The 55,714-nt window shown below is 64.5% G+C and carries 59 protein-coding genes and 1 tRNA gene (2 of these 60 cut by a window edge); 29 read left to right on the plus strand and 31 right to left on the minus strand.

Translation table 11 applies throughout. From position 1 onward, the window contains the following. The 3 genes from lysA to D9V28_RS13835 form a co-directional block, all read right to left on the minus strand. Positions 1-129, minus strand: partial view of a diaminopimelate decarboxylase gene (gene lysA, locus D9V28_RS13825; RefSeq protein ID WP_121660335.1) — the 5' portion only. 1,272 nt of this gene lie to the left of the window's left edge; the window shows 129 of its 1,401 coding nt (coding positions 1-129); the start codon lies at positions 127-129; its stop codon lies off the left edge, out of view. A 163-nt stretch (positions 130-292) separates the two neighbouring features. Then, complete coding sequence (locus D9V28_RS13830) at positions 293-1,126, minus strand: LmeA family phospholipid-binding protein (RefSeq protein ID WP_121660336.1); 834 nt, start codon at positions 1,124-1,126, stop codon at positions 293-295. A 3-nt stretch (positions 1,127-1,129) separates the two neighbouring features. Next, positions 1,130-2,797 (minus strand): arginine--tRNA ligase, encoded by a 1,668-nt coding sequence (locus D9V28_RS13835; RefSeq protein ID WP_121660337.1) that lies wholly within the window; start codon positions 2,795-2,797, stop codon positions 1,130-1,132. 120 nt (positions 2,798-2,917) lie between these two features. Here D9V28_RS13835 and D9V28_RS15990 point away from each other — a divergent pair, with 120 nt between their 5' ends. Further along, on the plus strand, positions 2,918-3,547 hold the full coding sequence (locus tag D9V28_RS15990; protein ID WP_147441017.1) for an iron ABC transporter ATP-binding protein: 630 nt from the start codon (positions 2,918-2,920) through the stop codon (positions 3,545-3,547). Here the strand turns inward: D9V28_RS15990 and D9V28_RS13850 are convergent. Then, positions 3,544-4,338: a transglutaminase-like domain-containing protein gene (locus D9V28_RS13850; protein ID WP_121660430.1), complete on the minus strand. Its 795-nt coding sequence runs from the start codon at positions 4,336-4,338 to the stop codon at positions 3,544-3,546. The two genes, D9V28_RS15990 and D9V28_RS13850, sit on opposite strands and share 4 nt — an antisense overlap. Before the next feature lie 114 nt (positions 4,339-4,452). Here D9V28_RS13850 and D9V28_RS13855 point away from each other — a divergent pair. Further along, positions 4,453-4,525, plus strand: a tRNA-Arg gene (locus D9V28_RS13855). Between the two features lie 93 nt (positions 4,526-4,618). Here the strand turns inward: D9V28_RS13855 and D9V28_RS13860 are convergent. Beyond that, on the minus strand, positions 4,619-4,948 hold the full coding sequence (locus tag D9V28_RS13860) for a hypothetical protein (RefSeq protein WP_147441019.1): 330 nt from the start codon (positions 4,946-4,948) through the stop codon (positions 4,619-4,621). A gap of 571 nt (positions 4,949-5,519) precedes the next feature. On the opposite strand from D9V28_RS13860, the gene D9V28_RS13865 reads away from it, so the two are divergent. The 3 genes from D9V28_RS13865 to D9V28_RS13875 all read left to right on the plus strand — a co-directional run bounded on the left by D9V28_RS13865 (position 5,520) and on the right by D9V28_RS13875 (position 8,558). Continuing rightward, a complete protein-coding gene (locus D9V28_RS13865) occupies positions 5,520-6,368 on the plus strand; it encodes an LLM class flavin-dependent oxidoreductase (protein WP_121660341.1) in 849 nt (282 codons plus the stop codon). Positions 6,369-6,483: 115 nt separating this feature from the next. Continuing rightward, a complete protein-coding gene (locus tag D9V28_RS13870; RefSeq protein WP_121660342.1) occupies positions 6,484-7,488 on the plus strand; it encodes a DUF2804 domain-containing protein in 1,005 nt (334 codons plus the stop codon). A 29-nt stretch (positions 7,489-7,517) separates the two neighbouring features. Continuing rightward, the gene (locus D9V28_RS13875; protein ID WP_121660343.1) at positions 7,518-8,558 is read left to right on the plus strand and encodes a DUF4037 domain-containing protein; all 1,041 of its coding nucleotides are present in this window, start codon (positions 7,518-7,520) and stop codon (positions 8,556-8,558) included. 7 nt (positions 8,559-8,565) lie between these two features. Here D9V28_RS13875 and D9V28_RS13880 read toward each other — a convergent pair whose 3' ends face one another. After that, positions 8,566-9,408 carry a DUF3097 domain-containing protein gene (locus tag D9V28_RS13880; RefSeq protein WP_220700511.1) on the minus strand — a complete coding sequence of 281 codons (843 nt, stop codon included), beginning with the start codon at positions 9,406-9,408 and terminating at the stop codon, positions 8,566-8,568. Positions 9,409-9,571: 163 nt separating this feature from the next. Between D9V28_RS13880 and D9V28_RS13885 the strand changes: the two genes are divergently transcribed. After that, on the plus strand, positions 9,572-10,375 hold the full coding sequence (locus D9V28_RS13885) for a MerR family transcriptional regulator (protein WP_229728084.1): 804 nt from the start codon (positions 9,572-9,574) through the stop codon (positions 10,373-10,375). Between the two features lie 9 nt (positions 10,376-10,384). Here the strand turns inward: D9V28_RS13885 and D9V28_RS13890 are convergent, their stop codons facing one another. Together D9V28_RS13890 and D9V28_RS13895 are read right to left on the minus strand one after the other, a co-directional pair. Next, positions 10,385-11,269, minus strand: coding sequence for a DUF2268 domain-containing putative Zn-dependent protease (locus D9V28_RS13890; protein ID WP_121660431.1), 885 nt, complete (start codon positions 11,267-11,269; stop codon positions 10,385-10,387). Positions 11,270-11,362: 93 nt separating this feature from the next. Further along, positions 11,363-12,628, minus strand: coding sequence for an MFS transporter (locus tag D9V28_RS13895; RefSeq protein WP_121660346.1), 1,266 nt, complete (start codon positions 12,626-12,628; stop codon positions 11,363-11,365). A 56-nt stretch (positions 12,629-12,684) separates the two neighbouring features. Here D9V28_RS13895 and D9V28_RS13900 point away from each other — a divergent pair, with 56 nt between their 5' ends. Further along, the gene (locus D9V28_RS13900) at positions 12,685-13,242 is read left to right on the plus strand and encodes a CGNR zinc finger domain-containing protein (protein ID WP_121660347.1); all 558 of its coding nucleotides are present in this window, start codon (positions 12,685-12,687) and stop codon (positions 13,240-13,242) included. A gap of 188 nt (positions 13,243-13,430) precedes the next feature. Here D9V28_RS13900 and D9V28_RS13905 read toward each other — a convergent pair whose 3' ends face one another. Beyond that, positions 13,431-14,285: a helix-turn-helix domain-containing protein gene (locus D9V28_RS13905; protein WP_121660348.1), complete on the minus strand. Its 855-nt coding sequence runs from the start codon at positions 14,283-14,285 to the stop codon at positions 13,431-13,433. A 169-nt stretch (positions 14,286-14,454) separates the two neighbouring features. Here D9V28_RS13905 and D9V28_RS13910 point away from each other — a divergent pair, with 169 nt between their 5' ends. From D9V28_RS13910 to D9V28_RS13935, 6 genes are all read left to right on the plus strand, one after another. Beyond that, on the plus strand, positions 14,455-15,165 hold the full coding sequence (locus D9V28_RS13910) for a hypothetical protein (protein ID WP_121660349.1): 711 nt from the start codon (positions 14,455-14,457) through the stop codon (positions 15,163-15,165). Between the two features lie 19 nt (positions 15,166-15,184). Then, entirely contained in the window at positions 15,185-15,853 is a 669-nt protein-coding gene (locus tag D9V28_RS13915) for a hypothetical protein (protein ID WP_121660350.1), read from the plus strand. A gap of 154 nt (positions 15,854-16,007) precedes the next feature. Then, complete coding sequence (locus D9V28_RS13920; protein ID WP_121660351.1) at positions 16,008-16,409, plus strand: VOC family protein; 402 nt, start codon at positions 16,008-16,010, stop codon at positions 16,407-16,409. Between the two features lie 44 nt (positions 16,410-16,453). Then, complete coding sequence (locus D9V28_RS13925) at positions 16,454-17,230, plus strand: alpha/beta fold hydrolase (protein WP_121660352.1); 777 nt, start codon at positions 16,454-16,456, stop codon at positions 17,228-17,230. Positions 17,231-17,323: 93 nt separating this feature from the next. Next, complete coding sequence (locus D9V28_RS13930; protein WP_121660353.1) at positions 17,324-19,375, plus strand: TPM domain-containing protein; 2,052 nt, start codon at positions 17,324-17,326, stop codon at positions 19,373-19,375. A gap of 38 nt (positions 19,376-19,413) precedes the next feature. After that, positions 19,414-20,196, plus strand: a complete 783-nt coding sequence (locus tag D9V28_RS13935; protein ID WP_121660354.1) for a PspA/IM30 family protein — start codon at positions 19,414-19,416, stop codon at positions 20,194-20,196. Between the two features lie 232 nt (positions 20,197-20,428). Here D9V28_RS13935 and D9V28_RS13940 read toward each other — a convergent pair whose 3' ends face one another. Beyond that, complete coding sequence (locus D9V28_RS13940) at positions 20,429-21,175, minus strand: gamma-glutamyl-gamma-aminobutyrate hydrolase family protein (RefSeq protein WP_121660355.1); 747 nt, start codon at positions 21,173-21,175, stop codon at positions 20,429-20,431. Positions 21,176-21,304: 129 nt separating this feature from the next. Here D9V28_RS13940 and D9V28_RS13945 point away from each other — a divergent pair, with 129 nt between their 5' ends. The 4 genes from D9V28_RS13945 to D9V28_RS13960 are packed head-to-tail and all read left to right on the plus strand — an operon-like array spanning position 21,305 to position 25,037. Further along, complete coding sequence (locus tag D9V28_RS13945) at positions 21,305-22,120, plus strand: arginase family protein (protein WP_121660356.1); 816 nt, start codon at positions 21,305-21,307, stop codon at positions 22,118-22,120. Positions 22,121-22,158: 38 nt separating this feature from the next. Next, positions 22,159-23,577 (plus strand): dihydrolipoyl dehydrogenase family protein, encoded by a 1,419-nt coding sequence (locus D9V28_RS13950; protein WP_121660357.1) that lies wholly within the window; start codon positions 22,159-22,161, stop codon positions 23,575-23,577. A 20-nt stretch (positions 23,578-23,597) separates the two neighbouring features. Next, complete coding sequence (locus D9V28_RS13955; RefSeq protein ID WP_121660432.1) at positions 23,598-23,981, plus strand: Fe-S oxidoreductase; 384 nt, start codon at positions 23,598-23,600, stop codon at positions 23,979-23,981. A gap of 24 nt (positions 23,982-24,005) precedes the next feature. Then, positions 24,006-25,037 carry an LLM class flavin-dependent oxidoreductase gene (locus D9V28_RS13960; protein ID WP_121660358.1) on the plus strand — a complete coding sequence of 344 codons (1,032 nt, stop codon included), beginning with the start codon at positions 24,006-24,008 and terminating at the stop codon, positions 25,035-25,037. On the opposite strand, the gene D9V28_RS13965 is transcribed toward D9V28_RS13960, so the two are convergent. The 4 genes from D9V28_RS13965 to D9V28_RS13980 all read right to left on the minus strand — a co-directional run bounded on the left by D9V28_RS13965 (position 25,030) and on the right by D9V28_RS13980 (position 28,286). Further along, positions 25,030-25,956, minus strand: coding sequence for an alpha/beta hydrolase (locus tag D9V28_RS13965; protein ID WP_183086542.1), 927 nt, complete (start codon positions 25,954-25,956; stop codon positions 25,030-25,032). The genes D9V28_RS13960 and D9V28_RS13965 overlap by 8 nt on opposite strands. Before the next feature lie 34 nt (positions 25,957-25,990). Next, positions 25,991-26,821: an aldo/keto reductase gene (locus tag D9V28_RS13970; protein WP_121660360.1), complete on the minus strand. Its 831-nt coding sequence runs from the start codon at positions 26,819-26,821 to the stop codon at positions 25,991-25,993. A 107-nt stretch (positions 26,822-26,928) separates the two neighbouring features. Continuing rightward, the gene (locus tag D9V28_RS13975) at positions 26,929-27,492 is read right to left on the minus strand and encodes a hypothetical protein (RefSeq protein ID WP_121660361.1); all 564 of its coding nucleotides are present in this window, start codon (positions 27,490-27,492) and stop codon (positions 26,929-26,931) included. Further along, positions 27,489-28,286, minus strand: a complete 798-nt coding sequence (locus D9V28_RS13980; RefSeq protein WP_121660362.1) for a hypothetical protein — start codon at positions 28,284-28,286, stop codon at positions 27,489-27,491. The genes D9V28_RS13975 and D9V28_RS13980 overlap by 4 nt, the downstream gene beginning before the upstream one ends. Before the next feature lie 241 nt (positions 28,287-28,527). Here D9V28_RS13980 and D9V28_RS13985 point away from each other — a divergent pair, with 241 nt between their 5' ends. Next, the gene (locus tag D9V28_RS13985; RefSeq protein ID WP_121660363.1) at positions 28,528-30,372 is read left to right on the plus strand and encodes a DUF222 domain-containing protein; all 1,845 of its coding nucleotides are present in this window, start codon (positions 28,528-28,530) and stop codon (positions 30,370-30,372) included. An 87-nt stretch (positions 30,373-30,459) separates the two neighbouring features. Here D9V28_RS13985 and D9V28_RS13990 read toward each other — a convergent pair whose 3' ends face one another. The 3 genes from D9V28_RS13990 to D9V28_RS14000 all read right to left on the minus strand — a co-directional run bounded on the left by D9V28_RS13990 (position 30,460) and on the right by D9V28_RS14000 (position 32,980). Next, the gene (locus D9V28_RS13990; RefSeq protein ID WP_121660364.1) at positions 30,460-30,933 is read right to left on the minus strand and encodes an SIP domain-containing protein; all 474 of its coding nucleotides are present in this window, start codon (positions 30,931-30,933) and stop codon (positions 30,460-30,462) included. 88 nt (positions 30,934-31,021) lie between these two features. After that, positions 31,022-31,492, minus strand: coding sequence for a carboxymuconolactone decarboxylase family protein (locus D9V28_RS13995; protein ID WP_121660365.1), 471 nt, complete (start codon positions 31,490-31,492; stop codon positions 31,022-31,024). A 54-nt stretch (positions 31,493-31,546) separates the two neighbouring features. Further along, positions 31,547-32,980: an amidase gene (locus tag D9V28_RS14000; protein WP_121660366.1), complete on the minus strand. Its 1,434-nt coding sequence runs from the start codon at positions 32,978-32,980 to the stop codon at positions 31,547-31,549. Between the two features lie 102 nt (positions 32,981-33,082). Between D9V28_RS14000 and D9V28_RS14005 the strand changes: the two genes are divergently transcribed. The 3 genes from D9V28_RS14005 to D9V28_RS14015 are packed head-to-tail and all read left to right on the plus strand — an operon-like array spanning position 33,083 to position 35,171. Further along, on the plus strand, positions 33,083-33,445 hold the full coding sequence (locus tag D9V28_RS14005; RefSeq protein WP_121660367.1) for a GntR family transcriptional regulator: 363 nt from the start codon (positions 33,083-33,085) through the stop codon (positions 33,443-33,445). Continuing rightward, complete coding sequence (locus D9V28_RS14010; RefSeq protein ID WP_121660368.1) at positions 33,442-34,356, plus strand: ABC transporter ATP-binding protein; 915 nt, start codon at positions 33,442-33,444, stop codon at positions 34,354-34,356. Before D9V28_RS14005 ends, D9V28_RS14010 begins: the two co-directional genes overlap by 4 nt. Further along, positions 34,353-35,171 carry a hypothetical protein gene (locus D9V28_RS14015; protein ID WP_229728082.1) on the plus strand — a complete coding sequence of 273 codons (819 nt, stop codon included), beginning with the start codon at positions 34,353-34,355 and terminating at the stop codon, positions 35,169-35,171. The genes D9V28_RS14010 and D9V28_RS14015 overlap by 4 nt, the downstream gene beginning before the upstream one ends. Before the next feature lie 66 nt (positions 35,172-35,237). Here the strand turns inward: D9V28_RS14015 and D9V28_RS14020 are convergent, their stop codons facing one another. The 5 genes from D9V28_RS14020 to D9V28_RS14040 all read right to left on the minus strand — a co-directional run bounded on the left by D9V28_RS14020 (position 35,238) and on the right by D9V28_RS14040 (position 38,219). Further along, entirely contained in the window at positions 35,238-35,606 is a 369-nt protein-coding gene (locus tag D9V28_RS14020) for a hypothetical protein (RefSeq protein WP_121660369.1), read from the minus strand. Positions 35,607-35,614: 8 nt separating this feature from the next. Continuing rightward, positions 35,615-36,193 (minus strand): GNAT family N-acetyltransferase, encoded by a 579-nt coding sequence (locus tag D9V28_RS14025; RefSeq protein ID WP_121660370.1) that lies wholly within the window; start codon positions 36,191-36,193, stop codon positions 35,615-35,617. Between the two features lie 74 nt (positions 36,194-36,267). Beyond that, on the minus strand, positions 36,268-36,972 hold the full coding sequence (locus D9V28_RS14030; RefSeq protein WP_121660371.1) for a uracil-DNA glycosylase: 705 nt from the start codon (positions 36,970-36,972) through the stop codon (positions 36,268-36,270). Further along, positions 36,969-37,694, minus strand: a complete 726-nt coding sequence (locus tag D9V28_RS14035) for a type 1 glutamine amidotransferase family protein (RefSeq protein WP_121660372.1) — start codon at positions 37,692-37,694, stop codon at positions 36,969-36,971. Before D9V28_RS14035 ends, D9V28_RS14030 begins: the two co-directional genes overlap by 4 nt. A 9-nt stretch (positions 37,695-37,703) precedes the next feature. Further along, a complete protein-coding gene (locus tag D9V28_RS14040) occupies positions 37,704-38,219 on the minus strand; it encodes a phosphoribosyltransferase (protein WP_121660373.1) in 516 nt (171 codons plus the stop codon). 57 nt (positions 38,220-38,276) lie between these two features. Between D9V28_RS14040 and D9V28_RS14045 the strand changes: the two genes are divergently transcribed. Then, the gene (locus D9V28_RS14045) at positions 38,277-39,569 is read left to right on the plus strand and encodes a GNAT family N-acetyltransferase (protein WP_121660374.1); all 1,293 of its coding nucleotides are present in this window, start codon (positions 38,277-38,279) and stop codon (positions 39,567-39,569) included. Here D9V28_RS14045 and D9V28_RS14050 read toward each other — a convergent pair. After that, on the minus strand, positions 39,556-40,299 hold the full coding sequence (locus tag D9V28_RS14050) for a phosphotransferase (RefSeq protein ID WP_121660375.1): 744 nt from the start codon (positions 40,297-40,299) through the stop codon (positions 39,556-39,558). The two genes, D9V28_RS14045 and D9V28_RS14050, sit on opposite strands and share 14 nt — an antisense overlap. A 28-nt stretch (positions 40,300-40,327) precedes the next feature. Further along, positions 40,328-41,107: an SDR family NAD(P)-dependent oxidoreductase gene (locus tag D9V28_RS14055; RefSeq protein WP_121660434.1), complete on the minus strand. Its 780-nt coding sequence runs from the start codon at positions 41,105-41,107 to the stop codon at positions 40,328-40,330. Between the two features lie 148 nt (positions 41,108-41,255). On the opposite strand from D9V28_RS14055, the gene D9V28_RS14060 reads away from it, so the two are divergent. The 6 genes from D9V28_RS14060 (at position 41,256) to D9V28_RS14085 (ending at position 48,032) form a co-directional block, all read left to right on the plus strand. Beyond that, complete coding sequence (locus D9V28_RS14060; protein WP_121660376.1) at positions 41,256-42,578, plus strand: bifunctional o-acetylhomoserine/o-acetylserine sulfhydrylase; 1,323 nt, start codon at positions 41,256-41,258, stop codon at positions 42,576-42,578. A 95-nt stretch (positions 42,579-42,673) separates the two neighbouring features. Then, positions 42,674-43,570, plus strand: coding sequence for an oxygenase MpaB family protein (locus tag D9V28_RS14065; protein ID WP_121660377.1), 897 nt, complete (start codon positions 42,674-42,676; stop codon positions 43,568-43,570). Between the two features lie 62 nt (positions 43,571-43,632). Then, on the plus strand, positions 43,633-44,847 hold the full coding sequence (gene metX, locus D9V28_RS14070) for a homoserine O-acetyltransferase MetX (RefSeq protein ID WP_121660378.1): 1,215 nt from the start codon (positions 43,633-43,635) through the stop codon (positions 44,845-44,847). Positions 44,848-44,988: 141 nt separating this feature from the next. After that, complete coding sequence (locus D9V28_RS14075) at positions 44,989-46,185, plus strand: sensor histidine kinase (RefSeq protein WP_147441020.1); 1,197 nt, start codon at positions 44,989-44,991, stop codon at positions 46,183-46,185. Further along, entirely contained in the window at positions 46,182-47,357 is a 1,176-nt protein-coding gene (locus D9V28_RS14080) for a hypothetical protein (RefSeq protein ID WP_121660380.1), read from the plus strand. The genes D9V28_RS14075 and D9V28_RS14080 overlap by 4 nt, the downstream gene beginning before the upstream one ends. Before the next feature lie 27 nt (positions 47,358-47,384). Continuing rightward, positions 47,385-48,032, plus strand: a complete 648-nt coding sequence (locus D9V28_RS14085) for a LuxR C-terminal-related transcriptional regulator (protein ID WP_121660381.1) — start codon at positions 47,385-47,387, stop codon at positions 48,030-48,032. Here D9V28_RS14085 and D9V28_RS14090 read toward each other — a convergent pair. From D9V28_RS14090 to D9V28_RS14120, 7 genes are all read right to left on the minus strand, one after another. Further along, positions 47,961-49,274 carry an MFS transporter gene (locus D9V28_RS14090; protein WP_121660382.1) on the minus strand — a complete coding sequence of 438 codons (1,314 nt, stop codon included), beginning with the start codon at positions 49,272-49,274 and terminating at the stop codon, positions 47,961-47,963. The two genes, D9V28_RS14085 and D9V28_RS14090, sit on opposite strands and share 72 nt — an antisense overlap. A gap of 28 nt (positions 49,275-49,302) precedes the next feature. Next, entirely contained in the window at positions 49,303-49,611 is a 309-nt protein-coding gene (locus D9V28_RS14095) for a thiamine-binding protein (protein WP_121660383.1), read from the minus strand. Between the two features lie 2 nt (positions 49,612-49,613). Further along, entirely contained in the window at positions 49,614-50,900 is a 1,287-nt protein-coding gene (locus tag D9V28_RS14100; protein WP_183086544.1) for a glycosyltransferase 87 family protein, read from the minus strand. A 105-nt stretch (positions 50,901-51,005) separates the two neighbouring features. Beyond that, a complete protein-coding gene (locus D9V28_RS14105; RefSeq protein WP_121660385.1) occupies positions 51,006-52,499 on the minus strand; it encodes a ferredoxin--NADP reductase in 1,494 nt (497 codons plus the stop codon). Next, positions 52,496-53,380, minus strand: a complete 885-nt coding sequence (locus tag D9V28_RS14110) for an FAD:protein FMN transferase (RefSeq protein ID WP_229728080.1) — start codon at positions 53,378-53,380, stop codon at positions 52,496-52,498. The genes D9V28_RS14105 and D9V28_RS14110 overlap by 4 nt, the downstream gene beginning before the upstream one ends. Next, positions 53,370-53,807 carry an FMN-binding protein gene (locus tag D9V28_RS14115; RefSeq protein ID WP_121660386.1) on the minus strand — a complete coding sequence of 146 codons (438 nt, stop codon included), beginning with the start codon at positions 53,805-53,807 and terminating at the stop codon, positions 53,370-53,372. Before D9V28_RS14115 ends, D9V28_RS14110 begins: the two co-directional genes overlap by 11 nt. Before the next feature lie 110 nt (positions 53,808-53,917). Then, entirely contained in the window at positions 53,918-54,757 is an 840-nt protein-coding gene (locus tag D9V28_RS14120) for an ADP-dependent NAD(P)H-hydrate dehydratase (protein ID WP_121660387.1), read from the minus strand. A gap of 77 nt (positions 54,758-54,834) precedes the next feature. Here D9V28_RS14120 and D9V28_RS14125 point away from each other — a divergent pair, with 77 nt between their 5' ends. Further along, on the plus strand, positions 54,835-55,714 hold the 5' portion of the coding sequence (locus D9V28_RS14125; RefSeq protein ID WP_121660388.1) for an NADH:flavin oxidoreductase/NADH oxidase. 221 nt of this gene lie beyond the right edge of the window; 880 of the gene's 1,101 nt are visible here — the first part of the coding sequence; its start codon is at positions 54,835-54,837; its stop codon lies off the right edge, out of view.

The following is a 55,714-nucleotide window of genomic DNA, read 5'->3' on the forward strand; positions in this document are numbered from 1 at the left end:
CGTCACGCCTCCAACGGTCAGCACGCCGCTGTCGTTGCGCGTGACGTTGCTGCTCCAGACGGCGGGAGCCAACTCATTTGCGTCGTTGGGGACGGCCAGCCACGCGGGGGCAAGTGGGTGAGAAGCCACAGCAGAAACCAATCGTGCGGAAGGTGGGATACCGCTGAACGGGCGCGGTGGGAGTTTTGCAAATCTTATCGAGAACTCGCGGGTCCCCATGAATCGGAGGTTTTCAGAGAATTCTGGCATGCGCCGTATGCGGCGGCTGGCATCCGGTGCCTGATGTTACGACTCAGCCGACCTCGGGGCAGGTGCCGCGATTCCTCAGCGATTCGCCGTTGAGGGTGAAGTCGCTTGCCGCCAGGCTGAGCGTTGCTGCCTCTGGTGTGACATCGATGCCCGAGATCGTGACGCCGAGTGGAAGCCGATCGGCAACGCAGATCGGCACGGGCTCAGCGCCGAGGATTCGTTCGATCACGCCGGACACATCGAGCGAGCCCACGTCGCTCGTGACGTTAGCTGCGACCGGTGCGGCGAGCACGTCTGTGCCGGCTGGCGTCAGTGTTGCGTTGACGGAATAGCCAATCGTGAACCCGAGCACCGAGGCGGAGTCCGCGTAACTGACGATGTCATCGCCGAGTGCAACCTCGGGATCGTTGCCTGGGAGCGTGAGAAGTTCGTTGATCGACCCCGGGCCGAGGCTAACGGTTGCGTCGATGTTGCCGACCGGCTGCTTGAGGTCGAGTGGCACCTGGGTCGCGATCAGCTCAAACACCGCTGGGCTTCCGTCCACCATGGCGTCGTCACTCGACAACGTCACCTGTTCGAGCTTGCCTGTGAAGATCTGGAACAGGACCCAGTCACCCGCGATATCGACGTCGACATCGGCGTCAACGGTTGCAGGCAGGCTGGCCTCAACGGCGACAGCTATCGCATCTGTCGCAATGCCTTTTGTGACGTTCTCGGCGAGGAATAACCCTCCGATCACGAGCGCGGCGCCAACCAACAGGATAACGACGGCGATGATCCATCCCCGGACTCTTTTACGCTTACGAGGAGGTTCGGAACTGTCACCGATCGCGGCCTGTCGGCTCAGCGTCTCCCAACCGTCGGTCTCCGAGAGCAAAGGTCACATCCTGTCTGGCGCTGTCACTCCAACGAGGTCAAGGCCATTACGAATGACCTGGCCCGTTGCGTCGTTGAGCCACAATCTTGAGCGGTGGACGTCGCCAACCGGTTCCTCGCCGAGTGGAATGACCCGGCAATTGTCGTACCAACGGTGGTACAGGCCTGCGACTTCTTCAATGTAGCGCGCAATGCGGTGTGGTTCGCGAAGTTCTGCGGCCTGAGCCACGATCCGGGGGAATTCCTGCAGCGCTCCGAGGAGGGCTGACTCGGTTTCGTGCTCGAGAAGCTCCGGGGCGAACGCGCTCCTGTCGACACCGGCGGCTTCGGCGTTACGGGCAACCGAACGGGTGCGGGCGTGGGCGTACTGGACATAGAAGACCGGGTTGTCGTTGCTGCGCTTCCGAAGCTGTTCCGGGTCGAGGGCGAGCGGCGAGTCGGCCGGGTAGCGCGCGAGCGAGTAGCGAAGCGCGTCTGTACCGATCCATGCCTGCAGGTCGTCCAGCTCGATGATGTTGCCAGCGCGCTTGGAGAGCTTCGCCCCGTTGACGCTGACGAGCTGTCCGATCAGGACCTCGATGTCGGTGTCCGGGTTGTCACCTGCAGCGCCGGCGAGCGCACGAAGCCGGTGCACGTAGCCGTGGTGGTCGGCTCCGAGCAAATAAATCTTGTGCTCGAATCCGCGATCTGACTTCGAGAGGTAGTAGGCGGCATCCGCTGCAAAATAGGTGTAGATGCTGTTACCGCGACGAATCACGCGGTCTTTGTCGTCTCCGAAATCTGTGGTGCGAACCCAGACGGCGTCGTCCTCGTCGAAAACATGACCCTGTGCGCGGAGGCGGTCGACGGCACCGTCAATCGCACTCAGCCCGGTCTCGGAGTTCTTCGCGTGCAGCTCACGTTCGGAGAACCAGACGTCAAAGTGCACGTTGAAGCTCGCGAGTGACTTCTCGATCTCGACGAGCTGCAGCTGGTAGGCCCGCTCCCGCGCGAGGGCGAGTGCCTCTTCGTCCGGCAGGTCGAGAAGGTTCGGCTCGAGTTCAAGAACCTGGCGGCCCAGTTCGGCGATGTAAGCGCCAGGGTAACCACCCTCGGGGGTGGGCTCGCCCTTGATTGCGGCGAGGACCGAGGCACCAAAGGTGTCCATCTGGCTGCCGGCGTCGTTGATGTAGTACTCGCTCGCGACGGTCGCACCTGATGCCTTGAGCACGCGGGCGATCGAGTCGCCGAGCGCAGCCCAGCGGGTGTGGCCGATGTGCAGCGGACCCGTCGGGTTCGCAGAGACGAACTCCAGGTTGATGGCCCGGCCTGCCTGCGATTCGTTGCGCCCATATTCGGCGCCAGCGTCGACGATGACCTTCGCGAGCGCACCAGCAGCCGCAGCGTCGAGGCGCACGTTGATGAAACCGGGACCAGCAACCTCAGCTGTGGCGACACCGGGAACCTCGGCGAGCGAAGCGGCCAGCTCCGTTGCGAACTCGCGCGGGTTGGTTCCGAGCTTTTTGGCCAGTTTCATGGCGATGTTCGACGCCCAGTCACCGTGGTCGCGGTTCTTCGGGCGCTCGAGGACGACGTCCTCCCGACGGAGTTCCGCGCTTGACCCCTCACGGCGACGCTCGGCAAGCGGGAGGAGAAGGTCGAACAGGGCAGCGGAGAGGTCGTCAGGAGTCACGGATTCGATTCTATCGGCAGGTACTCGCCCGCCGATCCGCTTCGGCGCGCCCGCAGGAGCATGAGCTTCGGAGCATGCCGGGCTTGGTATCTTTCTTCTATCCCCCAGAGAGAGACGTCCATGGCCTCCTTGCTTTCCTTCCCACGCTCGTCGCGTTCCCTCGCACTGATTGTCGCGGCATCCGTCGGCACAGTGCTTCTCGCGGGATGCTCGCCTGACCCGGCACCATCGGCGTCGGCAAGTTCCACTCCCAAGCCGAGCTCAAGCTCGACAAGCGAGCCGACGACGTCACCCTCTGCCGAACCAACCACCGGCCCCACAAGCCAGCCGGTCGGGACGACGTGCGACGAGCTCATCACCGCCGATGACATGTACAACTTCAACCCGAACTTCAGCCTCGTTGAGGACGGTGCTCCGAAAGCGGACTCCAAAGCCGGCACGATCGCCGACATGGGCGGACTGACCTGCCAGTGGGTGAACAACACAAGCAAGGAAACGATCGACGTCGCCGTCGCGAAGCTCACCGATGAGGAACTCACCGCACTCAAGAACTCCGCGATCACCGAGAGCACCCCTGTTCCGACATACGGCGCCCCGCCAATCGAGGGTTACTTCACCGTGATCGGGTCTGAGGGTGAAGCGCAGATCTTCACGGGTTCCTACTGGATCACCGCGCGCAGCGTCGCATTCTTCGAGCCGGGCGACGTCGAGCAGCTTGCAACGGCCGCAATGGGTCACCTGCCCGCTTAGGCCAGGAACACCGGGGCCGCGTGATCGTCTCGCGGCAGCACATCGGCTACCGCTCCCACTTCGACCCGGGTCAATGTCAGCCCGGCGAAGTGATTGGTGAGAAACGCTACATCGCTGGCGTCACGGCCTGTCGCGATTCGCACGAGTGACTGACGAGGCGCGAGTCGTGTCGCATCGACGACCTGCCACGCGCCATCCACCCACGCTTCGGCGAGCGCATGGAAGTCCATCGGCTTCAGTCCAGGTGCATAAGCGGATGCCATTCGGGCCGGCACATCACACGCCCGGAGCAGCGCTATCACCAGGTGCGCATAGTCGCGGCACACTCCCCGTTTCGATTCGAGGGTGGTCACGGCGCTGTCTCCCGGCCCACTTGCACCGGGAACATACGAGAGCGTCGTGAAGACATACGAGGTAACGGCGTCCACAAGCCCCTGGCCTGACAGGGACCCGAACAGCTGGCGGGCGGTCGACCGCAGCTGGTCACTTTCCGCGAAGCGGCTCGGCCTCAGGTAGTGCAGCAGATCGAGGGTGTCCGCCGGGTCTACCGGGCGAATACCGGCCACGACGGCGTGATAGTGCAGTTCAAAGGCGCCTGCGGTGCCGGTGAACCTGTGCAGCCTCGCCCCGTGCCTGTCGAACAACTCGACCGCGGTGTACTGTCGGCCGTTCGACGTGAGGCTCATCGTTTCGGAGAGGATCGGCGTCCCCGCCGCGACAGCGACGGCAAGAATCACGTCGCAGGTGCCTGACACGTCAAACTCGAGGTGGGCAGACACTGTGCGTTGCATGGCCCCCATCCTTTCACGCTGCCCCTCCGCACTTTTGACGGGGCGCTGCGTGCACAAGCCGCACCGAAAAAGGGGCAATCGGCGGCCCCAACTTCTGATAGTTTTGATCTATACGCCTTCGTAGCTCAGGGGATAGAGCGTCGGTTTCCGGTACCGTAGGTCGGGGGTTCGAATCCCTCCGAGGGCACATTGGAAAAGACCCGGTCAGCTTGAACTTTCAAGCCGGCCGGGTCTTTTCTTTCCTCACTGCGGAGCCGAAGGATTCGACAGCCAGGGTGCCTCAGCGCTCGACGGAGGCGAAGCCCGTCGACGACGTGTCGTGGACGATCTGGTAGTCGACGTGAGCTCCGCGGTCTGCTGACAGCCGCCAGACCCGCTGCCATGGCTTCTGAGTCGGCCCGTAGCTCAGGATGATCTGGTCGTACGGCTTGCCGGAGACGCGTTGTCCGATGACGTAGCTCGGTGCCCCTGGGCTGGTGGTGGACAGTGTCGCGACGTACTCGGCGTCGGTCAGGGCGGGCGGCGTGATGTGCTGCTGAGTGAGCTGGTCAGTCGAAATGTTTCCGAGGAGCAGTGTCTCTTCGGTCATGTGAGGGTAAGTGCGTGACATGGGTATTCCTATCGTTGGGTAGTGCCGTTACGTTGGCCGCCTGGTTCGGGGCGCAGCGGATCACCTGGGAGCATTACTGCGCCATGGCTGGGGTCAGAAGGGGTTTCTTGGCGCGCGACAAACGTCGAGGGTGCTGCAGCTCGACAGCTCGACCTCAGCAGGGCCTTGGCTGAGCGCTCTTGTGTTCGGACCTGCGACTCGCAGTCCGCCATAGCCCGGTAAGAGTTCGGGGCGACGACTGAATCGACGTTTTCAGCACGTTGCTCAAGCCATTACCGAGTACCTGCGCGACGCTCGAGATCGCAGCGAGGCCAGCGCGTCAGCTCCCGAGTCCGTCAGCCGTCGCTGTCAGTCTCGCGTCCCTCGGCGCAGCATTCGCTGCGTGTGCACAGGGACTATCGTAGCGCTTCTTTTGAATCATTCAAAACAAGCCCTCTACTTCGGACGAAATCGCGGCCCGTTGCCCGCAGGGCCGACGCCAACCGGACCATTAGAACGACTACGTCGGTGACGTGCGTGGCACGTTGGGGGCATGCAATCACTGCGCCACGCGAAGGAATAGAGTGCCCGTATGAAGTACGGCCTTCACCTTCCCAACTTCGGCGCCTTCGGAAACGCACGAATCCTGGCCGGTCTTGCTCGCGACGCCGAGGATGCCGGATGGGACGGTTTCTTCCTCTGGGATCATCTGCTGTTCTGCGACTGGGATCTCAACGATCACGTCGACCCGTGGGTCGCGCTGACCGCCATCGCCGCGGCCACCGAGCGAATCGCGCTTGGTCCTCTTGTCACTCCTCTCCCCCGGCGCCAACCGTGGGAACTGGCGCGACAGTCTGTTTCACTACAGAACTTTTCCAATGGCAGGCTGATCCTCGGAGTGGGACTCGGCGAACCGACCGAGTGGGACTTCCGATACTTCGGAACCGAAACCGACCCGGTGATCCGAGGTGAGCGACTCGACGAGGGGCTCTCGGTCCTGACCGGCCTGTGGAGCGGTCGAGAGTTCAGGTTCACCGGCAAACACTATTCCCTTGAGCCGATGACGTTTCTGCCTGCGCCTGTCGGGCCGATCCCGATTTGGGTGGGCGGCTCGTGGCCGCATCGACGGCCCTTTCGCCGGGCCGCGAGATTCGACGGCGTTGTGCCGATGCTGCAAGCGGGAGTGAGCGCGGCGTCACTTCAACCCGTTGTGGCGTATGTCGACGAGCACCGTGCGGATCCCGCTGCTCCTTTCGATGTCGTCGTGAGTGGAACCACGGAGCACGGTGGGCCAGGCGTCCCAGAGGGAGTCGACGGCCTTGCGACCTGGTGGCTCGAAGACATCAGTCCACTCCGATTCGGTTGGGACTGGCCCGAGCTCAGCAACGACTGGGACTTCAGCGCCCTGAGGAATCGGATCCTCGCCGGCCCGCCGCGCTGACTCCGCTCCGTGACGACCGCCTTCCGATCAGCTCCCCGATAGGATCAGCGAGGCCGACAGCGCCTGACTATAGCCCCGCCAGCAGCCCATCGCCCCGACGAGAGGAAACAACCCCATGCGCGAGCTCGAAATCACCGCGCCCGTTTCGCTGACCGGACCTGATGGGCGCCTCAACCCGGCCGCCGTCGGCTGGAGCCGCACACCGATGCACAACACCGACGGGATCGGGAAAATCGGTCGCGGCTGGGGCAGGAACAAACGGTGGGAGTACTGGGCGGTCACAACACCGACGCACATCGTCTCCGTCACGGTGTCGAGCCTCGACTACGCGTCAGTGCACGACCTGTGGGTGTTCGACCGGGCGACCGAGGAGGTCGTGCACACCGGAGTGATCCGTCCGCTCAGCAGAAGCGTCCGACTGCCCGGCACCCTCGGTGACGGCCCCGCACAGGTGCGAACGGGCCCGCTTCGCGTCGACATCACGAACGAACCCGGCGGCACACGGCTGCGCGCAACAACAGCACGGGTGCGAATCGACATCGTCGCGGCTCGCGACAACGATCATGAATCACTCGCCGTCGTCGTGCCGTGGTCGAAGACCCGGTTCCAGTACACGGTCAAGGATGTCGCTCGCCCGGCGTCCGGCACTCTCCGCGTCGACGGCACCGACATCGATGTTCCGACTGGCAGCTCATGGGCGACCCTCGACCACGGCCGTGGCCGCTGGCCGTACTCGATGCACTGGAACTGGGCGGCCGGCTCGGGTGTCTCGGACGGCCGGGTGATTGGAGTCCAGCTCGGCAGCAAGTGGACAGACGGCACAGGCTCAACCGAAAACGCGCTCCTCGTCGACGGCCACCTCAGCAAGATCAGCGAGGAACTCACCTGGGACTACGACACCAGCAACTGGCTGGCCCCCTGGCACATTTACGGGACGACCGCCGACCTCACCTTCACCCCGTTTTACGACAAAACGTCGGCGACCGATCTCAAAGTGTTCTCGTCGTTCGGGCATCAGTGCTTCGGCGAGTTCTCCGGCTGGATAATTGACGAATCCGGCGAGCGCGTCGCGTTCACCGGCATCACCGGCTGGGCCGAGGATGTGCGCAACCGCTGGTAGCCGATGAACCAATCGAGCACGATGAGCCCATGACGCTTTCCGGCATCGACCTCGCTCATGGCTACTACACCGACGTCATCGCGCCGCTCCTCGCCGAGCGCTGGCCCGGTTTGCCGCACGCCGCCGCTCGGCTCGGCAGAGGTTCAGACGTCCTGGGCCTCGACGACGAGATGTCACGGGATCACGATTGGGGACTCCGCCTGACTCTTTTGGTGAGAACGGATGCCGTCAGTGCGGTTCGCGAGCACCTCACCGCGCGACTGCCGACCGAGTACGCGGGGCACCCGACCCGCTTCGCCACCACGTGGCATCCGCTGGTCACGCATCAGGTCGAGGTCGACTCCCCCGGGAACTTCGCGTTTTCCCGACTGGGAGTGGACGCGACCCGACCGCTGACCGACGTCGAATGGTTGTCGCTGACCGGGCAGGCGCTGCTCGAGGTCACCGCTGGGCCCGTTTTCACCGACACCAGTGGGGAGCTCACGGCAATCCGTGATCGGCTGCGCTGGTACCCGGACGATCTCTGGCGCTACGTGCTCGCGGCGGACTGGGCCCGGATCGGGCAGGAGTTCCCGTTCATCGGGCGCACCGGTTCGCGTGGAGACGACATCGGTTCATGCATTCTCACGGCGCGAATTGCACAGGCTGCGATGCGCCTCGGCTTCCTGCTCGAGCGGCAGTGGCCGCCGTACTCGAAGTGGCTTGGCACGCTGTTCTCCCGGTTGCCGCGAGCGGGCGAAGCGATGCCGGCACTTCACCGTGCCTCGTCCGCCGACACGTGGCAGGAACGGGAGGCTGCGCTTGCCGAGGCGCTGACACTCCTTCACGACCTGCAGCGCCCTCTGGGACTACCCGGTGTCGACGAGGTGTTTTCTTCGTTCTACGATCGCCCATTCCTCGGGCTTGGCGGCGTGCCTGAGGCGTTGCGCGACTCGATCACCGACCCCGCTGTGCGGGCTCTTCCCGTGGGGATCGGTTCGATCGAGCAGCTGTCAGACAACGTGAACGTGCTCACGTCGCCGGCGATGCGGCTCGCCACGATGCGATCGCTGGTGCCGAACGCCGACTGAGCCGGGGTTATGCCGTTGGAGCGGTCACGAAGTCGATGAGTTCCTCGACCCTGCCGAGGAACGCCGGCTCAAGGTCCGAGTAGGTGCGCACACGACCGAGAATGGCTTGCCACGCCCGCGCGATGTCGGCCTGAGTCTCGTTCGGCAGGCCGAGGGCGGCGCAGATGCCCTTCTTCCATTCAATCGACCGCGGAATGTTCGGCCATTCCTTCAGTCCAACCCGCGCCGGCTTCACCGACTGCCAGACGTCGATGTATGGGTGACCAACAACGAGAACGTTGCCTCCGTGTTTGCCGCGCATGACGGCATCCGCTATTCGACTTTCCTTCGACCCGGGAACGAGGTGGTCAACGAGAACACCGACCTTGCGTGTCGGCGTCGGCGCGAAGTCCGTGATGATCGCGGCGAGGTCGTCGATGCCGCCGAGGTATTCGACGACGACTCCCTCAACGCGGAGGTCGTCGCCCCAGACCTTCTCGACCAGCTCGGCGTCGTGTCGACCCTCGACATAGATACGGGATGGCAGCGCAACACGGGCGCGGGAGTCGGCAACAGCGAACGATCCTGAGGCCGTGCGGGTCGGACCGGTCGCCTTCTTCTTCGGTGCAACCAGAATCACCGGCGTGCCCTCGAGCAGAAAGCCAGGGCCGAGCGGGAACACCCGCCGTTTGCCGTGACGGTCTTCGAGTTGAACGGTTTTACCCTCGATACCGGTGACAGCGCCGCACCAGCCACTCATCATCTCCTCGACAACGAGGTCGTGAACCGCCTCATACTCTGCGGGCGGCGGGGTCTTGCTCTTGCGCCAATTCGTGGCAAGCACATCGCTTCCGTACGGGTCGTAACTCACGTCGATCACGCTAGTCGGGACTTCGGACAGCGAGCGGATGCCACGCCTGGCGTCGGTCAGTCGGCCTGCGAAATGCCGCGTCCGGTCGGGGTCACAGCACCCAACTGAGGCGTTCGAGCTCGAGTGTCGGCGCTGTGGCGGAGGAGTTTGGCATGCTGGAAAGGTGACTGACAGAGATTTCGGCGCGGGCGAGACGATCGGCGTTGTTGCGCGTCAACTTGGCGTGAGCGTACGAACGCTGCACCATTGGGACGATCAGAAAGTTGCCTCCCCCTCCGCTCGCACCAGCGGCGGGTACCGCGCGTACTCCGCCGAAGACGTCGCCCGATTGCGACGGGTGCTCATGCTGCGGGATCTCGATGTCCCACTTGACCGCATCCGATTTTTGTTGAGCGCGAGCGCGGCGGAGCGTCGTCAGGAGTTGGCGGATCGCCGTGTCGCCCTGGACGAGAAGATCCGCCGCCTGCAGGCGGCAGCGAAAGCAGTTGACCAGATGCTGACTGCCGACGAAACAGGGATATTGCTCTCGGAAACCGAGCAAAAACGCGTCCTCGGCGACGGGTGGAATCCGCTCTGGAGCGCCGCTGCGCGGGAGCGATGGGGTGACTCCGCGCAGTGGGCCGAGTACGCAGAGCGATCCGCGCACCGAACAGCCGACGACTGGCTCGACATCACCGAGTCCATGCACGGTGTGCACGATGACCTTGCGTCGGCCAAACGAGCGGGAACAGTGCCTGGGAGTGATTGCGCGAACTCGCTTGCCGAGCGCCACCGCGACGTCATGAGTTCGTACTTCTACTGCACCCACTCAATGCACGTCCTGATCGCGCGGAGGTACGTGAGCGACCAGGGTTTCTCGGACTTCAACGACGGCATGGAGCCGGGGCTCGCCGAATGGCTCATGCAGGTCATCGACGCTAACGCCCGCGCGCACGGGATCGAGCCCGAGACGGCGGAGTGGGAGTAGGGCGTGGTCTCATCGTTGCGACTCCAGTGCGATGTCGATGATGCGCGAACTCGACACGTGTAGCGCCTCCGCGGCGCTCGTACCTGTCGTGTTCAGATACGCGTCGACGATCCTGTTGCCTGCCGCGTATCCGGCTCCGGTGGGAAGGCCGACGGCGTCGGCACCGAAGCGTCGGGCCGCGTCGTCACCGTGTACCCAGGAGACGAAATTCTGCATACCGAGCACGTCCAGACCACTGACAACTTTGTTGAAAACGCCGTCGTTCCCGAGGTGCGGCACACCGATCGGTGTATAGCCGGACGCCCCGTACATTTGTCGAGCAAACGCGTCGGCGAGCCCCTCCGACACAACCTGCTCCCCGACGCGCACGGTCGAGGGGTCCCACACGACGCCGCCAGGCGCGTACCGCAGATTGTGGTTAAGCTCGTGCACGGCCGCCGCCTCCAACCGGTTGATGTTCTCAGCGGTCGGCCAGACAGTAAGCGAGAGAAAGCCGGTCGCGCTGCCGTTGCCACTGAACCCGCGGCCTGGACCCATGAAGTAATCGTCATCCGGGTTCCCCAGCATGAGAAGCACGGTGATATCCGGTACTTCAATGTCTGGCGTCGCGCGAAGTTGCACGTCAATCGCGTCGACAAGCGCACGCTCCACCCGTTCCCAGGCACCAGCGGCTCCGAGTCGGTCAAGCGCATTCCGCACCTCGTCGGCCCTTGCCTCGAGGGGAAATCCGGAACTCATCTCGTGCATTGCCATGAGGTCGACTTCGCCGGGGAAATACCGGTACATGCCGCGCACGGGTTCGAGGACTCCGCGCAGCTTTTCTGGTCGCAGGCTAGTCGGAGAATCCAGCACGGCAGCCATGCCCTCGGCAGTGTTCAAAACTGTGATCGTCATGAGGCTCACGGTAGAGCCTGACGCAGCGTCAGGGTCAAGATTCGATGATGACGATGCAGGACGGGCGCCCTCGAAGCCAGGCGCCTCGCTTGGTTAGCTCGTGTACTCAGAGTTCCGCGAAGGGATCACCTCGTCGAGCCTTCGCATCGTTCTGACCTTCGAGGCCGCAACTGGCGCGCTCGATGTCGCCATGATGCAGGCGCCGATGACGGCGGCTGGCCACGGGCCGATCAGCGTGGTCAGTAAACCTCCTCCGAGTGCACCGATTGAGAGCGCACCCCAGGAAACCAGGCGGTAACCGGCGTTCACCCGGCCACGGAGTTCGGGGAGAACGGCGAGCTGACGCAGGCTAACGGCCTGCGAGTTGGCGATTCCGATACCGATACCCGAGATCACGAACGCCGCGGAGAGCACGATGACCCCCGTCCAGCTGGGCACCCCGACGAAAAGCACACCAAACAATGGAGCGGAGTTTCCAACGAGCAGCGCCGCCACGAGTGAACGTCCGTACCCATATCGTGCCGTGAGCGACTGGCTGCCGATGCTGCCCAGGAACGTGCCAACCCCGATTGCCATGAAAACGGCACCAAGCACGATCGGACCGTAGCCGTAGCTCTGCAGAAGCAGAACCGACAGGGCAATCATGAAAACCTCGTTGCCGAAGTTCCAGATGCTTGCCTCAGACACGAGCGCTCTCAGTACCCGGTGTCGCACCAGAACGAGAATCCCGGCCTTCGCTTCCGAAAAAGCAGACTCGTGGCCCGACCGCCGCTGTTCGGCAACCCGCACCCGCGCGATGAGCAGCCCGGAGCCGAGGTAACCGATCGCGTTGAGAACGAGAGCAAATGGCGCTGTGAGCAACTGGACGAGAATACCGCCGGCTCCTGTGCCCATCACCCCGATCACCGACTGGGTAGCCGTGATCTTCGCGTTCGCGTCGATTAGAGCCTTCTCATCAACGACCAGCGGAAGAAAGGAAAAGTCCGCGAGCGTGTACAGGACGGTCAGCGACCCGATCAGGGCGGCCGCGAGAACGAGAACCGGAATGGAAAGCCCTCCGGTCACCGCGAGAATGCACACACCGAGAAGCAACACCCCTCGCCCCAGGTCCGCCGCGATCATGAGCGGCCGTCGTGGCAAGCGATCGACGAGGACACCCAGCCACAGGGTGAGCACAAGGTAGGGAACAAGCAGCGCGGCCCTCACGAACGACAACTCCGCGGCGGATGCGCCGAGTGTCACGAGGGCGAGCACCGGGATCGCCAGCTCGCCGATCTCGGCGCCCAGTGAGGAAAAGGCGCCTGCACCCCAAACACGCCGAAAGGCGGGCACACGCCACGCGCTCGTAACCTTCGTCATAGGTAGAAAGGTTATTTCCCTACCATCGTTTACGCAATGGTAGTTATTGTTGGTCTATGTCAACGTCTTCCCCCGTCACCCCGGCTCCAGGCGAGCTCGAGTTCGTGCGGGCGTTTGTGAACACGCTGGACATCGAGGCGGGCACCGACCAGTTGCAGGATCTCGCGTCCTGGAGAACCTGGGCGGACAAGCACAACATCGACGGTCACGCGTCGAGGGAAGAACTCCAGTTCGCGCGCCGCCTTCGCGAGTCGCTCCGGGACGGCATGCTGGCCAATCACGACAGATTGCCGCTGCCCGGCGCAACTGTCGACGCACTGAACGAGGCGGCAGATCGTGCTAATGCCGGGGTGCGGTTCGCCCCGGACGGCGCCCGGGTGCTCACGTCCGGCACGGGCATGAACGCCGTTCTTGGCCGGTTGGTATCCGTGCTCTCCGCGGCGATGAACGATGGAACGTGGACGCGCCTCAAGGCGTGTGCCGCAGACGACTGCCGGTGGGCTTTCTACGATTCGTCCAGGTCCAGGACCGGCCAGTGGTGCTCGATGAGCATCTGCGGCAACCGCGCGAAGCAAGCACGGTGGCGGCAGCAGTCCGGCGGATCGGCCGGGTGAGGCACTGGCGCTGATGGCACAGGCTCGCTTCGCACACGAGCAGAGCCTCACCATGAGGTCTTTCCCGTTTCACAAACGGCGAGGAGAACGAGCGCAGCAATGACAGCGCAGAGCGCCGCGGCAAATTTCGGGCCGGTGGTCAGCCAAAGCTGAATTGCAGCACGGCAACCAGCGGCTGCACTGGCTGGTCACGATGTAACCGGGTGGTGCGAAACGGCAAGCGCTGATGGGCGTGAGTCACCAAGCATTTCTAAGGTGAGCTCTGGTGTAAATCCCGCGAGTGAATGGAAGTCGTGAACGAGGTGCATTTGGTCGTGATAACCGGAATCGATGGCGATCTTGAGCCATGATCGATCCGGGCACTCGACCCGAGCGTCGAGGGCTCCCTGGAAGCGAGCCACCCGCGCGAATCTTTTGGGCGGGACCCCTATTTCGCGGAGGAATCCCCTTTCAAGCTGACGCACGCTGAGGTGCATTCGTGATGCCAGGTCAGCCACACCGATTCGGCCTTCCTCCAGAGACAACAGAGACGCAGCAGTCGTACTCGTTGTATCGCTGTGTTGTGACTCGAGATAGGAAAGGAGGAACGTCTCGGCGGCGCGCACCCGATCGGTGAAATCTGGATTCTCCGCGAGAATGTGCCAGAGCGAGACGACCGGCTTCCCGAGGACGTCAGCAGCATCATGGTGACGTTCGGCGACGGCGCTTGGCAACAACCGAAACAGGGACCAGGCGGCAACCGGCTGGAGAAAAATCGCGAAAGAATTTACCGTCCCCTCGAATAACAAACTGGTTCCACCGTGCGTGTGCGGCCCGACCAACTCGAGCGGACGAACCTGCTCGTAGCCTCCACTCGGTGAACGCACGTTCAGCCGGTCGGCAAATTCAAAATGAATGACCGTTTCCAGGAACGCAGGCATGGGTTGCGCGTCGAACAGGCCGGTCGCGGTGCGCTGCGCGAAAGCGCGCACGAAAGGCCGAAGGACGGGAGTCGCCTGGGCCGACTGCACCGTACGCACCGGCACGAGTTCCGTGAGATCCACAACGTGTCGCCTTTCTACTAGGCGGTTCAGGTTGGGCAGTCGAGATGATGTGTCTGCACGAATTGTGATTGATGAGTCCGGGAAACGCAATGCTCACGGGCTCACAACAGTCAGAGCGCTACCGGGCCCCGCACAACTAGCGATCCGGATTTCATGAAGGGACTGTGCAATGTCGAACGACACACCGCAATTGGGCCGCGATCAGGATGCGATTGGCGACGAACTGAGCATCCGCGAGCGAAGGACATTTCCCGACGTCTCCGGGGACGAATCGCTCTACCGCCGACTCAACGACACTATCTCGGTCATGACAGCGAGCGGCCGTGACGCCGACGAAACTTATCACGCCACTTTGCACAGCAATCAGGGCGACGATGAGTTTGCCAATCTCGTGTTCAAGACTTTGGATGCTCTCGACGAAACCGCATATGTCGAGCGCTGGGCACTCGTTCAACTTGCGATCGACCTTGAGAACCCTCTCGCTGGCGACTACCTTGCCGAGCTTGTGCGACGACCGATCCCGGCAGAACAGGCGGAGGACCCTGGCCACGGCATCAGCACAGTCACTGAGGAGGTCATCCTCCGAACAACAGCTATCGAGGGACTCGCTCGATTGCTGCGGCACGATGTCGACACCACTGAACTCTTACTCGAAACCATCGCCTCAGCAGATTTCGTCGCCATGCGCCGGGCCGCATGGTTCGCCCTGGCTGAGAGCGGGCGCGATGACGTCATTGAACGAGCGCGGGCGATACTCACCGATCGCGACGAGATTTGGATTGCGAACCTCCGACGAACCCCGGTCAGAGAGGCCGAACAACACGATCCGCGGCTCATCGATCCGCCTCGTGGAGGCCTCCCCGCCCCGTTTGACGAATAACCAGGACAAGGAGAGAACCATGGCAATTTGCGACGTGACAGTTCCGGACAAGGCAGCGTCAGGTGACGCTTTCTACGGCGCTTCCATCTGCAGTCAGGTGTATGTCGATTACTTCTGGCCGACATACCGATTCGAGGGCAATAAGAGCTTCTGGACCGGCGGGTTCGGGTGGGAAGACTGCTGCAACACCGACCTTCCTCTCGCCCGCGCGTTCAACGCATGCTACGCACTGACCTATTCAGCCACAGATTACCTGAACGATGACTATGCCGGAGCATGCTTGAACTGGGCGCGGCGGTACGTGCGCGAACACATCGACAACCTCCGTGCCAAGTGCGCTAACGGAACCTACGTGGCCTACAACTCCGGCGGCACCGTTGAGCTCTACTCACCGTTCTTCTATTCAAAGCACGTTCCCGGTCGAGCCGAAACCCTGCTTCACGAAGCGCGTCACGATGCGCTGTCTCACAATGCAAAATTCCCTAAGGGCTCGACCTTCGGCGAAGGCAAGGATGGCGCGGATTCCAACTGGGCGTACAACGGAGCGTGGATGTATGGCGCCCTGTATTTGTGGTGGTACTACGCGGAAGGCGCCCGCACAACAAGCGCGCTGCGGGAGCTCGCCCGGCAGCGTGCAAACGTCGTGATCGATGGCGCATTCGCAGAGCACCCCGGGTATTCCATCTGATACCGCCACACCTCGGACCCGCGACCGCACGCGGCTGAGCCCTCCGCGCCGATCGACCCGCACAGGGCTGACCTGAAATGCCACTCTTAGGGCAAACGTGAACACCAAGTCCTCACCATCACCGGGCGGGAGTCATCTCTGTATGCTGTGCGGCATGGCAGCGCTGCAGATCTATCTCACGTTCCCCGGCACGACGCGCGAAGCGCTGGGCTTCTACGCCGATGTTTTTGGCGGAGAACTTTCTTTGCACACTTACCAGGACTTCGGCCGCACCGATGGCGGGCCGAACTCCATCGCTCACGGAACGCTCGACGGCCCGGTCCCGCTTGCCGGTTCCGATGCGGCACCCGGTGAGAAAACTGTCCGGCTTGAGGGCATCAGGCTCTCGTTGCTCGGAACCGCCGAGCCGAACATTCTCCACGAGTGGTTCGACGGCCTGGCGGTCGGAGGCCAGGTTCTCGACCCGCTCGCGCCAAAGCCGTGGGGCGCATCGGACGGCCAGGTTCTCGATCGCTACGGGCTGCACTGGCTCATCGGATACGAACCCGCCTCCTGAGCGGCGCCGCCGAGGATGTAGCGAAAAAGAGAGGATGTCGACGTATGGAAATCCGCATCCGCGGAGTGCGGATCTCTTACACCGAACACGGGCAGGGCCTGCCGCTCATTGCGCTTCACGGCGCCGGTGTTGACCATCGTGATATCGAAGCCGGACTCGAGCCGATGCTCCCGGCCGGATACCGGCGCATCTACCCCGATCTCCCCGGCATGGGGAGAACGACCGCCGACGGCCTCGGCAGCAACAACGACGTCGTCACGCTACTGAGCGACTTTCTCGACGAGGTCAGCGACGAGCCTGTGTTACTCGTCGGCCATTCATACGGTGCATACCTCGCCCGCGCACTCGCCGCTCGGCGCCCAGACAAAGTGCGCGGCCTCGCCCTACTCTGCCCCTTCGCCGACGGGCTTCGGAGCGTGCCGGAGCAACACGCTGTGCGCTCAGACGAGAACACGTACGACGAACTTGAACCGGAGTCTCGCGCCGGCTTCGACGAATACTTTGTTGTGCGGACTTCGGCGACCGCCCGTCGTTATCGAGACTCAGTGGAACCCGGAACTCGCCTGGTCGATGAGGCTGCGCTTCAACGCATCTTCGCCGGATGGACGCTCGATTTCGGTGATACTCGGTATTCCCGCCCGGCACTGATCGTCGCGGGACGGCAGGATTCGACTGTGGGGTTTCTGAGCGCAACCGACCTGCTCGAGCAGTACCCGAACGGCACCCTGGCCGTGCTCGACGGAGCCGGTCACGCGCTCGTTCATGAGCAACCCGAGCTTGTGGCCGCGCTGCTCGACGACTGGCTGAATCGCACAGCTTAGAGGACGCGTGGCTACCGTGTCGCTCTCTGGACTCCCTCAGCGTCGCGACAATAGACTCGCACCGTACTGTGAACCTCAACAGAAGGTGGGCCGATGCGGGCACGCTCGATCTGGGGCGCCGTGGCACTCGCTGTCGCCGTCACCCTGGGAATCCCTGCCGCGGCATTCGCCGCAGAACCCGTCACTCTGGAGAGTTCAAGGGTTCTCGACGACTCAGGAGTCCTGGATGCCAGCGGCGTCGCGTCGATCGAGGACGCGGTCGATGAACTCCGATCGGAAACCGGCGCTGACCTCTGGGTCGTCTACGTCGACACCTTCGAGAATCCCAGCGACGCGGCTGAATGGGCGAACACCACCGCGCAAACCAACGGACTCGGTCCGAACCAGTACCTCCTCGCCGTTGCGACAGAGGGACGAACCTACTACCTCTCGGGCGACTCGAGCGGGCCGGTCACCGACGAACAGCTCGGCGAGATCGAGCAGCAACTGGTCCTTCCGCAGCTGCAGAGCGACAACTGGGCCGGCGCCGGGATAGCGGCGGCACAGGGACTGACCAACGCCATTTCGGGAGAGGATGTCGCAAGCTCTCCGGGCGACGGCGGAGGGGTATCGAGTGGCACCGTCTGGATTGTCCTTCTCGTTATTGTCGCGATCGCCATAATCCTCGTTATCGCCCTGATGCGGCGTCGCAAAAAGGCTGCAGCTGTCGACCCGCGCGCTGGCGAACCTGCCGAGCTCGCTGCCGTCTCGACCGAGGACCTCGGGCGTCAGGCCGGAAGCGCACTGATCGAGACCGACGACGCCGTTCGCACGAGCGAGCAGGAACTCGGCTTCGCGATCGCCCAGTACGGCGAAGAGTCGGCAACCACGTTTCGCGGGGCCATCACGACAGCCAAAGCCACCCTCTCTCAGGCCTTCACCATCCAGCAGCGGCTGGACGACGCCGAGCCAGACACCGAGCAGCAGGTGCGCGCCTGGAATGCCGAGATCATCCAGCTCTGCACCGACGCGAACGCCACGCTCGATCAAGAAGCAGCGGCATTCGACGAGCTGCGACAGATTGAAAAGAATGCACCGGATGCCGTCGTGCGGCTTCGCACCGAACTCGGGCGCGTTTCCGGCCGAACGGCCCCAGCCGAGGCGACACTTTCCCGCTTATCCGGCACCTACAGTGCTGCCGCTCTCGGTGCCGTCGCCGACAACGTCGCCGAAGCCGAGGAACGACTCCGGTTCGCCTCGACCGGCCTCGACGCTGCCGAGCAGGACCTCGCCGCAGGTGACCTGTCGTCCGCGGCAGTCGACATCCGTGCCGCTGAAGATTCGATCGAGCAGGCCGGGATTCTCCTCGACGCCATCGACCACGCAGCCGCAGATCTGCAGACAGCTGAGCAATCCATCCGCGCGCTGAGCACCGAGTTGCAGAATGACCTGCAGCTTGCCCAGTCGCAGCCGGACCCCGAGGGATCGCTCGCCAATGTGATCGGTGCGACGGAGGGAATCCTGGCCGAGATCGAGGCTGACCGCGCACAGGGCACGTACTCCCCGGCCGAGATGGTGCAGCGGCTCCAGGCCGCGAACGCGACTATCGACAGCGTGCTTCAGCATGTCCGCGATGCAGAGGCGCAGAAGCGGCACGCCGAGACTCTGCTGGGGCAGTCGCTGTCGAGCGCCCAGGCACAGGTCGCCGCCGCCGAGGAGTACCTCACCGCCCGGCGCGGTGCCGTCGGTGCCGAAGCCCGCACCAGGCTGGCCGAAGCGGGACGCAACCTGGTCCTCGCCACCCAGCTGCAGGCATCCGACTCGGTATCGGCTCTTGCCTATGCACAGCGAGCCAATGACCTGGCCCGGCAGTCCATGCAGTACGCCCAGAATGACGTGAGCGGGTTCTCGAACTCGTACGGGCTGGACGGAATGATGGGTGGCGGGCGCGGGTCAAGCGACGGGTCGATGGGCGCGATCCTCGGCGGCATCCTCATCGGGCAGGTGCTCGGCGGCGGGGGCGGTGGCATGTTCGGCGGAGGCGGACGCTCAAGCGGCGGCTTCGGCGGAATGGGCGGCTTCGGCGGAGGTCGCTCGAGCGGACGCAGCGCGGGAAGTTTCGGCGGGAGCGGCTCACGCTCCAGGCGAGGTGGCGGCCGGTTTTAGGGCTGCCGTATTACATCAACCGATCGGAAGGAAGAACAATGACCAAGCAGTCAATCTTCGGGCGCATTGCCCAGCTGGCGAAGGCGAACATCAACGCGCTCATCGACCAGGCGGAAGACCCGCAGCTCATGCTCGACCAGATGGTGCGCGACTACACCAACAGCATCGCCGACGCTGAGAGCGCCATTGCCGAGACGATCGGAAACCTGCGCCTGCTCGAGGAAGACCACGCCGAAGACGTTCGGGCCGCAAGCGACTGGGGCAACAAGGCGCTCGCCGCGAGCCGCAAGGCAGACGAGTACCGCACGGCGGGCAACGCAGGCGACGCAGACAAGTTCGACAACCTCGCCAAGGTTGCCCTGCAGCGCCAGATCACCTCGGAGAACGAGGCGAAGATGGCCGAGCCGCAGATCGCGTCGCAGACCCAGGTTGTTGACCAGCTCAAGAACGGTCTCAATGGCATGAAGGGCAAGCTCGAGCAGCTCAAGTCGAAGCGCAGCGAGCTCATCGCCCGCTCGAAGACCGCCGAGGCGCAGAAGAAGGTCGCCGATGCTGTGAAGAGCATCGACATTATGGACCCCACAAGCGAGGTCAGCCGGTTCGAAGACAAGATTCGCCGCGAGGAGGCCAAGGTTCGCGGCCAGCAGGAGCTCGCCGCGTCGAGCCTCGACGCCCAGTTCGAGTCGCTCGAGGACATCGGCGAACTGACCGAGGTCGAGGCGCGCCTCGCCGCGCTGAAGTCGGGCGGTTCCCCCGCCGTCTCGTCGACACCGAGCGCGCCAGCTGTGACGCAGGGCGCTCCGTACACGCCGGGTGAGTAGCCGAGCGTTGTAGCCAGCCGCTTTACAGGACATCGCACGTTTATCAGGCAGTTTCTTGAAACTTTGACCTGATAAACGTGCGATGTCCTGTTTTACGTTCGGGGCGGCATTCGTTCTCACGACGGAATAAGGAAAACACGCCCAGACAAGGACGCGGGAGCACATCTCGTCCTTATCTCGGCCCGTTTTCCTTACACCCGGCCGAGCGGATGCTGCGGGGCGCGCACGCAGGTCAGGAGCGCTGCAGCACTGCCCGGGTCTCGGCGGCGAGCGCGTCGAGCAGCACGCGTAGCTGGCCGGTCGGCGCCAGCAGCGCCTCCGGGTGCCACTGCACACCGGTGATCGGAAGCGACTCGTGCTCGATCGCCTCGATGTGCCCATCGTGAGCCCAGCCGACGGCGGTGAGGCCTGAGCCGAGCTTGTCGACAACCTGGTGGTGAGCGCTCTGCACGAGCACGTGTTCGCGCCCGAACCGCTCGGCCAGGCGCGAACCCCGCTCGAGCGAAACCGGGTGCTCGATGAGTGCGTACTCGACCGGAAGGTCGATCACCCGGTGTCCTGGCGCTTCAACGTGTTGCAGCAGTGTGCCTCCGAGGGCAACGTTGATGACCTGGTGGCCGCGGCAAATGCCGAGCACCGGAACATGCCGTTCGGCCGCGCGGCGCACGAGTTCGATCTGCGCGGCGTCGGCAACCTCAAAGTGGTAACCCTCGCCCTCGTAACCGCGTTCGCCGTCGTAGAACTGCGGGTCGATGTCTTCGCCGCCCATCACAACAATGGCGTCGGCCGCATCGGCTGCGTCGAGCAGACCATCCACGCCGAGGTCGGCGGCGGACAGCTGGGTGACGTCCCACCCTGTCGCTCGGGCTTCGTTTGCAGCGCGGTCAATCATGGTGCGGACGTACGCGTCGTACTCGGGGGCGTTCTCGCGGCGAGTGGTGACCTCGACAACAACGAGGCGCGCAGCGGCATCAACCATCGCGGGCCTCCTTTTCATCGTGTCTTCCATTGTGCCCTGCCCAGCTGGAAAACAGCGCCGCGGCCCGAAACAGCGCGCAACACACGGAAGCACTCCCCCAAACCCGGTCGGCTGCCGGATACTAAGGGGATGGCGACGTTTATGGTTGTGCCCGCGTGGCAGGGTTCCGGTTCCTCCCGAGCGATGCGGTTGATCGACGGGGCTGACGCGATCCGCGGTGACCTGCCGGCGTCGGCGACCGTCTCGGTCGATGTGCCGGTTGAGGCCGGCGAGTCGCTCGAAACCGGTGTGAACCGGTTGTCGTCGCTCACCGTCATCCGTGAACGCCAGCTGGCTGCACTTCGAGCGGCGACCGCCCCTGTCATCACGATCGGCGGGGGCTGCTCCGTCGAGCTCGCCGCCGTCGAACATGCCACTGCGAACGGGAACGTCTGCCTGCTCTGGATTGACGCCCACCCCGACCTCAATGCTCCAGACGGATCACCGTCAGGATCGTTCGACGGCATGGTGCTTCGGTCCCTGCTCGGTGAGGGCATCCCCCAGCTCGCATCGACAGCTCCACTGCCCCCGGCGAATGTCGTGATCCTCGGGGCCCGCGCGATCGACGATGCCGAGCAGCCCGTTCTCGACGATCGATCAATACGGATGCTGTCTGTCGACGAATGGACACCGGCGAACGTCATCGAGGCGGTGCGGGACTCAGGCGCAGCCAAGGTGTACATCCACATCGACCTCGACGTGCTCGACCCCGCCGACATCGCCGGGACCTCGTGGGCAGAACCGTTCGGCCTCCCGGCGGCCCACCTCGTCGATCTCATCGGAGCCGTTCGCGCCGAATTCGAGCTTGCCGGCGCCGGGATCTGCGGCTTCGCCCCGTCGAGTGTCGAGCGAGCCGTCGACGACCTCGGCACGATCCTGCGAATCCTCGGGGCGCTCGCGCGTTGACATTCCGCAGCACCACTCGCGACCGCTAGCCTCGGGTCATGACTGTGCAGTATGACCTCATCGTGCTCGGAGCTGGACCCGTCGGAGAGAATGTCGCCGATGCAGCGACCGCGGCCGGGCTGACCTGTGTGGTGGTCGAAAGTGAACTCGTCGGAGGCGACTGCTCGTTCTGGGCCTGCGTTCCGTCGAAGGCCCTGCTGCGTCCGCCGTCGGCGCGCGACGCCGCACGAAGGGTGGACGGCGCGAAACAAGCCGTGTCGGGGCCACTCGACGTCGCGGCCGTCTTGGCCCGTCGCGACTCGTTCGTGAGTGACTGGGACGACTCGGGTTCGCTCCCATGGCTTGAGAGCGTCGGCATCGACCTCGTGCGCGGCCACGGCCGCATCACCGGCGAGCGCAGGGTCGAGGTGACAACGGCGGACGGCGAAACCGTTGTGCTCGAAGCAAACCACGCGGTCGCCGTCTGCACGGGGTCGGCCGCGCGGGTTCCAAACATACCCGGGCTCGCCGACGCGCAGGCATGGACGAGCCGCGACGCCACGAGCGTGCAGAACGTGCCGGCGTCGCTGGCCATTCTCGGCGGAGGCGTTGTTGCCGCGGAGATGGCCACGGCGTTTGTTGCCCTCGGCTCGGCCGTGACGGTGATCGCGCGAAGCGGACTGCTGGCCGGACTCGAGGACTTCGCCGGTGAAGCGGTCGGCAAACGGCTGCGCTCCGACGGAGCGACAATCCTGGGCGACTCACCGGTCAGCGTGAACCGAACGGGCTCGGGTAAGGTGTCGATCGAGCTCGATTCAGGCGACACGGTGACCGCAGCGGAGCTTCTCGTGGCGACGGGTCGCACTCCGCGCACAACTGACATTGGGCTCGAGTCGATCGGACTGACTCCCGGCGACTGGCTCTCGGTCGATGACTCCCTCCGCGTCGACGGCGTCGACTGGCTCTACGCCGTCGGAGACGTCAACTCCCGCGTCCTGCTCACCCACCAGGGCAAGTACCAGGGCCGTGCGGCTGGCCGGGCGATCGCCGCCCGCGTGAGCGCCCCGAAAACGCAAGCCGAACCGTGGGGCGACCTGGCGGCATCCGCTGATCATGAACGTGTGCCGTTCGTCATCTTCAGTGAGCCGCAGGTGGCGAGTGTTGGACTGACGGCCGAGGCCGCCGCTGGGGCCGGTTACCGCACCCGGGTGGTGGATTACGACCTCGGAGCTGTGTCTGGAGCAGGGCTGCACGCCGACGGCTATGAGGGCTTCGCTCGCATGGTCGTCGACGAGGATCGAGGAGTGGTGATCGGTGTCACGTTTGTCGGAGCGGATGTCGCTGAACTGCTGCACGCGGCGACCATTGCCGTTGTCGGTGAGGTTCCGCTCACCCGGCTGTGGCACGCGGTGCCGGCCTTCCCGACCATGAGTGAGATCTGGCTTCGGCTGCTCGAGACCTACCGGGCCGGGGAGTAAGGGCCGTGCTGATCGATTCGATGCTCAGCCGCGCCGGCTACCTCTACGCGACGGCCGTCGGTTTCACCTGGGGTGCGATCTGGTCGACCGGGAGGATCCGGAGAAGGAACGGACTGTTTGTGTTCACGGGAATGCCGCACTGGACCTTCGGTCGAGGTGGATCCTGCGTCGGCGGGTGCTACCTGACCAACCGGAACGTGTCGAGTGACGTGCTCGAGCACGAGGCCGTGCACAAGCGGCAGTGGCAGCGGTACGGGATGCTGTTTCCGATTCTCTATTTCTTCGCCGGTCGTGATCCGCTCAGAAACCGGTTCGAGATTGAGGCCGGCCTCGAGAAGGGTGGCTATATTCGGCCGTCCGGCGGGAGCGGGCGCTCCCGAATCGCTGCGTCTGGGAATGATTGAGACCTCCGGAGTGTATTCATAAGCATGCAATTAGGCGTGTACAGCTTCGGCGATATCTCAACTGACCCCGCGACCGGACGGCTCGGCTCGCCCGGGCAACAGCTGAAAGAAACGCTCGAGCGCATCCGCCTGGCCGATGAGCTGGGGCTCGACTGGTTCGGCATCGGCGAGCACCACCGGCCCGAGTACTCGATCAGCTCACCGGCGACGGTGCTTGCGGCCGCCGCATCGGTCACCCAGAACATTCGCCTGTCGAGCGCCGTCACCGTTTTGTCGACCGAGGATCCGGTGCGGGTGTTCCAGCAGTTCTCGACGATCGACCTGCTGAGCGGCGGGCGGGTCGAAATCGCCGCAGGGCGCGGCTCGTTCATCGAGTCGTTCCCGCTGTTCGGCGCGAACCTCGCCGACTATGACGCGCTCTATGAGGAGAAGCTGCAGCTGCTGCTCGAGCTCAACTCGGCCGAGCGGGTGACCTGGGAAGGTCGGTTCCGGCCGGCGTTGAACGATGCGCTCATCCTCCCACGACCGCACGGCGAGAAGCTCGACATCTGGATCGCCACCGGCGGCAACCCGGAGTCATCCATGCGAGCCGGTTACCTGGGTTTGCCAATCAACTACGCCATCATCGGTGGATACCCTGAGCAGTTTGCTCCGCTCGCCAAGCTGTATCGCGAGGCGGGAGCGGCGGCCGGCCACGTGGCATCCGACCTCAGAGTTGCCGTCTCAGGACCAGGGTTTCTCGCGAAAACGAGCCAGGAGGCGAAGGACACCTTTTACCCGTACTGGCGCACATCGATGACGGCAATCGCGTCGGAGCGCGGGTTCACTGCGCCGAGTCGGCTGGGTTTCGACTCGCAGACCGCCAGACGCGGGGCAATTTTCGCCGGCAGCCCGAACGAGGTCGCCGACAAGATGATCGCGCTGCACGGCCACCTTGCCTACGATCGGCACGCGTTGCAGATGGACTGGGCTGGCCTGCCGCACGCCCGGGTGATGACGTCGATCGAGCTGCTGGCCACCGAGGTGCTCCCGCAGGTGCGGGCAGAACTCAGCTGATCCCGCCGGAGAGCAGCCGCCCGAGCCACGTCGTTCGAGCTGTGCGGGACTGGCGCGAGACCGGGGCCAACGGCTCGACGCCGTCGAAGCCGTGGTAGCCGCCCTCCCAAACGTGCAGTTCGGTTGGAACTCCTGCAGCCCAGAGCCGAGACGCGAACGACACGATGTCGTCGCGGAACACTTCGGCGCTGCCCGAGTCGAGGAAGGTCGGAGGGAGCGCGTCGAGCCGCTCGTGCTGCCCGGCTGGCCCGATGCCCGTGTGCTGCTCTGCCTTGCCCTGCGCGGCGCGCCACGCCGTTGCGTTGCTGATCCTGCTCCACAGCGGGTCGGACTCGAACTGCAGCATTGACGTGGTGTCACTTGCCGGGTGGAGCATTGGGCAGATCAGGAGCTGGCCGGCCAGGCGTCCCCCTGTCCTGTCCCTGTCGAGCAGCGTGACGGCGGCGGCGAGTCCGCCTCCCGCACTCTGGCCCGCGATCACCACTGGCCCGCTTCCGGCCGAGAGGGCGGCGTCGACCGCTGTGAGGCATTGCTCGACGGCGTCGGCGAATCGGGTGCTCGGGGCGAGACCGTACTCGACAGTCCAGACCTCGACCGAAAGCGCAGCGGCTGGCTCGAGCACGACGTCGAGTCCGTCGGCGCGGCAGCCGGCGATCAGCCCGCCCCCGTGCAGGAACACGATCGTGCCGGAGCGTTCCTTCGCCACAGAACCCCGCGGCCACAGTCGGGTGACCTCGACGCCGCCCTCGAGGCTGAGGTCCTCCCACTCCATGCCGAAGGTGTTCGCGAGCGTCGCCAGCTCGGGCGCGCGCCTCTCGGCGAGCTGCCGATAAGGCTCGATCTCGGCTGGCCCGAGGTCGGTGAGAAGTTCGGCCTTCAACCGTTCAAAGCTGTCGCGAAGGTCTGCTGATACGGCCAACCGTGTTACGTCCGTTCCTTGTTCGCTTCGCATGTCAGTCGAGCTCATCTGGGTTGCGTCCGGTGCGCTCACCGGATTCGAGGGTGGCAATGCTGGCCAGATCGGCGTCATCCAGTTCGAAACCGAAGACGTCGATGTTCGCCGCGATGCGCTCGGGGGTCACCGACTTCGGCAGAACCACGTTGCCGAGCTGCACGTGCCAGCGCAGCACGACCTGCGCAGCACTGACGCCGTGCTTGTCAGCGATCGCGTCGAGGGTGGGATTCCCGAGGACGCGCCCGCGGGCGAGCGGTGACCATGCTTCAGTACGGATGCCATGGGCTGAGTGAAACTCCTGCGTCGCCTTCTGAGGCAGCCAGGGATGCAACTCGATCTGGTTGACCACGGGAACGGTTTCTGTCTCGTTGACGAGACGCTCGAGGTGGTGTGGGTGAAAGTTGCTCACACCGATCGAGCGCACCCGACCTTCCGACTGCAAGCGCTCGAGGGCACGCCAGGTGTCGACGTACAGGTCCTGCGCCGGGGCGGGCCAGTGGATGAGGTAAAGGTCGAGGTAGTCGAGTCCGAGCAGGTCCATGCTGGTGTCGAACGCCCGGAGTGTGCTGTCGAAGCCCTGGTCGGAGTTCCACACCTTGGTGGTCACGAAGACCTCTTCGCGCGGAAGGTTCGAACGGCGGATTCCCTCCCCCACCCCGGCCTCGTTGGCGTAGAGCGTCGCCGTGTCGATGTGACGATAGCCGGCCTCGAGAGCCGTGCTGACGGCATCCGCTGTTCTCTCACGAGGAATTTTGTATACACCGAATCCGACCTGTGGAATGGTGTGGCCGTCGGAGAGGCCGAGCGCAGGGGCAGTGCGGAAATCCATTGCTCCATTATGGACGGGATCGAGGGGTTCGAGGTGGCGTGTTGCCTCACTCATGCAGCGGAGCGGCGCTTTCCCTGACCTCAATCGTTCGACCGGAGGCGCTGGGCTCAGCCAGACTCCGACGCGGGATAGACGAAGACGTCCACCGAGTTGCCGCGGTAGTGAAACCGGATGATGCTCCCGTCCGGGAGTCCCTCGAGGTAGTCGTTCCCCAGAACGGGCCACGCGCCGATGTCGGCAAAAAGATCAACGCCCGGCGGCACGCAGTTGGCCCCGTCGACCATTCGTGTCGAACGTTCGACGACCATGAGGCAGTGCTGCCCCTGTTTTTCCACGGAAAACCAAGGTTCGAACCCCCGATACTGTTCGTAGCCGCGGACGCTGGAGCGGTCGACGTCCGCTCCGAGGAACCCGAGCAACGAGAGCACGACGGTGTCTGGTGAATCCGTGATCAGACGCAGTGTGGCATCCGGATGTGGCGCAACCAGCCAGGCCACGGAGTTCACCAGAACGAGAAAAATCGCGAGCGTGCCAGCCAGGAAAAAACTCCGACGAGCTCGAGTCGCGGTGAGACGTTGCCACGGCGACCTCGACGTTCCGCCTGGCGGCACCGCGGGCCCGGTGCCCGCTGCCGGTCGATCAGCACCCGATGGGGACGGGGACCCACTCATTGGTCGCCCTCCGGCATCAGATGTACGTACGCATTCACAGTGTCACCACGAAGCATGAACCGGACGATGCCGTCGCCGACCCGCCCGTCGAATCCTTCGAACCCGTCACCCGATGATGAGACATCCATGATGAGGTCTGCTGCCGGCGGAGCGCAGCGCGACTCCGAGAGGGTGTTCTCCGCCCGGAGCACCGCCAGGAGGCACCGCGAGCCGAAGGCGTTGACCCCGGACCAAATGTCGAGACCGAGATACGAGCCGTACGCACGAAGCGTCGAGGGGTCGATTTCGAACTGGGCAGCTTGCTCGACCACAAGCCTGCGGACCACGCTATTGGCCTCGGTGTCGGTCGAGCGGAGGATAACGTCGGGACGCGGTACGAGAATGAGCAGGAGAACCGCAGCGATCCCGCTCGCTGCGACGATTGCGCCAACCGACCAGGCCAGACGACTCCTCCGCGTCGCCGTGGCGCGGGCGAGGAGCGAACGCAACCAGCCATTCTTTTTCGGGGGCGCTGTCGACGCTGACGCCAACGACGACGACTCTTCGGTTGGCTGCGGCATCAGCTGAACGCCCGCTGGCTCGTTGCGTGCAGCCCTCAAGCTCGGAGCGACGTTCGCACCGGCGGCCCGATCACCCGCAGAGGCAACCGCCCGACGCCTGGCGTCAGCACGGTGTGCCGCCTCGAGCTCGCGTAACCTCGCGAGAGCCGCAGGATCGGAACCGATGTCTGGGTCCCGACCATACGCACGACGGCGTAGTTCATCGAACTCGCGGTCGGCCCCAGAATGGTGCATGGAGCCTTCCATAGCCCGAAAGTACACCCGCCGGCCTGGCGAGTCTAGGCGGGACCGCCGGGCGAAATTCCGGCAAATCTGCGGCCACTCCCTCCGGGCGGTCGCGCAAGTTACGCCGTGCCGCAGATGGACGATTGTGTGTGTTTTCCCTGCCCTTCCCAGAAAGTCCTCCACAGGCGCGAATTTGACATAGTTTCGAACAAAGCTTCTAATTCCGATGCTTGCTTGGTAAAATTTGAGCATGGCCCACGTATCGGAGCAGATCCGGCGAATCGCACAGGACATGTGTGATCGGATCGCTTCGCTTGAGTCCCATTCGTCGTCGCTCGGGTCGAACGCCACCGGCCCGGGCGCTGTGCCTCCGTTGTCGCTTCTCGTCGACAGGGCCACCGACGCTGACCTTGAACATCTGCTGCGTGAGGCATCACGATTGCGCTCCGAAGCAGACGCTGTTGTCGCCGCGACCGCCGGCGTTGTGGCGAAACGGTCCGTCCGCGACCTGGGCTACTCCGGCCTCGCGAAACGAAACGGCGACCACAACGCCGTCGATATGGTGCAACGGTTGACCGGCTCAACCCGGGTAGAAGCCGCCCGGCAGGTGAAGCTGGGCGAAGCAATGGGCGAGGCTGACGCCGCCACCCACCCGACCGGTAACAGCACTGACCTACTTCACGAGCCCGAAACCGGCAGCTCTATTGAGCCGTCACGGCCGACACCGGAGGCGCCGTGGCACGAACCGCTGACGCGGGCGGTGCGTAACAGGCTGTTGAAGCCGGAGGCCGTCACCATCATCATGCGCGGGCTCGGAGAACCGAACGAGCGCGTGAGCGTCGAAGACCTCCGCCTCTCCGCTGAACAAATTTTGGACGATGCGGCCGGGGTGAACGCCGACGAACTCGGCCGGCGAGCACGGCTCATCCGCGACCAGATCGACCCCGTCGGGGTGCGTTTGCGGTGGGACCAGCACTTCGAGAACCGCAAATGGCGGTTCAGCCGCTCCGCTGAAGGCGTCCGCACCGCCTGGGTGGAGTTCGATGACGAATCCGCCGCGTTCATCGACCAACTCGTTGGCGTCGGAATGAGACCCCGCCGCGGCGGCCCGCGCATGGTCGACCCCGCTGAAGCCGAACGGGCCAAGCAACTCCTCGATGACCCCCGCAGTAACGACCAACTCGTCTTCGACCTGATCATGGCCACCCTGAAAGCTGGCGTCGAAGCCGACCCGACGGTCGCGTTCGGTTCCCGCCAGCCAGGCGTCCGCATCGTGATCACCGAAGAACAGTTTCACAGGCGCGACGCCGACGGCCGCCTCACCGGAACCGGGTTCAATGAAGACACAGGCGAAGCGATCCCAGGCAACATCATCGAACGCAATATCTGCACCTCCGGTACGCGGCTGGTCACCGTCGACGAACACAACAACCCGCTCGACGTCGGCCGCGAAGAACGCTGCTTCACCACAAAACAACGCGTCGGTCTCGCCATCCGAGACGGCGGCTGCGTCTTCGAAGACTGCACGAAACCACCGTCATACACCGAAGCACATCACATCAATGAATGGGCTGCCGACAACGGCCTCACTGACATCGCCGACGGAGTGCTCCTCTGCCACGAGGACCACCTGCTCGTTCATAACAACGGATGGAAGATCATCCGCGAGGGCAGCAACTATTTCGCAATCCCACCCGCGAGCGTTGACCCCGAACAAAAACCCCGACCGATCCGCAGCAAGTCCACCCTCAAGCAACCTCCGCCGAAGGCGCTGCAAGCCCGCGCCGCTGAGAACCGGCAAACGCCGCCCGACCCTGCGGGAGCAGCAGGACCGCCCGTCGACCCAACGACGGTGCCGGAGAAGCCACCATCAGGTGAAGCAATGGAAGCGGAAGAACTGATCACGCGCACGCCACCTCCGCTGCCGCCGAGGCAGGCACCGGGCTCACCACCAGGGCCGTCAGCCCCGTCAGGATCATCGCGACCTGCCAACCGTGGCCGATCACCGGAATCTGAGCCGCATGGACGTCGTCGCGAATCGAACTATCGGGTCTTGGACAGCTGGTACGTCCCGCCCGAGAAGCCCAGCCCGTAACCGCATCAGCGCGTCGAACCGGCGCCCGACGATGCGTTGGACCGCTGCCCAACGGTGCGTTGAACAAGAACCCGACGAAGAGTGCTTCTACCGGGAAACGCCGAGGCGGTATGCGGGCGGAGTCTGAATCACGTCAGCAGCCACACCCAGAGACGTCGTGAGGTAGTCGTGGGCCTCAGCAACACCGCGGTAGTGACCACCGAGCCAGATGTGGGCTTCTTCGGGGTCCGCGCACAGCATCTCTGCAGCCCACGCGCGAATCGCACGGGAGAATGCCTCACCCTGAGCGCAGCTCGCACCGGAACCCGGAGCGCCCGAACGACGGGAACGCGGAAGCCAGGTGACAGTCATGCGCGGAGGAACGTCGAGTAAGCCGATCTCGTCTTCCGACTCAACCTCGACAAACACCCGGCCCGTCGCACAGAGGGGAAGCGTCGACAGAACCGCCTCGAGCTCAGGTAGAGCGGATTCGTCCCCGCCAATCAGAAATTGAACTCGGTGCTTGTGGTTCGCTTCATTCACTTTGTGACCCGAGTGGTCTGAGCGGGGCTGTATCGTCATGTCCCTCTCAGTATAGGCAAGCCTTACCTCAACCACTAGGCGAGGACCCGATCGCCCAGCCCGCTCCCAGAAGGGACACCTCGTCGACCTATTCGGCTGGCACCGGATCGACGAGATACCGGCTGGTGACGGCGATGCGATTGAACGCATTGATCGAGACGATCACCCAGGAGAGCGCGGCAAACTCCGTCTCGGAGAAAACCTCGCGCGCCGCGGCATAGACCTCGTCGGAAACATGCCCATCCGAAACCAGTGTCATCGCCTCACAGAGCGCGAGCGCCGCACGCTCGCGCTCCGAGTACAACCCGGCCTCCCGCCAGGCAGACAGCACCGTCATTCGCTCCGGCGTCTCACCGAGCGACAGGGCCTTCTTCGTGTGAACCCGCAAACAATAGGCGCAGGCATTGATCTGCGACGCTCGCATCTGCACAAGCTCAGACAGCAGCGGCTCGATGCCGTTATCCCTGGCGATCTGGCCGACCTCTGTGGATAGCGCCGCAAGCTTCTCGTAGGCCGACGGAAAAGTCTTGGAGAGGTGAACTCGCGCGGCTGTGCTCATCTGTCCATCATGATGCAGGAACCTCGGGCTGTCACACCGACGCACCCGCCGAGGTCAGCGATTCGCGACAGCCGGGCTGCGGTGCTGCCAGTGAATCCGGCGCTCAAGCTGCGCTGCGACCGACAACAGCGTCGATTCGCCTCCCGGCCGACCAATCAGCTGCACCCCCATGGGTAGCCCTTCTGCGGTTTCGAAAACCGGCAGAGTGATCGCCGGCAACCCAGCCACGTTGACGAACGACGTGAAGGGTGAGTAGTCCACCTGCTGCCAGAAATTTTGCTCCGGATCCTCAAGATTGTACGAGCCAACCGGCCGCGGAGTCTGCCCGAGCGAGGGCGAGACCACAACATCGAACCGTGAGAACTGCGAGATGACGTTGCGCTCGAACCCGCTAAGAATTCCGAGCGTCTCCGTGACCTCCCACGCCCCGAGTGCGCGCCCCGCGCGAACCAGCTCAGCCGTCACCGGCTCAAGCAACTGCAGGTTGTCGTCAGAAACGGGTATCCCAGCCGCTGAGATCTGCCAGAGCTTTCTAAATGCGTCCGGGTAGACACCGTCATGCACGAGCACAACGTCCTCGAGACCGTGGCCGATGGATGCCAGTTGCCCAAGGGCAATGTCGAGGGCAGCGGATGCTTCTGGCGCGATGACAATATCCCTCGCGCCATCAAATGGACTGTTTCGCAGCACACCGATGTTGAATCGCCCCTCCCCCCGCACAGCGGCTCCGAGCAGGTCACCGTCATTCTCATCAGGAGCACGAAGGGCGAAGTGGTGATCGATTCGCCCGTTTCGCCGCGCAATCATGGCATCAAGGAGCAAGGCGGCATCCGTCACGCTTCGTGCAATCGGGCCCTTCACGGCCAGCCCGCCAACCGAATCGACGCCGGAACCCGATGGAACAAGTCCACGAGATGGCTTGATTCCGACGAGACCACACGCAGCTGCGGGGATCCGAATGGAGCCTCCGCCGTCGCTGCCTGGCGCAAACGGGAGCAGTCTGGCGGCGACCGCAGCGGCGGCTCCCCCGCTCGACCCTCCGGCCCCGAGGGCCGGGTCCCATGGGTTCCGAGCCGGTGGAGCGACGAGCGACTCCGTGTAGCCATACATCCCGAACTCGGGAGTGTTCGTTTTGCCGAGGCTGACAACGCCGGCGCCGTCGAGAACATCGACGATTTCGTCCGAACGCGCGGCAACGGTCCCGATGAAGGCCCGCGACCCGTAACCGGTCTGCACTCCTCGACGAGAGGTGAGGTCCTTCTCGGCGATCGGCAGTCCCCACAGCGGACTCGTGCGAGAGACCAGCGACTCCAGATTCCCTGCTCGTCTCCTCGCAGCGTCCCCCGTCACCGTCACAAAAGCGCCGAGTTCAGGGTTCAGCCGCTCGATGCGCGCCAGGTAATGCTCGGTCAGGTCGGAGGGCGAGAACTCGCCGCGCTGAAGCGCCAGCCACTGATCGAGCGCGCTCAGCTCATGCATTTCAGTCACGCAACGAGCTTAAGCCGCCAATTCGAAAACTTTTGCTTGACAAATTCGTCTCGAGGATGTTGGTTAGTTACTGCACCAACTAACCAAATAACCGGAGGCGCTGTGATCGACGAAAGCAAACCGATATTCGTGCAGATCGCGGAGCAGATAGAAGACGACATCATCTCGGGTTCCCTGAGCGAAGAGAGCCAGGTGCCGTCGACGAACGAGTTCGCCGCGTTCTACCGCATCAATCCCGCCACCGCCGGGAAGGGCGTCAACCGCCTCGTCGACGACGGGATCCTTTACAAAAAGAGAGGCATCGGCATGTTCGTAGCCCAGGGGGCGCAGGCCCGACTCGTTCAGGTCCGCAAGGACCGCTTCCGCGATGAATTTGTTCGGCCACTCATCGCCGAGGCGGCAAAGCTCGGCATCAACCCTGACCAGCTCAGCGAAATGATTTCAACGGAAGGCGTCCCAGCATGACTCACGCAACAGACCCACGATCCGGCGCTGTCATCAGCGTTCGGAACCTCACCAAACGATTCGGCAAAGTCACCGCGGTGAACAACGTCGATTTTGACGTGATCCCCAACACCATCACCGGTCTCCTCGGCAGGAACGGCGCTGGCAAAACAACCATCATGCAAGTGCTCACAGGGCAGGAGTTCGCCACCTCCGGCGACGTCCGGGTGTTCGGGGAGGCTCCTGCGGAGAACGCACGGGTGTTGAGCCGCATCTCATTCATTAAGGAGAGCCAACGCTACCCTGACGACTTCCAGCCAAAACACGTCTTCGAAAGCGCACCATGGTTCTTTGAAAACTGGGATGCCGATTTCGCGGCGGAACTTGTCAAAGAATTCCGGCTTCCGCTTGATCGCCGAATCAAAAAACTGTCACGCGGGCAGTTGTCAGCGGTCGGCGTCATCGTCGGGCTGGCGTCCCGCGCACCACTCACGTTCTTCGACGAGCCATACCTGGGACTGGACGCGGTCGCTCGGCAACTCTTCTATGATCGGCTTCTCGAGGACTACGCGGAACACCCCCGCACGGTCGTGCTCTCCACCCACCTGATCGACGAGGTCTCTCAACTCCTGGAGCACGTTCTCGTCATCGATCAGGGCTCAATCATCGTCGATGAACCGGCGGAAGCTCTCCGCGGCTCAGCGACCACAGTTGTCGGAATGCGCGGAGCCGTTGAATCCTTCGTCGAGGGTCGCGAGATCCTCTCCCGCGAGGGCATCGGCGGCCTGGCATCCGTCACCGTCGGCAAACTCAGCGCCGCGGACAGGCGAGAGGCGGCTGCGGCAGGCCTCGAGCTCTCCCCCGTATCTCTTCAGCAACTCATCGTTCGGCGCACCAACGTCACCGAGAAGGAATTCGAGATCCAGTCATGACAACAGCATCCTCAACCCGACAGGCGCAACAGGGCAAACGGTCGACAGCGCCACAGCCAGGGCAGATTCAGGCAGGCAACCCGCATCCCATGAACCGGATCTGGAAAGCCGCTCGACTGAATCTCATCAACAAGTGGACCGTGTACTGGATCCCGCTCATGATCCTGGGGTTCATCTGGGTGATCAACATGATCATCTGGTGGATCATCAGCGCGAGTGTCACGGGCTCAGACCGTCAGGACGCACTCGACGGAACCCAGTGGAGCGGGGCATCGTTCTACATTTTCGTGTACATGCTCGTCATTGGCGTGCAGGCCATGAACATGACGTTCGGATACGCGCTCGGCCTCAGTCTCACCCGGCGCGAGTTCTACCTCGGCTCGACACTGGCGTTCCTGCTGCTGTCGGTGTCATACGGTGTGATCCTTACGGTGCTCTCCTACGTCGAGGAGTGGACAAACGGCTGGGGCTTCGGCGGCCACATGTTCACCTCGATCTACTTCGGCTCAGGTGAGGTCTGGCAGCGGCTCTTCATCTTCACCGTCGCCATGATGTTCTTCGCATTCGTTGGAACGGTCAGCGGCACTGTCTACATGCGGTGGCGCACCAACGGGCTCCTCGTCGCATCCGCGATCAGCATTCTGCTCATCGTCGGCGCTGTAGCGCTGATCACCCTGACGCAAAGCTGGCACCTTGTCGGCGAATGGTTCGTCGCGGTCGGACCGCACGGAGTGGTCACCTGGATGCTCGTTCCGACGGCCCTCTCGGCCTTGGCAGGATATTTCATCCTGAGCCGGGCCACCCCGCGCGGGTAGCCAAGCCGGAGCACGACCCGCACACCCACGAACGCCGGTGGTCACCCCACCGGCGTTCGTGGTTTGTCATCCCTCGAGTTCGGCAGCCATCGCTGTCAGTAGCGCGCCGAACGCAGCGGGCGAGTCCCTGAGAACCTTCTGCCCAGCCAGCGGCCCGGCCCAGTGAGCCGTGAGCGCGACATTCAGCAGTTCGTGCTCGATTCGCGCCCCGTTCTCAGACGCCAGCACCCGGTACTCAGCGCGGTACCACCAACCGCCCTGCACGACAATGAAGCGCCCGGCAGCATCGACCGCGATGCCGGTACCCTCTGATTCCGCCCGGAGGTGACGTTCCAGCGCCGCGAACACGTCGACCGGTGCCGCATGAATTTCGCCAGCGTATGCCCGGAGCGGTGTGCTGCGGGGAGGTCGCTCGATCGAAGCTGATTCAGTCAAGGCGACAGCTACTTCAGCGACTTCTGCAACAGCACTGTCCCAAGCCAACGCTCGAATTTGAAACCCACCCTGCCCATCCGCCCGATCTCGACGAATCCGAACGACTCATGCAGGGCGATCGATCCCTCAGCACCCTTGTCGCTGATGACCGCGAGGATCTCCTTGAGCCCTGCCTCCTTCGACCGCTCGATCAGTTCGCCAAGCAGGACCCGCCCAAGCCCCTTGCCCGTTGATGCCGGACCGAGGTAGATCGAGTTCTCGACCGTGTACCTGTACGCGCGCTTGTCCTTCCACGGCGACACCAGTGCGTAACCCAGGATGACCCCGTTGGGAGACTCGGCCACGATGAAGGGCAGGCCGAGCTTCGTCAGGTGCGCGAACTTCGCCTTCCACTTCGCGAGCGACATCTTGTCCTCGTCGAAGGTCACGACACTGTTGGCCACGTAGTAGTTGTAGATCTCCCGAACGTGCGGCAGATCCTCCAGCCGGGCCTCGCGGATCGAGTAGCTGAATGGCGCCTCAGGCTCAGGCTTCTTCCGCAAATGTGGTGGCAACCGACGGCGGGGCTGGTATTCCTCTTCAAGCACGAATCAAGAGTAAGTGACGGATGTGGCGATCATGTTTCGCGCGGCACATCGGGCCGAGCGTGAAACGATGCATCTCACCAGAGCGTCGTCGACTCCAGTCGCCAGTTGATCGGTTCAGCACCCTGTTCGATCAGAAGCTCGTTCGTCCGGGAAAACGGCCGCGACCCGAAGAATCCCCGTGATGCCGAAAGCGGACTCGGGTGGGCACTTTCGATCCTCGGAGTACTTCCGAGCACAGGGGCAAGCATCTGGGCGTCTCGGCCCCACAGGATGGAAACGAGCGGCTTGTTGCGCGCGGCGATCGCTGTGATCGCACAATCCGTGACGGTCTCCCACCCCTTCCGGCGGTGCGACCCTGCCGAGCCGGGCGAGACGGTGAGCACTCGATTGAGCAGCAGGACCCCACGCTCGGTCCAGGGGCTGAGGTCCCCTGTTTCGGCCGGGGCGATCCCCAGGTCGTCGTGCAGTTCCCGGTAGATGTTGACGAGGCTGCGCGGCAGCGGGCGCACGTGCGGGTCAGCCGCGAAGGACAGACCAATCGGGTGACCTGGCGTCGGGTACGGATCCTGCCCGACGATGAGCACACGCACGTCATCGAGCGGAGCGCGGAAGGCGCGAAGCACGTTTTCAGGGCCGGGGAGAAAACTCCCTCCAGCCTTCACCTCGGCGTCGAGGAACTCGGCAAGCGCGAATAGCTCAGGCTGCACCGGCGTCAGGGCGTCGGCCCAACCGGGGTCGATCCGGCCAGCCGCTGCGAGTCCGGCGAGGTCGAACGTCATCCTGCGGCGAGCGAGGAGACGCGGACACCACCGTCGGTGGAGAGGACCTGCCAGACGCTCCCAGCGCCGACGACACGAAGCGCGCCTTCACCGACGACGAAGGCTGTGTTTTCGTCGATGGCGACGCCGCCGTCGACCAGACCGGCTTCGGTCGCCGCGATGAGGCGTGACAGGGTGCCCCACTGCACGGCGTGCACGTCGACCGAGATGTCGAGGAGTCCTATGCCGTTTTCCACGGTGACCTCATCAAGGTTTTCGGACCCGGCTTCGGGGCTGACCTCGACACCACCGATACGCCACCCGCCGACGAGGGCTCGTTCAGCGGCGATCGCGGACCCGGCCGAGAAGCCGAGGTACGGAACTCCAGACGCGACGAGGCGGCGAATCTCGCCGAAGATGGGCGCGAGGCTCGCCAGGTAGGCCGGAGTCAGGCCGCCGCCGATGAGAATTCCGTGGACGTCGGCGAGCGCCGCTGTTGTGGCGACGTCTCCGTGGGTCAGCCCGGTGATCACCGGTTCGAATTCGCCCGCTCCTGAAGCCGCCTCGATGAGTTTGGCCGCGTGGTCGGCCGCATCACCGTCGCGAACGACGATCACCGCGATGCGCGGCTCTCCTTCGAATGACTCAGCCGCGGCTCGCGCCTCAGCTTCTGCCACAAACAGGTCATAGACCGCCGGGCTCAGGGATTCGGACCAACCGCCGCCAACCAGGTGCACACTCATACGTCGAGCCTACGGGGCGACGACGGTAACGGGAGGCAGCGCCGACCACGGGAAGGTGATCCACCTGTCGGTTCTGCGCCACACATAGTCCGGCTCGAGCACCGTCCGCGGCTTCGAGTACAGGGTGACCGTGCGAACCGTCGCACCGTGGCCCTCCAGCAGGTCCACTACCATGGCGAGCGTCCGGCCGGAGTCGGAAACGTCGTCGACAAGAAGCACGTTCTCCCCGAGCAGCGCAAAAGCGTCGAGGAGCGGTGGAAGCAGGACAGGCTCAGGCAGTCGCTCATCCACACCGGTGTAGAACTCAACGTTGATGCTTCCGCAGTTCTTCGTGCCGAGTGCGTAGGAGATCGACCCGGCCAGCAGCAGCCCACCCCTGGCGATGGCCACGACGATATCGGCGTCAAATCCGGAGGCCAGCACTGTGCCGGCCAGCTCACGCGAGGCTGTTCCGAACTCGTCCCAGCCGAGCACTTCGCGGTCGGGTACGGGCACGGGGGCGTCGATCGATGCCGCAGTTGTCATGAATTTCACGCTACCGCCCCACAGGCGCGCCCAAAACGCCGTTGATACGGTTAACAGGTGAGCAAACACGAGAAGGACTACGAACTCCGCATTTTCCGCGCGGCCGCCCCCACGGATGCGGACTATCCGCAGACAGCGGGCTGGGTGCAGGTCGAGAACCAGGGCTTCCACTTTCCGCGCATGACAGACGAGGCCGTCTCGAGGGCGGCGATCCGCCTGGAGCGGGACGACCAGGCTCTTACAGGCGCGTACCCCGTCGTTCGTCGCGCGTCCTCGCTCCCTGCCGAGTACCCCGTCGCCACATTCGCCTCGTTCGAGAAGACCGTGAACGTCGGCTCGGGTCGCCTGGTGCCTGCCCACCTGATCTCGTCTGTCACCGTTCGTCCGACACACCGCCGCAAGGGCCTCCTCCGCCGGATGATGACGGACAGCCTCACTCGAGCGCACGAGGCGGGTCTCGCGCTGGCCGCACTGACAGCATCCGAAGCCACGATCTACCGGCGGTTCGGGTTCGGCCCGAGCACGTGGGCGAACAACATCACCGTGGCCACCGATGCGCGCTTCCGCCTGCTCACCACACCGACGGGTTCCGCCGAGTGGGTGGACGCCAGGGACCTCGAACAGCTTGCGCCGGCCATCTTCGCGAAGTTCCACGCGAGCCAGACGGGCTCCGTCGACAGGCATGTCGGAATCTGGGGGCGCATTTCGGGCCAGCCGGACGCCCCGACAGACGACGACCGCGCGATCCGCGCCGCGTTGCACTACGACACAACCGGTGAGATCGACGGCTACGTCTCCTACAGGTTCACCGGCCACGGCACCGACGCCCGGTCGATCGAGGTTCTTGACCTCGTGGCGATCGACGACAACGCGTACCTCGGTCTCTGGCAGTACCTCGCATCGATCGAACTCTGCGACTCGGTGTCCTGGCGCGCCGGCCGACTGGACAACCCGCTCTCCTGGGCTCTCGCTGACCCGCGGCTGATCTCGGTCACTGCTGCAGAGGACTGGGTCTGGCTGCGCATTCTCGACCCGATCGCCGCGCTCGAAGCACGCCCGTATGTCAGCGACGGTGAGATTGTGCTGCGTGTGATCGACGAGCTCGGTTTCGCGGCCGGAACGTTCCGGATTTCAGTGACGGATGCCACGGCGCACGTCGAGCGGGAAGACGGCGCGACCCCTGACGTCGAGATGGACGCGTGGGTGCTGAGTTCGCTCTATCTCGGTGGCGCCGATCCTGTTGTGCTCCGGGCCGCAGGGCAGCTGGTTGAGCACACGGACGGCGCCGCAGTCCGGCTCCGCACCCTGCTGGCGTCAAACGGGCCGGTTTACGGAATCACGCACTTTTAAGGATTGACGCCAGGTACTGCGCATCCCGTTCGTAGGCGACAGCTTCGGCACGGAGCTCTGGTTTGAACAGCTCATCGGCCTTCTCGATTGACATTTCGGCGAGGTCCCAGAGCCGTGTGGCCGCGACGCGCAGAACGTCGCGCCACGTGGCATCCGTTTCATAACTTGTCAGGATCAGTTCGATGCGTCGAATCGCGTCGTCCGCACCGGGGGCGCCCTCAGGCGGATGCTGGGTGAGCGGGCAGGTGCGCGTCGCGAAGTAGGCGATGTCCCAAAGCCTGGGGCCGGGCGAGCACATGTCGAAGTCGATCGCCCCAACGATCGAACCGTCAGGTGCGAACGCGAGGTTGTGTGGCGCAAAGTCGTTGTGGCAGATCACCTCGGACGGCACCTTCGTCGGTGACTGCCAGACCGCCCCATCGAGCCCGAACCCGATCGACGCGTCGTGCAACTGCCGCAGCTTTCGGGCGCCGTCAACGAGCACATCGTCATGCCACACCCAGCCTGGCAGCGGGTAGAGCGGCACATCGCCCTCGATGAAACTGAGAATCTCGGCCGTCTCGTCTGCGCGAATCGGCTGAGGCGCCCAGTCGATCCCGTTGCGTTCGAGGTAGCGGAGGTACCGGTGCACGGTTGGCGTCCACGGGCCGGCGACGCGCTGAACCGTGTCGCCGATCCGCGTGACGGCGTTCATGTTGCCACCGGGAAGCACGTTTGCACTGTTCGCCATGTCGGAACGCTAGCAGGGCAATCGCCGGTCAGGCGCGCTTCATTTTCAGATCACCCTTGATCACCTTGTGCGGCGCGGCCTGCGCGACGGGCTTCACGGTGATCAAGTCGATGTTCACTCGAGCGGGCAGTTCAACGGCGTGCACGATGGCCTCGGCGATGTCCGCGGCCACCAGCGGGTCGGGAACGTTGTCGTACACCGCATCGGCGCGGGCCTGATCGCCGCCGAAACGCACGAGCGAGAACTCCTCGGTGTGCACCATTCCCGGTGCAACCTCGATCACCCGAATTGGTTCGCCGGCCAGTTCCAGGCGAAGAACCGAGAACAGGGCGCGCTCGGCGAACTTGGCCGCGTTGTATCCCCCGCCGCCCTCGTATGCGACGTGGCCGGCGATGGACGTGACACCGACGATCGACGCGGCGTCAGGAGCCGAGACCGTGTTCCGCAACACCGGGAGCAGCGCCGAGATCACGCGCTTGGTTCCGAGCACGTTGACGTCGAACATTTTCGCCCAGTCGTCGGCGGAGCTGGCTTCGACGCTGTCCATCCCGAACGCACCACCCGCATTGCAGACCAGGACATCAGCTCCGCCGGATGCCGCCACCTCGTCTCGCAGGCGATCCACATCCGCCTGCACGGTCACGTCGGCGACGACAACATGGGCTCCGGTCTCAGCGGCGAGCGCCTCCAGCCGGTCAGCACGCCGGGCAACTCCGACGACGTCCCAGCCGCGACTCGCAAACAGGCGAACCGTTGCCTCCCCGATTCCTGAACTTGCCCCTGTCACCACTGCGCGTCGTCTCGTCATGACACTCAGAGTACCGACGGAATTCACCGCGCCCTGTTCGCACCTGATTACGGCATGTTTCGTCGGCATTGTGTCGGCTCCACGGTGTGCCTAGGCTCGATTTCACGGCACACGCGCCTCCTTCTTCCCTACCCGAAATGAGCTCTTCATGGCCGATTCAGCTTCCTGGCAGTTTGAAACCAAGCAGATCCACTCCGGAGCAGCTCCGGACCCAACCACGAAGGCACGCGCGACGCCGATCTACCAGACGACGAGCTACGTGTTCGACAGCGCAGACCACGCGAAAAACCTCTTCGCGCTCGCCGAGTTCGGCAACATCTACACCCGCATCCAGAACCCAACACAGGCGGTCGTCGAGGAGCGCGTTGCTGCGCTCGAAGGGGGCACTGGCGCCCTCCTCCTCGCCTCGGGCCAGGCCGCATCGACGGCCTCAATCCTCAACATCGCCCAGGCAGGCGACCACATCGTCTCGTCATCGTCGATCTACGGCGGCACGTACAACCTGTTCAAGTACACGCTCGCCAAGCTGGGCATCGAGACGACCTTCGTTGAGGACCAGGACGACGCAGACGAATGGCACCGTGCGATCCGCCCGAACACCAAGGCGTTCTTTGCCGAGACCATCGGCAACCCGCGCATCAACATTCTCGACATCGGGCTGGTGTCGAGCATCGCGCACGAGGCAGGAATCCCCCTCATCGTCGACAACACGATTGCGACGCCCTACCTCATCAGGCCGTTCGAGCACGGCGCGGACATCATCGTTCACTCGGCGACGAAGTTCCTCGGCGGGCACGGCACGGTGATCGGTGGTGTGATCGTCGACGGTGGCACATTCGAATGGTCCAAGAACGTTGAGAAGTTCCCCGGCCTCACCGAGCCAGACCCGTCCTACCACGGCGCCAGCTACACCACGGCTGTCGGTGACGGACTGGCCTACATCATCAAGGCGCGTGTGCAGCTGCTGCGGGACCTGGGAGCAGCCATCGCTCCGGCGAGCGCGTGGCAGCTCATCCAGGGCATCGAAACCCTGTCGCTCCGCATCGAACGTCACGTGCAGAACGCGCAGGAAATCGCCGAGTGGCTCGACGGCCACGCCGACATCGCGAGCGTCAACTACTCGGGGCTGCCGTCGAGCCCCTGGTATGCAGCCGCGAACAAGTACGCGCCGATGGGTGTCGGTGCTGTGCTCAGCTTCGAGCTCAAGGGCGGCGTCGACGCCGGCCGTGAACTCGTCAATACGCTGAGCCTGTTCTCACACCTGGCCAACATCGGCGACGTGCGTTCCCTCGTCATCCACCCGGCGTCGACCACGCACTCGCAGCTCACCCCTGAGCAGCAGCTGACCACGGGAGTCACTCCCGGTCTGGTGCGCCTCTCGGTCGGGCTCGAGAACGTGGCCGACCTCAAGGCTGACCTCGAGCAGGCGCTCGCGGCAGCCCGGAAGGTCGTCGAAGCAGCGCGAGCCTAAACCGCAGCGCTCAGCAAATCGCCCGGACCGTCAACGGTCCGGGCGTTTTGCTGTGCCGTCGGCGCGCTCCCAGCAGCGCGGGTTACCCTCGCCAAATGACGAGGCTGGCCGATGCGTGGCGATCACACCTGTTAAGCACCCTGTCCGGGCACAGCGACGGCCGCCCCGCGTGGGTCGACCGCCTCGAGGACGGCGACGATGCCGGCTACTTCGGTCCGGGATCCGCATCCTGGACGGTACACGGTGAACTGCCCACGATGGTGGCTGGCATCCGATCACTGTTGATGCAGGCCCTTCACCCGGGAGCTCTTGCCGGCGTGCACGACTGGTCCCGGTATCGCGAAGACCCCCTTGGCCGGCTGACCGGCACCATCCAGTGGCTGATGACCGTCACCTTCGGCGACACGGCCACGGCGGTTCGTGAGTCGACCAGGGTCGGTCGTTTCCACGAGCGGGTGTCGGGCACGTACATCGACGCCGCTGGGGAAACGCGCGACTACTCTGCCGGGAACCCGGAGTTGCTTGCCTGGGTGCACGATGTCTTCACCGACTCGTTTCTGGCCTGCCAGTTGCTCTGGGGTTCGGACATTCCGGGTGGAGCAGACGCCTACGTTCGTGAGTGGGCACAGGCAGGCGAACTCATCGGAGTTCAGGCGCCTCCGCGATCTGCCGCTGAGCTGCGGGAGCAACTGCACGCGTTCTATCGGGCGAGCACCCTGAAGAGCGACGATCGGGTGCGCGAGATCGTCAGCTTCATCCGGAACCCTCCGCTGTCGCCAGCCGTGATGCCCGCGTACCGGATCATGTTCGCCGGCGCTGTCGCGTCGATCCCTCGCGAGTACCGTGAACTGCTTGGACTGCGTCGACCCCTGTTCCCGGCGGTCGCCGCAACACGACTTGTTCTCGGCGCTGTTCGACGCATTCTCGGCAGATCCTCGACTTCTGAGGAAGCTGCGCTGCGCAGGATCGCGCGAATCCGGGCATCCGTCTGACCAGAATTCTGCTGCGTCGTAACACTCGGGGCGGTTTTGACAGGGGTAGGCACAATGGAAACATGGACTGGCAGACACCCGAAGACACAGTCCCGTCACGGTTTGTCACGGAGGCCGACACCCGGCACGTGCTCGGCAAGCCCCCGGCCACAGGTGCCTGGCGGGATGGTGACCCTCGCGGGTCCCGACTGTTCGCCGATCTCGGTCCCCTCGATTTCGAGCGGGGCGGGCACCTGCCGCACCTGCGGATCGCGTACGAGACCCACGGAGTCCTCTCCCCCGCTCGCGACAACGCCATCCTGATCACCCACGCCCTGACCGGCGACAGCCACGTGGTCGGCGGCCCAGGTCCTGGCCACCCCACCGCAGGGTGGTGGCAGGAGATCGTCGGCCCTGGGCTCGCCCTGAACACCGACGAGTTCTTCATCGTGGTCCCGAACATGCTCGGCGGCTGCCAGGGCTCGACCGGCCCGGCTTCATTCGCTCCGGACGGTTCCGAGTGGGGTGCACGTTTCCCGTTCACGACAGTTCGTGACCAGGTTCGAGCCCAGGTTTCCCTGGCCGACGAGCTCGGCATCGACAGCTGGGCCGCGGTCGTTGGCGGATCGATGGGTGGAATGCACGCTCTCGAGTGGGCTGTCGGGTACCCCGACCGGGTCGACCGGCTCGGCGTTCTGGCCGCGCCGCCGCTCACGACTGCCGACCAGATCGCGCTCAACTCGGTGCAAATCGAGGCGATCCGAATGGACCCGTTGTTCGCGGGCGGTAACTACTACGACGCCAGGGACGGCGACGGCCCACACCGTGGCCTCGCCCTGGCCAGACGGATGGCTCTTCTCAACTACCGCAGTCCGACCGAACTCAATGAACGCTTCGAGCGCAGCTGGCAGTCACCGATCAGCCCACTCGGTAGCGGTGGCCGATTCGCCGTTGAGTCGTACATCGATTTCCACGGCAACAAGTTCACCAGGCGGTTCGACGCCAACAGCTACATCACCCTCGTCGAAGCCATGAACTCGCACGACATCGGACGGGACCGCGGTGGGGTGGAAGCCGCGCTCGCCCGAGTCACGGCCACAGCACTGGTCCTCGGCATCGACTCCGACCGGCTGTTTCCGGTTGAGGGCCAGGAACGCATTGCCGCCGGCGTTTCGACAGGCATCGACGGCACGGTGCCAGCCATTCTCGAATCCGACTTCGGGCATGACGGGTTCCTGATCGAACACGTCGCCGTGAGCGCCCACCTTCGCCGACTCCTGGACGCTCCGGCAGGCTGACCGGCCTGCTCCCCGCAAAACGCCCGGCCGCGTCGACGTGCTCCTGCCCGGCGCTGGCAATATACTGCCGAACATGGCCCGCACCCCCGATGGAGCGCACTCGCGCGTTCCCCGTCGACTCCCCGCGGCGCCGGGCATCTCGTGAGCCCTAAACGGCTGAGCCCCGAGGAACGGGATCGCTTCAGCTGGCAACTGGCGCGGTTGCTCTACCGGACCACCCGCCTGTTCGGCCTCGCTGGCGTGGTCATCGCAGTGCTCTGCCTGTCCCTGCCTGGAGCCCTCGACCTGCCGAGCTATGTCGCGTGCCTCGGCCTGCTCTTCGCCCTGGCCGCCGCGCTCATCCTCGCCACCTATCGGCCGCATCCGCTTTGGATGATCCTCAGCTATTCGCTCGGCCTCTGCACGATCTGCGCCATCTACATTCCGACCGACGGGCAACTGAACGTCGCGACGGGGAGCGCGATCTCGGCCGTCGGCGCGTGGGGAATCGGGTCTCTCGCGACGATCCTCGTCTCCGCCTGGGGGCAACTCATCATGCTGGTCCTCGGTTTCACCGGAACGGTGACAACGATCGTTCTGCTGAGCACCGGCGTGAACCCGCGGATCCTGCCGTTGCTCGTCTTCGTCAGTGTTGGCTGGGGTGTCTCAACGATGTTCGGTGTCTGGCTTCGCTCCAGCTTCCCGCGCGTCATGGGACGCGTCGCCAGCATCGGCCGCGCACACAATGTCGAGCGGAGGGCGACCGAGACGGAAACACAGCGGCATCGTGACGCCCGCCTTCTTCACGACACGGTGCTCGCCACACTGACCCTGCTGGCACACTCAGGTGTCGGTGTCGCCCCTGAGGCGCTCCGGTCGCAGGCCGAATCTGACGGGGCACTGCTCACCCGGCTTCGGCTCGGCGAATCGCCCTCCCCCAAGGCCAGCGGCGGGTACACTCTGACCAACACAGCCGAACTCGCGCTCGGCGGCACCCTCGAGGCCCTCAAAAAGCGATTCAGCTCGATGGGACTCGACATCAACTGGCACGGTTCAGGCCAACTCGGTCTCCCCGGCACCAAACTCGAGGCCTTCGTCCTGGCGCTGAGCGAGTGCCTCGAGAACGTGCGAAGGCACTCAGGCCAGAACGTTGCCCACGTCACCCTCAGTGACGACGGTGCGATCGTACGTGGTGTGGTGACGGATGCCGGTACCGGCTTTGATCCAGCAGCCATCGCTGGCGGGCGGCTTGGCTTCGCCGACTCCGTCGTGGCTCGCGTGCGGGACGCAGGCGGTAGCGTCCGCGTGTTCAGCGCGCCCGCCGCAGGCACAACAGTCGTCCTGGAGATCCCCAAATGAACCGAAGCTCGCAACGGCCGAGCCGGACAGAATCGGCCAGGTCCTCCCTGGGAACCAGCCAACTCGGGACAGGGCTCGCCGTCGCCGGTGCCCTGGTCGTGTTCAGTTCCCTGTGGCGATTCTCACTGCACGTCCTGGAGTATCCGTACCTGCCGCTGAATATCCTCGCCTGGGTGCTCCTGCTTGCGGCCTCAACCGTCACGATCCTGGTCGTGCGGTCGAACGGGTTCATCCTCGGCGACCTGGCCTTCGCCGTGCTGGTCGTTATGCTCGTCTTCGTTGTTGCCGTCGACCTGGTCGCTGTGTGGGGCCTCAGCCCGCTCGGCATCCACCCAACCGCCGCCATCGGCGTCGGCGGCGTTCTGCTCGGCATCGTCAGCATCCGACCGATCCGCGACGTCATCGTCGTCACAACGGCCCTCGCCCTGACGCTGATCGTCAGCTCCATCCTCAACACGAGTCCCGACCCGCTCGTTGTCGGCTCGGACATTCTGCTCTGCGCCCTCGCGGTTATGCCGCCGCTCATCGGCACGGCGATCGTCGGCTCCTACCGGCGGATGGTAATGATGGCTCTTGACCGGGTGCTGATCCAATCGACGGTCGACGCACCCGCCTACGGTGTGAGCATGCTCGAGTCTGCAGAACTCGCGGCGATCGACCTCGAGATCGAGCGGCTCTTCGACGACATCTCGAGCGGACGAGAACCACTCCCCCTCGGGAGTGCGCGTGCTGATCGCGCCGGAGCGCTTGCCACCGAGTTGCGCCGTCACCTCATCGCCGGTCGCAGCCACACCTGGCTGCACCACGCGATCAGCGAGTCCGACTTCCTGTCCGTTTCGGTTGAACTGCGTGACCCGGATTCGCTCGCTGGCCTCCTCAGCCAACGCCAGCGTGACGGACTGCTCTCGGCACTCTGGCTGCTGATGTATGGAGAGCAGCGCACGAAGAGAGAAGCAATCGTGACCCTCGGTCCGGCCGTACAGGAGACATCCGCTCATCGAAATGGTCTCCGCTTCCCGATCCAGATCGAGGCGAAAGGAATGCGCCGTGTTGACGTCGAACCAGCGACGTGGCAGCACCTGAGCCGCGCGGGACGGTATGTTGATAGCACAACGCCAAGCGCGCTGATGGTGGTCATCGAGTGCACGGCGGACAATCCGATCGACCATTGATGGCATCGGCGTGAGAAGGGGGAACCTATGAGCAGTCCGGAGTCACCGATTCGACTGGCGATCGTCGACGACCACAAGATGCTCCTCGGGGCACTCACCGAGTGGATCCGTGGAGCGGCCGACGACATCACCATGGTCGCCGCAGTCGCCACCTGGCCCGAACTTCTCACCCACAGCGAGTTCCCTGTCGACGTCGTTCTGCTCGACCTCGACCTCAAAGACAACATCCCCGTTTCCCTCAAGCTGTCGACGCTGAAGACCACCGGCGTGAAGACCGTGCTCATGAGCACTTACTCTGACCCGGCCGTCGTGCGCGAGGCTCTCGCCTCCGGCGCACTCGGCTACCTGGTCAAGACCGAGGACCCCTCGATGATCGTCGAGGCCATCCGTTCGGCCATGATCGGTGAGTCGTTCATCTCGCACGAACTGGACATCGCCCTCAACGCCAACAAGAGCGGATCGCCGAAGCTCAGCGCCCAGGAACGCCGCGTCATGGCACTGTACGCCGCGGGCGAACCGGTGAAGAGCGTCGCGTACGAGCTCGGAATCTCCGAGGAGACGGCGAAGAGCTACCTCAAGCGCATCCGCGAAAAGTACCGCGCGTCAGGCTTCGATGTGGGAACCAAGGTTGCGCTCCGCAAGCGCGCGATCCTCGACGGCATCATCCTCGACTGAGTCGACCTCGGCGGTCGTCGACCGCCCCTGCTTGCGCTCCAGGTGGAAGCTGGCCACGGCGATGCCGATTCCTGCGACAGTGAGCAGGACACCCACCCAGATCGGCGCCAGATAACCCGCGCCCGACGCGATGACAACGCCGCCAAGTGCAGCGCCGAACGCGTTGCCGATGTTAAGCGCCGAGTGGTTGAGCGCCGCGGCGATCGACTGGCTGTCCCCGGCCACATCCATCAGCCTGGTTTGAATGGTCGGCCCGATGCCCTGTGCGGCGAACCCGACCGCGAAGACGAAGACGAAGAGCAGCGGCAGCGAGTGAGCGCTGAGCGCGAGGCCAATCAGCAGCGCAAGCATGAGCGCGAAGAACAACAGAAGTGTTCTCGTCACACTCCGATCGGCGAGGTGCCCCGCGACGAAGTTGCCTACGGTCATTCCGACGCCGATGGTGACGAGGACCCACGGCACCAGTTGTTCCGGCGCTCCGCTCACCTCCGTGACGATCGGCGCGATGTAGCTGTACATGGCGAAGAAACCACCGAAACCGATCGATCCGATGGCCAACGCGAACCAGACCTGGCTCGAGGAGAACACGCGCAGTTCACGGCGCAGGGTCTGGCCCGGTTCGCCCCGCTGGTCGGGGACCGCGAAGAAGATCGCCACTGTGGAGAGCGCGAACAGGGCTGCGACGATGAGGTAGGCAGCCCGCCAGCCGAGACCCTGGCCCACCCAGGTTGCGAAAGGCACACCGATCACGTTCGCGACGGTCAGTCCCGACATGACGAGAGCGACACCGCGGGCGCGTTTACTCGGCCCGAGGAGCCTGGCGCCCACCAGTGCGGCAATCCCGAAGTATGCGCCGTGCGGAATTGCGGCGACAAAGCGGGACAGCAGGACAAGCTCGAAGCTCGGCAACACGGCTGTCGCCAGAGTGGCGAGAGTGAACGCTGCGCCGAGCCAGGTCAGGACCTTGCGCCGTGAGAAACGTGCGACCATGCCGGCGATCGTCGGCGCGCCGACCACAACGCCGAGCGCATATGCCGTGATCAGCCACCCGGCCTGGGCGTTCGCTGCTTCAGGTGAGCGAGCGAAAAGCTCAGGGAGCAGATCACTCGCAATGTTGGGCAGCAGCCCCATGGCGACGAATTCGGTTGTACCGATGCCGAACGCGCCGATGGCGAGGGCGAGCATGGCAAGACGAACGCGGGTCGGCGACAGCTGCGTCGACCCGTCGGGGGAAGTGGGCATTCAGGAAGTGTACGTGAGGCAGGCGCCGTTATTGAATCGATCTAAGGGCTTCATTCAGCCGGTCAACTTTGCCGGTGATCTCACCGGTGTGCCCCGGGCGGATGTCTGCCTTCAGCACAAGGGAAACGCGCGGACCGAACGCGCCGACGGCATCCGTCGCTCGACGAATCACGTCGAAGACCTCGTCCCACTCCCCTTCGATCGTGGTGAACATCGAGTCCGTCGAGTTGGGCAGGCCCGATTCACGCACGATTTTCACGGCGGCGGCGACCGCATCGTGTACGGAAGCGTCGGGGTTCGACCCGCCTGACGGTGCGACGCTGAAAGCAACAAGCATGACTACTCCTCGGTGTGTTGTTCGGTTCCCGGCGCCATCGTAACCCCGCTCGGTGACGAAGAGTCCGAGCCGAGCGCCGCTGGCCGCCGGTGAGCCGTGAGCACCGCGTGCAGCGCCCAGCCCAGCAACACCACGTAGCCGAGGTTTCGCGCGGTGAGGACGGCGACCAGGACCGGGTCAGCCGCGAGCAGCCGGAAGTAGAGGTACGGGTAAACGAGATGGGTCAGGGCGGCCAGCCCCAGGGCAATGGCTGCTGGGACGGTGTAGCCGCGCCCACGCCAGACGATACCGAGCACGATGGGCGCGATCAGCCAGGTCAGAAACTGCGGCGAGCCAACCTTATGGAACAGCTGCAGCGTGACGACAAGCGCAAGAAGAAGGGGAGGCAGGACCCGCACGACTGGCGCGCCAAGCCGCACGGCCCGCGCTCCGATCAACGCCGTCGCGGTGACAGCGAGCGCGAGCAGCGGCGTCATGATCGCGGCCACCGTGTCGACGTTCGGACCGGCGACCTGGAAGGTCAGGATGTCGGTGCTGTAGTAGATGGAGCTCGACTCGACACCGGCAGCGGCGAGCCAGAGGTACGGCGTCGCCACCGGGGCTTCGATCTGCAGGCCTCGACCGGTCTGCTCGGTGACAAAACTCAGCAGGTGCGCTCCCCCACCCGCTCCCATCGCGACCGCGGCGAGAACCACGCTCGTGACAACCCCCGCTACACACACCGTCCACCGCCGCGTCGACGCCAGCAGCAGACCGCCGATCAGCGCGGCCGGCCACACCTTGATCCAGGTTGCGAGAGCGAGCAGCGTTCCCCCGATTCGCGGATGCTGCGCCACAAGCAGCAGGGCAACAATCGCGAGCGGCACCGTGATCGCGTCTATTCTCGCAACGGCGATCGGGCCAAGGGCTGCGGTGAAGGCGATCCACCACCACGCGGAAGCTCGGCGACGCGGCGAGGTTCCTCTGCCGAGCAGCACAGCGAGGGCCATCGCTGAAAGCAGGGCGACGAGCACAAGCCAGGTGACGCCGTAGTTGTCTGGACCGGCAACCATCGCGGCGAACAGGGGAAGCAGCGCGGCGATCGGGTACACCCACGGTTCGCTGAGCCCCGGAACCCCGTCGTCTCCGAGCGCCTGCAGGACCCACGGCCGGTAAACCAGTGTGACGTCACCGAGCGGCAAGCCGAGCGCCAACTCACCGATCCCGGTGCCTGGCATGCCAAGGCAGATCCAGCCGAGCAGAAAGTGCACGGCAACAAACGCACCCCACACCCCGATCGACCTGTTCACCGCACTCATCCTAGGGGCGTTGCCTGCGCTTCGCTGCGCGCGACTGGACCGTGCCAGCTCGCGTGCCACGTGGCATCCGTTCGCGAATTCGCCAGGACCGTCGCCCTAGTAACCGGAGAAGTAGTCGATGTGCACCCGGCGCACTCCGAGTCGACGGAGCACAGGCTTAATAGCGTCGACCAGCGCGGGCGGGCCGGACAGCCAGGCCGAACGCGAGGCCACGTCCGGCACGATCTCGACCAGTCGATCGCGGTCAAGCCGCCCCGGCCCGGAGTAGACAACGCCTGGCGGCAACATCGGGGGCGGCTCCGGCGCGATCACCCGAACGTTCACGCCGGCGAGGTTGACGCCGTCGAGGAGCGCAAGCTCGGCGGTGTTGGCGACAGCGAAAACCAGGACGATATCCCGGCGCTGTGAGTCGATCGCCGCGAGCTGGCTGAGAAACGGAGTGATGCCGATCCCAGCGGCGATCAGCAGCAGCGGTCGCGACGTGCTCGACGGCAACACGAACTCACCCCAGACTCCCGTAGCCACAACCCGCGCACCGGGCTCGAGTGCGCCGAGTGCCGTTTTGAAGCTGCTGTCACTGTCCCGGTACGCCACGGTCACCAGGTTCGACGCTGGCGCCGATGCGATGCTGAACATCCTGCGCTGCCCGCGGGCGTCCTGGCGCTGGTGCGGCACCTGCAGCTCGAGGTACTGCCCGGCCTCAAACCGCAGGGGCGCAGCCGGCCGGAAGCTCACCTCAACGATCGACGGTGTGACGCGTCGACGTGACAACAACTCCAAACGGATGCCACGCCGCTGGCTCACAGCGAACGCCAGCAGGTTTCCGACGATAAGGGCGAGCTCCGGTGTCGAGTAGATCGGCCCGAACGAGTACGGCACAGCGAACAGCACACCGACGATCGTGGCCTCGGTGAACTGCTGCCAGCGCCGCGGTGGAAGGGTGAGCGGTTCGCTCAGCATAAAGCCGGCCAGGAACAGCACGGGATACGACGTGAACGGCGTGGCCAGGGCGGCGCCGATCGACATGCCTGCACCGAGCAGTGTGACCACGAGAACCGCGACACTGACCACTACGAAGACACCGGCCACCGCCAGGCGGCGCGTGCGATACAGCACGAGGACGGCGGCGATCAGCACGAACGGCAGCAGGTACTGGCTGCCCACCCACCACCAGGTCACTCCGAGGCCGCTCACCCCGACCACGACAGCGCCGAACGCCGCCGGGTTGAAAATGTGCTTGCCGCGCACGGCCACAACGTACTTCGACACCGTGGCGACGAGCGCCGCAATCGCCGTCGCACCCAGTTCGGCTGGCTCGAGGCTCGGCCGGAAGAGGAAAAACAGCAGCAGCCCGGTGATCAGCGCCGACTCACCATTCGGAACCACCCGGAACAGCCGCGCAACGCCGAGGTTCGACAGGTAGCTCACACCGACGGCTCCCACCAGGCCGGCCAGCAACTCGAGTGGCGAGAAGAACAACAGCCCAATCGCGCTGAGCACCATGCTCACCGCGGCGAGCAGGGTGAGCAGCAGGAGCACAAGCCTGTACATGGTGATGCGGCCGAGCGCCGTATCGAGCGCGCGCTTCATCGGAACAGCTCGGCAGCGAAGCCGGCTGAGTACTCGACCGAGCCATCGGTGAACATGCGTAGCCCTTGAATCGGCAGCGCGGCGCTGAGCTCCGATGGAGTCGTGAAAAACAGCGCTGTCGCTGCGCCGTCTGCCGTTGCCGCGTCAGCTGCGGTTGCCCAGGTCGCGGAAACCGAACGCGTTGGCTGCCCGGTGCGGCCGTCGATCACGTGGTGCAACCCGTTCGACCACACCCGCCGGTTTGTCGCCGACGCGCACAGTGCTCCGCCACCGAGCGTCAGCACACCGATGGCGAGCGCCGGATCGAACGGGTGCTCAAGTGCCACCCGGATCGGCTCACCGCTGTGCACCAGGTCGCCAGAGGCATCGACCGTGAACGCGGTGTGCCCTGCGGAGTGGAGGAGTTCTGCGACCCGGTCGACGAGGTAGCCCTTGCCAGCGGCGCCGATGTCGATGGACACGGGTCGAGTGGTGGTGAGGCGCGTGCCGACCAGCAGCGCAACCTCGTCCCACACCGGTGCGGGGCTCGGAATGCCGCGCTGTGTGAACGAATAGTTCGCGTCGTAACCGAGCGCATCCAGTCGCCCGCCGACGAACGGCGAGACAGCGCCATCTGTGACGTCGTGAAGCCGGCGGTAAAGCGCAAAAATCGCCGGAGCATCCGCCCCCAAATCGAAAGTCCCGGAGGAACGCGCGACATCTGCGACGAGCGAGTCGGGTCGAAACCGGGACCAGGTTCTGTCGAAATCGTCGATGAGATCCGCGATTCCGACACGAAGTGTGGATGAAAGCGGATCTGCGGTGTCGATCTGCCAGCGGGTTCCGATCGCGTCGAACATGAGAGTCGTCGCGTTCGGTGAGGCGTCGACGTTAGTCGGCATCGGCCTTGATCTGGTCGATCGCGTCGTTGAATCCGCCGCTGGTGAGCGAGGAGCCGGCGACCTTGGACACGTTGAGCGAGTCGATGGGCTGCCCGACCACCTCTGCGGAGATGTTCTCGATGAACTCACCCTGGAACTTCTTCGCGTTTGGCGTACTGCCGCTTCCTGTGACGTCCACGGCGGTCACGACATTGTCGGCGAGTGTGAGCGTCACGGTGACCGACTCGGCTCCGCCTGGCGACTGGTAATCACCGGTGGCCGTGTATTCGCCGTCGGTGTACTCGGCACCGGACTCGGGTGCCGGCGCAGCGTCCTGGGTGTCGGCGTCGCCCGACGGCGCGGTCGAACTCGAACAGCCGGCGAGCCCGCCGATCACGGCCAGCCCGGCAAGAGCGACTGCGGCGTTCTGTCGTGAACGAATGTGCATGGCGGTTCTCCCGTCGGAAGCGATTGGTTGAAGCTGAAACCAAACCTAGCGTGCTCGGTTTGTCGGTGAGCTATCGCCTGGCTGGGATGTTGCTGTGAGCTAAAACCGGCTCAGTCCACACGCACCTCAAGCACCCGACGCACGGCATCCGGCAGGGCTTCGGCAATGTCGAGCGCGACGATCGGTCCGCCGCGGGACGCGAGCGTCGCGGCGGTCGCGTGCAGGATCTGAGCGGATGCGGCGAGCCTCGCGAGCACACCGGACTCGAAAACGTCGTCGGCGTGCGTCGCCACGAGCGCGCCCAGCACTCCCCCGAGCACATCGCCAGCCCCGGCGGTTGCTGTCCACGGCGGCGCTCCGGTCACGGCGAACCGTGCACCGAGCGGTTCGGCGATGAACGTCGTGCTTCCCTTGAGCAGAACGGTGACCCTGAGCAGGTCCGCTGCCCTGCTGGCCCACACCGACGGGGTCGTCGCTATGGTCTCGGCGGACACCCTCTCCCCGGCAGCGGCGAGCATGCGCGACAGCTCCCGATAGTGCGGCGTCACGATCACACCGGCGCGGGGCGCGGCTGCCACCATCTCGAGCGCACCACCGTCGGCAACAACCGGTTCGTCCGACGCCAGCGCGTCGGCGAAGAGTGTGCCGAGCAGCCCGAGGTCGCTCGAGTCGGTGCCTGACCCGATCAGCCACGCCTGCACACGCCCCGGCAGGGTGACGACCTCGGGCCGCCTGGCCAGAACGAGGTCTGTGGCATCGCCGAGGTACCGGATCATCCCGAGCCCCGTTCGCGCGGCTCCCTCAACGCCGAGCACCCCGGCACCGGGGTATTCGGCCGAGCCTGTAACAATGCCAAGCACGCCACGACTGTATTTGTCATCTCTTTCGGTGGGCACGGCGACGTACGCTGCTGCATCCCGCTCGCCCCACGGCATCCATTCGCTTGCCATATCTTCACGATAAAGGCAGGTGGGATAAATTGAACAGCTGTAGCGTGCCGAACCGCTCGCCGCTCTGAAGGAGATCGATGCCTGCCCTGTTCGAACCGCTCACCCTGGGAAACCTCACACTGCGCAACCGGATCTGGATCGCACCAATGTGCCAGTACTCGGTCGAGAAGCGCGACGGAGTGCCGACCGACTGGCACCTCGTACATCTGGGCCAGTTCGCGATCGGCGGCGCCGGACTCATTCTGGCCGAGGCGACAGCGGTCAGCCCCGATGGGCGGATCACCGACCGCGACACTGGCATTTGGACGGATGAACAAGCGGATGCCTGGGCTCCGGTCGTTCGCTTCGTTCAGTCCCAGGGCGCAGCGGCCGGTATCCAACTCGGACACGCCGGACGCAAGGCATCCACATTCGCCCCGTGGGGCAGCGACGGACGGCGCGGAACCGTTCCTCCTGTCGAGGGAGGGTGGCAGACCGTCGCACCGACGAACCAGCCGTTTGACGGGTTCGCCGCCCCGCGCGCTCTCGACGATGCAGGCATTGACGGTGTTGTGGCCGACTTTGCCGCTGCCGCTCGCCGCGCGGTCTCCGCCGGCTTCGACGTGATCGAGGTCCACGCGGCGCACGGGTACCTGCTGCACCAGTTCCTCAGCCCGCTCGTCAATACCCGCACCGACAGCTACGGCGGTTCGCTCGAGAACCGTGCCCGCCTGCTGTTGCGTGTCGTTCGCGCCGTGCGGGATAACGCGGCCGACGCCGTGATCTTCGTCCGGTTCTCGGCTACCGACTGGGCGCCCGGCGGCTGGGACGAGGCACAGACCGCGACCGTCGCGCGCTGGGCAGTCGACGCCGGAGCGGACTTCTTTGACATCTCGAGCGGAGGCGCGATCGCTGGGGTGCACATCCCGCTCGAACCCGGATATCAGGTGCCGTTCGCCGCATCGGTGAAGAACGCCG

Origin of the sequence: Mycetocola zhadangensis (genome assembly GCF_003668565.1) — a bacterium.
Taxonomy (GTDB): domain Bacteria; phylum Actinomycetota; class Actinomycetes; order Actinomycetales; family Microbacteriaceae; genus Mycetocola_A; species Mycetocola_A zhadangensis.

Bases quoted from the DNA above. Each gene is read 5' to 3' on its own strand.
- D9V28_RS13955 (WP_121660432.1), top strand. From the start codon at position 23,598: ATGCTCAGCCGCGCCGGCTACCTCTACGCGACGGCCGTCGGTTTCACC.
- D9V28_RS13870 (WP_121660342.1), top strand. From the start codon at position 6,484: ATGCGCGAGCTCGAAATCACCGCGCCCGTTTCGCTGACCGGACCTGAT.
- D9V28_RS13980 (WP_121660362.1), bottom strand. From the start codon at position 28,286: ATGCACCATTCTGGGGCCGACCGCGAGTTCGATGAACTACGCCGTCGT.
- D9V28_RS14050 (WP_121660375.1), bottom strand. From the start codon at position 40,299: ATGGCGAACAGTGCAAACGTGCTTCCCGGTGGCAACATGAACGCCGTC.
- D9V28_RS13975 (WP_121660361.1), bottom strand. From the start codon at position 27,492: ATGAGTGGGTCCCCGTCCCCATCGGGTGCTGATCGACCGGCAGCGGGC.
- D9V28_RS13945 (WP_121660356.1), top strand. From the start codon at position 21,305: ATGGCGACGTTTATGGTTGTGCCCGCGTGGCAGGGTTCCGGTTCCTCC.
- D9V28_RS14105 (WP_121660385.1), bottom strand. From the start codon at position 52,499: ATGAAGCGCGCGCTCGATACGGCGCTCGGCCGCATCACCATGTACAGG.
- D9V28_RS14120 (WP_121660387.1), bottom strand. From the start codon at position 54,757: ATGGCAAGCGAATGGATGCCGTGGGGCGAGCGGGATGCAGCAGCGTAC.
- D9V28_RS14030 (WP_121660371.1), bottom strand. From the start codon at position 36,972: ATGACGTTCGACCTCGCCGGACTCGCAGCGGCTGGCCGGATCGACCCC.
- D9V28_RS14065 (WP_121660377.1), top strand. From the start codon at position 42,674: ATGACGAGGCTGGCCGATGCGTGGCGATCACACCTGTTAAGCACCCTG.
- D9V28_RS13890 (WP_121660431.1), bottom strand. From the start codon at position 11,269: ATGACGATCACAGTTTTGAACACTGCCGAGGGCATGGCTGCCGTGCTG.
- D9V28_RS13970 (WP_121660360.1), bottom strand. From the start codon at position 26,821: ATGGATTTCCGCACTGCCCCTGCGCTCGGCCTCTCCGACGGCCACACC.
- D9V28_RS14040 (WP_121660373.1), bottom strand. From the start codon at position 38,219: ATGACAACTGCGGCATCGATCGACGCCCCCGTGCCCGTACCCGACCGC.
- D9V28_RS13865 (WP_121660341.1), top strand. From the start codon at position 5,520: ATGAAGTACGGCCTTCACCTTCCCAACTTCGGCGCCTTCGGAAACGCA.
- D9V28_RS13940 (WP_121660355.1), bottom strand. From the start codon at position 21,175: ATGGTTGATGCCGCTGCGCGCCTCGTTGTTGTCGAGGTCACCACTCGC.
- D9V28_RS13895 (WP_121660346.1), bottom strand. From the start codon at position 12,628: ATGACGAAGGTTACGAGCGCGTGGCGTGTGCCCGCCTTTCGGCGTGTT.
- D9V28_RS14110 (WP_229728080.1), bottom strand. From the start codon at position 53,380: ATGCCGACTAACGTCGACGCCTCACCGAACGCGACGACTCTCATGTTC.
- metX (WP_121660378.1), top strand. From the start codon at position 43,633: ATGGACTGGCAGACACCCGAAGACACAGTCCCGTCACGGTTTGTCACG.
- D9V28_RS14080 (WP_121660380.1), top strand. From the start codon at position 46,182: ATGAACCGAAGCTCGCAACGGCCGAGCCGGACAGAATCGGCCAGGTCC.
- D9V28_RS13990 (WP_121660364.1), bottom strand. From the start codon at position 30,933: ATGACGATACAGCCCCGCTCAGACCACTCGGGTCACAAAGTGAATGAA.
- D9V28_RS14035 (WP_121660372.1), bottom strand. From the start codon at position 37,694: ATGAGTGTGCACCTGGTTGGCGGCGGTTGGTCCGAATCCCTGAGCCCG.
- D9V28_RS14095 (WP_121660383.1), bottom strand. From the start codon at position 49,611: ATGCTTGTTGCTTTCAGCGTCGCACCGTCAGGCGGGTCGAACCCCGAC.
- D9V28_RS14060 (WP_121660376.1), top strand. From the start codon at position 41,256: ATGGCCGATTCAGCTTCCTGGCAGTTTGAAACCAAGCAGATCCACTCC.
- D9V28_RS14090 (WP_121660382.1), bottom strand. From the start codon at position 49,274: ATGCCCACTTCCCCCGACGGGTCGACGCAGCTGTCGCCGACCCGCGTT.
- D9V28_RS13995 (WP_121660365.1), bottom strand. From the start codon at position 31,492: ATGAGCACAGCCGCGCGAGTTCACCTCTCCAAGACTTTTCCGTCGGCC.
- D9V28_RS14115 (WP_121660386.1), bottom strand. From the start codon at position 53,807: ATGCACATTCGTTCACGACAGAACGCCGCAGTCGCTCTTGCCGGGCTG.
- D9V28_RS13920 (WP_121660351.1), top strand. From the start codon at position 16,008: ATGGCAGCGCTGCAGATCTATCTCACGTTCCCCGGCACGACGCGCGAA.
- D9V28_RS13915 (WP_121660350.1), top strand. From the start codon at position 15,185: ATGGCAATTTGCGACGTGACAGTTCCGGACAAGGCAGCGTCAGGTGAC.
- D9V28_RS13900 (WP_121660347.1), top strand. From the start codon at position 12,685: ATGTCAACGTCTTCCCCCGTCACCCCGGCTCCAGGCGAGCTCGAGTTC.
- D9V28_RS13850 (WP_121660430.1), bottom strand. From the start codon at position 4,338: ATGCAACGCACAGTGTCTGCCCACCTCGAGTTTGACGTGTCAGGCACC.
- D9V28_RS13950 (WP_121660357.1), top strand. From the start codon at position 22,159: ATGACTGTGCAGTATGACCTCATCGTGCTCGGAGCTGGACCCGTCGGA.
- D9V28_RS15990 (WP_147441017.1), top strand. From the start codon at position 2,918: ATGGCCTCCTTGCTTTCCTTCCCACGCTCGTCGCGTTCCCTCGCACTG.
- D9V28_RS13910 (WP_121660349.1), top strand. From the start codon at position 14,455: ATGTCGAACGACACACCGCAATTGGGCCGCGATCAGGATGCGATTGGC.
- D9V28_RS14085 (WP_121660381.1), top strand. From the start codon at position 47,385: ATGAGCAGTCCGGAGTCACCGATTCGACTGGCGATCGTCGACGACCAC.
- D9V28_RS14055 (WP_121660434.1), bottom strand. From the start codon at position 41,107: ATGACGAGACGACGCGCAGTGGTGACAGGGGCAAGTTCAGGAATCGGG.
- D9V28_RS13960 (WP_121660358.1), top strand. From the start codon at position 24,006: ATGCAATTAGGCGTGTACAGCTTCGGCGATATCTCAACTGACCCCGCG.
- D9V28_RS13930 (WP_121660353.1), top strand. From the start codon at position 17,324: ATGCGGGCACGCTCGATCTGGGGCGCCGTGGCACTCGCTGTCGCCGTC.
- D9V28_RS13860 (WP_147441019.1), bottom strand. From the start codon at position 4,948: ATGTCACGCACTTACCCTCACATGACCGAAGAGACACTGCTCCTCGGA.
- D9V28_RS13875 (WP_121660343.1), top strand. From the start codon at position 7,518: ATGACGCTTTCCGGCATCGACCTCGCTCATGGCTACTACACCGACGTC.
- D9V28_RS13925 (WP_121660352.1), top strand. From the start codon at position 16,454: ATGGAAATCCGCATCCGCGGAGTGCGGATCTCTTACACCGAACACGGG.
- D9V28_RS13935 (WP_121660354.1), top strand. From the start codon at position 19,414: ATGACCAAGCAGTCAATCTTCGGGCGCATTGCCCAGCTGGCGAAGGCG.
- D9V28_RS14015 (WP_229728082.1), top strand. From the start codon at position 34,353: ATGACAACAGCATCCTCAACCCGACAGGCGCAACAGGGCAAACGGTCG.
- D9V28_RS14010 (WP_121660368.1), top strand. From the start codon at position 33,442: ATGACTCACGCAACAGACCCACGATCCGGCGCTGTCATCAGCGTTCGG.
- D9V28_RS13985 (WP_121660363.1), top strand. From the start codon at position 28,528: ATGGCCCACGTATCGGAGCAGATCCGGCGAATCGCACAGGACATGTGT.